Genomic DNA, 57671 nt, shown 5'->3' on the forward strand with positions numbered 1-57671 from the left:
TGCCAGTTCTACCGGGGCTCCGCTTCTCACGTCCCGGATCACACCAGATCAGTCCCCACGCGTTTGCCTTCCCGAGCCTTAACTTCACGGCCTTGCCCTAAGGGGTGTCGTGGGCGGTCAGGCCCGGTGGCCGCAGTGTGAGACACACCCCGTGCCGCGCCGGCCCGGGGCGGCGGCGTCGCCCCGGCTGCCTCCGCAGGCCGTCGGGTAGGGTGTGCGGCGTGTACGCGCGACCGAACGTCATGAACTGGTGGTGGACCGCTCCTGGGCGGCCCACTGATCGCGCGTAGGTCCACGAGGACCGGAGAATCTTCGCGAAGGCCGCCCCGAGGGGCGGCCTTCGTCGTGTCCGGCGGCCGTTCCCTCCCCCAGCCCTCACCGGGCAGCACGGAAGGAACCCGCCCATGCACCACGTCCCCGCCACCACGCCCGAGCCCACCGCCCCGCCCGCTCCCCGCCCGGGTGAGCAGGGCGGCCCGTGGGCCGCCGCGGCCCTCGTGGCACGCCTGCTCGCCGCCGACGCCCCGCCCTTCGCCCTGCTGCGCCGCCGCCTTCCGGGCGCCACCGCCGCGCAGGACCTGGTCGAGGTGCTGGTCGGCGAGGTCACCGAGGTGGAGCGACTCGCCGACATCCCGCTCGGCCACGGTGCGCCCGGCCGCCCGGTGACCGACGCGCTGGCGCTGGTGCCGTTCCGGCAGATCCGCGAACGCGGCTTCGACGCCCCCGACGACGGCACCCCGCTCGCCGTCCTGGTGCCCCGCGAGCGGCACGCCCTGCCCCTGGCGGACGTGCTGGCCGCGCTGCCCCGCCACCCGGTGCGCGTGGTGGACGGCGGGTTCGACCTGGACGACGAGGGCTACGCCGAGGTCGTCCGGCGGGTGGTGCGCGAGGAGATCGGCCGGGGCGAGGGGGCGAACTTCGTCGTCCGCCGCACCTGGGGCGGCGAGATCCCCGGCTTCGGGGCGGCCGACGCGCTGGCACTGTTCCGGCGGCTGCTGGAGGGTGAGCGCGGCGCCTACTGGACGTTCGTCGTGCACCGGCCGGGGCTGCGCACGCTGGTCGGGGCCAGCCCGGAGGTCCACGTGCGGATGAGCGGGTCGACGGTGGTGATGAACCCGATCAGCGGGACCTACCGCTATCCGGCGCAGGGCCCCACTGCCGAAGGGCTGCTCGCCTTCCTGGCCGACCGCAAGGAGACCGAGGAGCTCTCCATGGTGGTCGACGAGGAGCTGAAGATGATGTGCACCGTCGCCGAGGAGGGCGGGGTGGTGGTGGGCCCGCGGCTGAAGGAGATGGCGCACCTGGCGCACACCGAGTACGAGCTGCGCGGGCGGTCCTCGCTGGACGTGCGGGAGGTGCTGCGCGAGACGATGTTCGCCGCCACCGTCACCGGCTCGCCGGTGCAGAACGCCTGCCGCGTCATCCACCGCCACGAGCCGGTGGGCGCGGACGGCACGGCCCGCGGCTACTACGCGGGCGCGCTGGCCCTGCTCGGCCGGGACGCCGGCGGCGCCCAGACCCTGGACTCCCCCATCCTCATCCGCACCGCGGACGTGGACGCCGGCGGACGGCTGCGGCTGCCGGTGGGCGCCACCCTGGTGCGGGGCTCCGACCCGGCCTCGGAGGCCGCCGAGACCCACGCGAAGGCGGCCGGGGTGCTCACCGCGCTGGGCGTGCTCCCGGCACCGGACCGCCCGGCCGGCGCGCCACTGCCCCGGCTGGGCGAGGACCCGCGGGTGCGGGCCGCGCTGGACGGCCGGCGCGCCGGTCTGGCCCCGTTCTGGCTGCGGATGCGGACCGAGGGGGACGCCGGCGGCCCGGGGCCGGGCGGGCACGCGCTGGTGGTCGACGCCGAGGACACCTTCACCGCGATGCTGGCGCACCTGCTGCGCAGTTCGGGGCTGGCGGTGACCGTCCGCCGCCACGACGAGCCGGGACTGCGGCAGGCGGCGCTGGCGCATCCGGGGCCGGTGGTGCTCGGCCCCGGCCCCGGCGACCCGCGCAACACCGCCGACCCGCGGATCCGCGGACTGCGCGCACTGGCGGCCGGGCTGCTGGCCGGGCACCGGCAGGGCGGCGGGACCGCCCCGGGCGGGGCCTTCCTGCTGGGGGTCTGCCTGGGGCACGAGCTGATCGCCGCCGAGCTGGGCATGGCGATCGCGGCGAAGGACGTGCCGTTCCAGGGCACCCAGGAGCGCGTCGACCTCTTCGGCCGCCCGGAGACCGTCGGCTTCTACAACACCTTCACCGCCCGCTGCGAGGAGGCAGTGGCCGCGGCGCTGGCCGGCGAGGGCGTGGAGCTGAGCCGGGACCCGGCGAGCGGTGACGTCCACGCGCTGCGCGGCCCGGGCTTCGCCGGCGTCCAGTTCCACCCGGAGTCGGTGCTGACCCTGGACGGGGCCGCCCTCACCGCTCGGCTGCTGGCGGGCGCTCTGGTGTGACCAGGGCGTCGCGCGGGACGCGGCCGGCCAGGTGGTCCTCGACGTTGCGGACCGTCGCCTCGACGATCTGGCCGACCGCGTCCTCGGTGAAGTAGGCCTGGTGGGAGGTGACCAGGACGTTGTGGAAGGTCGTCAGCCGGGCGAGGGTGTCGTCGAGGAGGACGTCCAGTGACCGGTCGAGGTGGAAGAGGCCGGCCTCCTGCTCGTAGACGTCCAGCGCCACGCCGCGCAGCCGGCCCGCCTTGAGCGTCGCGACGAGGGCTGACGTGTCGACCAGGGCGCCGCGGCCGGAGTTGACCAGGAGGGCGTCGGGCTTCATCAGCGCCAGCGTCCGGGCGTCGACCAGGTGCCGGGTGTCCTCGGCCAACGGAACGTGCAGGCTGACCAGGTCGGAGCGGGAGAAGAGCTCGTCACGGCCGACGTAGCGCATGCCCAGCGCCTCGCAGGCGGGGTTCGCCGCGGCGTCCCAGCCGAGCAGCTCCATGCCGTAGCCGTGGGCGATCCTGGCGAAGGCCTCACCGATGCGTCCGGTGCCCACGACGCCTGCGGTGCGGCCGCGGAAGTCCCGGCCCATGAGTCCGTCGAGCCGGAAGTCGAAGTTGCGGGTGCGGTCGGCCGCCCGGACCAGGTGGCGGTTGACCGCACCGGCCAGCGCCCAGGCGTACTCGGCCACCGAGTGGGGCGAGTAGTGGGCCACCCGGCTGACGGTCAGGCCCAGGTCGGCGGCGGCCTGGAGGTCGATGTTGTTGTGGCCGGTCGAGCGCTGGGCGATCATCCGCGTCCCACCGGCCGCGAGTTCCTGGAGCACGGGCGCCGCCAGGTCGGCGTTGACGCCGGGGCTGACGACCTCGTAGCCGCTCGCGATGGGTGCGGTGTCCCGGTTGAGGCGGACGTCCAGGCTCCGGACCTGGTGGCGGCCGGCGAAGGCCCGTTCCAGCAGCGGCTTCTCGTCCCGCTGCACCCCGAAGGCGATGATCTCCACGCGCTGCTCCCGGTCGGTCCCGGGCGCGGCGGCGCGGCCGGAGGACGGCGCACCTGCGCCGCGCCTCCCCTGCTCCGGCGGCCACGCTGCGGGGTGGCCGCCCGCCCGGATCAGATGAGCGAAACGGTCACCACGGAATATATGCCGCACCGGAGTGGGGCGCAGCGCCCGGAGCGACGCCCGCACCCGCCCCGGGACGCCGCCGGCCGTGCGCCCGGACGGCGGCAGGCGCCGGCACGGTGCCGGGCCGGCGGGCGGGGGGCGCCGTCATCCGTCCAGGCCCCGCTCGATGGCGTAGCGCACCAGCTCGACCCGGTTGTGCAGCTGCAGCTTGCCCAGGGTGTTCTGCACGTGGTTCTGAACCGTGCGGTGGGAGATGACCAGCCGCTCGGCGATCTGCCGGTAGGACAGCCCCTTCGCCACCAGGCGCAGGACCTCGGTCTCCCGGTCGGTGAGGCGGGGCGCGCCCGCCTCCTCGGTCCCGGCCGGGGCGGGGTCGGCCGCCAGCCGCCGGTACTCGCCCAGCACCAGGCCGGCCAGGCCGGGCGTGAACACCGGGTCGCCCTCGGCGGTGCGGCCGACCGCGGCCACCAGCTCCTCGGTGCTGGCCGACTTCAGCAGGTAGCCGGTGGCCCCGGACTTCACCGCCTCCAGGACGTCGGCGTGCTCACCGCTGGCGGAGAGCACCAGCACCCGCAGCGCGGGCAGCGAGTCCACCAGCCGGCGGCACACCTCGACGCCCGGCAGGCCCGGCAGGTTGAGGTCCAGCACCAGCACGTCCGGGGCGGCGGCCTGCGCCCGGCGCACCGCCTGCGGGCCGTCACCCGCGGTGGCCACCACCTCGAAACCGGCTGCCGCCAGGTCCCGGGCGACCGCGTCCCGCCACATGGGGTGGTCGTCGACCACCATCACCCGCACGGCCCGGGCCTGTCCGGCCCGCTCCTGCGGCTGCCCCTCGTTCACCACTCGGTCCTCCCCCGCCGCCCGTCGGGCCCGGCGGCCCGCGGCAGCGACAGTTCCACTTCCGTTCCCTGCCCCGGGACCGAGAGCCACTCGGCCCTGCCCCCGAGGTCCCGCAGCCTGCCCCGGATGGACAGGGCGACGCCCAGCCGGCCCTCGCGCTCGGCGTCCGCCAGCCGGCCCTCGGGGATGCCGGGCCCGTCGTCGCGAACCGTCACCACGACCTTCTCGGGCTCGTCCTCCAGGAGGACCCAGGCGTGTGCGCCGGGTCCGGCGTGGACCCGTACGTTGTCCAGCGCCGCACCCACCGCCGCCGCCAGTTCCGCGGCCGCGGCCCCCGGCAGCACCACGGGCGTCCCGGGGGCCGCGAGCGTGACGGTGGCGCCCGCGTGCGGGGCGAGGAGGGTGCGCAGGTCGACCGGCTCCCCGGCTGCCTCCTGCCCGCCGGCGAAGGCCGGTGTCCCGGGTGGTAGCGGTCGCCGCGGCGCGGGGCCGGGGTACCGGCCGGCCTCGGGGGGCCTGGTGGGGAGGGCGCCGGAGACCAGGGTGCGCAGCGCGACCTCCTGCTCGCCCGCCATCCGGCCGAGTTCCGCGGCCTCCCCGCCGAGCGAGGCGCCGCGGCGCTGCACCATGGCCAGCACCTGCAGGACGCTGTCGTGGATGCCGCGGGCCAGCCGTTCCCGCTCCCTGGTGGCCGCCTCTATCTGGAGGGCCTGCGCCAGTGTGCGCTCACTGGCCCTGGCGACCTCCACCACGTAGCCGATCGCCACGCTGGCCACCCAGACCAGCAGGACGTCCTTGAGCGTGTCGCGGGCCCACTCCTGACGCTCGGCCAGGTTGGCGGCGGCGACCAGCGCGGAGGCCAGGGCGGCCCAGCGCCAGCCGCCCTTGACGGCGCAGCCCAGCACCGTGCCGGCGGTCCAGATGGTCGGGAGGGTGGGGACGCCGTCCAGGATCTGCGCCCGCGTCTCGACGGCGACGGTGAGGCCGATCCCGGCCAGCGCGACGCCCAGGTCGGCGGCGAGGAAGGCGGGCGTGCAGCGTTCCGGGCCGGTGACGCGTCGCCAGGTCGCAGCCGTCCACCCGGTGAGCACCACCATGTAGGCGGTGGCCAGCCAGGGGCGCGAGTAGGTGTCGTAGGACCAGGCGAACTGGGCCAGTGCCCACAGGAGGGTGAGGATGCGGTAGCCGGTGACGGCCCGCCACAGCGGCGCCTCGACGGACATGTGCAGCAGGCGCAGCGGACGCCGCTCCGCGGCAGGCCGCTGCGGGGCCTCGTCGGCGGCGGGGCCGTCACCGGGGGTGCGGACGTCGCCGGCGCTCTGGCCGTCCCCGGCCGCGGCGGCGGGCGGCGGGTCCTGGGGCGCGGCGGGCCGGCCGGGGCCTCGGCGGCGGGAGTCCCGGCGGCGGGCGGCGGGTTCGGCCGGGCCGGGCCCGGGGCCGGTCGCGGCCTGCACCTCGGGCGGCAGCGGGGCGGGGCCCGGTGTCTCCGGTGGCAGCGGACCGGCGCCGGGTGGGCGTCGACGGTCCGGCAGACGGGCACCCCCGCCCGCCGGACCGCCGGACGTGGCGCGGTGCGCGCCCCGCGGTGGCCTGCGGTCGGCCTCCCCCTGCTCCCCCATGTCGCCGACTCTCCCCCTTCCGGCGCCGTCGCTCAGGCGCCCGTTTCCCCCTCGGAGTCCCTGGCGGGTGCCCGGTCCCCCTCGCGTGTGTCCGTCCCGGCCGGCGTCCCCTCCCCGGGGGCGGTCCGGCCGGTGCGCTTCTCCGCCTTCTCCGCCGCCTGCTTCTTGGCGGCCTCGGCCAGTTGGCGCTTGGCAGCCGTGGCGTAGATGTCGACGTACTCCTGACCGGAGAGCTTCATGATCTCGTACATCACCTGGTCGGTGACCGAGCGCAGGACGAAGCGGTCGCCCTCCATGCCGTGGTAGCGGCTGAAGTCCAGCGGCTTTCCGATGCGGATGCCCGGCCGGATCATCTTCGGTACGACCGTGCCGGGCGGCTGCACCTTCTCGGTGTCGATCATGGCGACCGGGATGACGGGGGCGCCGCTCGCCAGCGCCACCCGCGCCAGTCCGCCGGGCTTGCCCCGGTAGAGCCGGCCGTCGGGTGAGCGGGTGCCCTCGGGGTAGATGCCGAAGAGCTCGCCGCGCGCCAGCACCTCCAGGCCGCTGCGGATCGCCGCCTCGCCGGCGCCCCGGGCGCCCGAGCGGTCCACCGGGAGCTGGCCCACGCCCCGGAAGAAGGCCGCCGTCAGCTTTCCCTTGACGCCGGGCGAGGTGAAGTACTCGGCCTTGGCGATGAAGGTGACCTTGCGGTCCAGGACGGCGGGGAGGAAGAAGGAGTCCGAGAAGGACAGGTGGTTGCTGGCGAGGATCGCCGCCCCTTCGGCGGGCACGTTCTCCAGCCCCTCCACCCACGGGCGGAAGGCCAGCTTCAGCGTGCTCCCCAGGGAGTACTTCATAGCGCCGTAGATCAACCGAGGTCCTCCTGTGTGTGCCGCCATGACGATAACGTGCCGGGCCGCCTGCCCGCCGCGACCGCCCACCACCCGGTCGCCTCCGGGGGCGCCCGGGTCCCGCTCGGGGTCGGCGGGCGGCGGGAAGCTCCCGGGCCTCCGCGCTGTTCGACCTGTCGGGATGACGGTGGCCCGGCGTAGGCTTCCCGTTACCCCACCACGCCCTCTTCACGATCGGAGTCTCCCGGTGCCGCTCCTTCCCGGAGCCGAGCCGTTCCGCCACGACGGCGGGGACGTCGGCGTCCTGTTGTGCCACGGCTTCACCGGTTCCCCGCAGTCCGTCCGCCCCTGGGCCGAGCACCTGGCCGACCGGGGGATGACCGTGAGTCTGCCGCTCCTGCCCGGTCACGGCACCCGGTGGGAGGACATGCAGACCACCACCTGGCAGGACTGGTACGCGGAGGTGGACCGCGCGCTGCGCGAGCTGACCGAGCGGTGCCGGCACGTCTTCGTCTGCGGGCTGTCGATGGGCGGCGCCCTCGCGCTGCGGCTGGCGGCCCGTCACGGCGACGCGGTCAGCGGGGTGGTGGTGGTCAACCCGGCCATCCGGGTCCACGACGCCGCGGCCCCGCTGCTGCCGGTGCTGCGCCACCTGGTCCGCTCGGTGAAGGGCATCACCAACGACGTGGCCAGGCCGGACGCCCCGGAGATCGGCTACGACCGCACCCCGCTGCACGCCGCGCACTCGCTGCGCCGGTTCTTCCAGCTGGTCGACGGCGAACTGCCGCGCGTGACGCAGCCCCTGCTGGTGATGACCAGCCCGCAGGACCACGTCGTGCCGCCGTCGGACTCCGAGCGGGTGCTGGGCCGCGTCTCCTCCTCGCAGGTCCGCCACGTCCTGCTGGAGCGCAGCTACCACGTGGCGACGCTCGACCACGACGCCGGGAAGATCTTCGCCGACAGCGAGGCCTTCATCGCCCGGCACTCGGGTGGCGGCGCGCCCTCCCGGGTCGGCGCGGACGGTGCCCGGGGGGTGGCCGGCGGTGGCTCCTGACCAGGGGGAACCCCTGGACGAGGAGGCGGCCTGGGCGCAGATCGTCGCCGGTTACGGCGAGGCGCCCGCCTTCCCCGACGACGTACCGGCCGGCACCGGCCCCAAGGCGGCGACCGGGCCCCGCGCCCCGGAGGGCGGGGAGGGCGAGGTGCACGGCGAACCGGCGGGCGAGGGGCCCCCACCGCCGCCGCAGGACGCTTCGGCCGGCACACCGCAGGAGCAGGAGAAGCCCTCCTCCGAGGCCGGCGCCGAGCCCCCGGCCGGCCCCCGCCCGCCGGTGCGGCCGGGAAGTTTCGTCGTCTACGCGCCCGGCGTGGGCCCCGGCGCCCGACCGCGGAAGGCGGCCGACGAGACGGAGGAGGACGACGAGGGCCACTTCGTGCCGCCCGAGCCGCCCCCGCTGCCCCCGGTGGACACCACGGCCAGGTTCGCCTGGCTCGCCGTCCTGGGCGGCCCGCTGCTGCTCGTCGTCATGCTGCTGCTGCAGCAGCCGGTGACCTGGTACGTCACCGTGCTGGGCGTCGGGGGGTTCCTCGGCGGCTTCGCGACGCTCGTGGCCCGGATGAACCCCGGTGACGAGGACGACGAGGACCACCGGCCGGGCGGCGGGGCCGTCGTCTGACGCCCCGGCGGGCGGTCCCCGGCACCCGGGGGCCGCCGGGCCCGGTCCCTCACCCCATGGGCACCCGGAGGTCGGCGAGGACCGGCAGGTGGTCGCTGGCGGCCCGCAGGTCCGCCTCCCGCACCCCCGGCACCTCGCGGGGCACGCCGCAGGCCAGCACCTCCACGTCCGGGGTGGTGAACACCGCGTCGATGCGCTGCCGCGGTGCGGCGGCGGGGTTGGTGTGCTCCCCGCCCCACTGTTTGGCGGCCCAGGCGTCGGTGAGGTCCTCGGCGAGGCTTCGGAACGCCCGTCCGGCCGGCCCCTCGTTGACGTCGCCGCCCACCACGGCGTGCTGCACCGGGACGGTGGCGCCGGGCCGGCGGACACCGGCGGGTACGCCCTCGGTGCGCCACCGCTCCAGGTGCCCGAGCAGGGACCGGGCCTGCGAGCGGCGCTCGGCCGCGGCCAGGCTCAGGTGGAAGCTGGCGACGCCCAGGCGGGCGCCCCGCACGCGCAGCACGGCGGTGGCCAGGCCCCGGCGGTGCAGCCCGGGGGTGCGGGGCAGAAGTACGTCCTCGGTGTGCTCGACGTGGGCGCCCAGGTCGGCGAGGACCATGGGGCCGCAGGCGGTGGCGCCGCCGGTGACGTGGTAGAGGCCGGTCTCGCGGGCCAGCCGGGCGGCGGCCTTGCGCCAGCGGAAGAAGCGGGGCGCCTCCTGGACCAGGAGCACGTCCGGCGCGCAGGCCCGCACCACCCGTGCCAGGGCCGCGCGGTCGTCGCGCAGCGAGCGCACGTTGTAGCTCAGGACGCGCACCGCGACAGACGTCCCGTCGTCGGCCGGTCGTTCGCCGCCGGGCCGCGGGGCCCCCGGCTGCTGGGAGGGACGGTCACCGGTGGCTTCGGGCAAGGCGTTCTCCTGAAGTGCGCAGACGGCTGATGCCGGGCACGGACGGTACCGTACCCGGCATCACAGGTGGGCGGCGGGCCGCCCGAGGTGCGTCAGCCCTGGTGTGCGTCAGCCCTGGCGCGCCAGGTCCGCGGCGCCCACCAGGCCCGCCTTGCCGCCGAGCTGGGCGGCGAGGACCTGGGCGTGCGGGCGCCACTGGCTGCCGACCAGCCAGCGGCGGAAGGACTTGCGGATGGGCTCCAGGACCAGCTCGCCCTCGTCGGAGACGCCGCCGCCGACGATGAAGGCGGCCGGGTCGAAGAGGGAGGCCAGGTCGGCGAGGCCGGCGCCGGCCCAGCGGGCCAGCTCGCGGAAGGAGTCGACGGCCACCGGGCAGCCGCGGCGGGCGGCCTCGCTGACGTGCTTGCCCTCGATGCCCTCGACGGTGCCGTCGCCGAGCCCCAGCAGGATCTGCGCGTTCTCGGGGGTGGCGTAGGCGCGCTGCCGGGCGTAGCGCAGCAGGGCGCGGCCGGAGGCGTACTGCTCCCAGCAGCCCTGGCTGCCGCAGCCGCACAGCAGGCCGTCGGGGACGACGCGGATGTGGCCGAACTCGGCGGCGACGCCGAACCGCCCGCGCCGCAGCTTGTTGCCGATGATGACACCGCCGCCCAGGCCGGTGCCCAGGGTGATGCAGATGACGTCGCTGTGGCCCTTGCCCGCGCCGAACTTGTACTCGCCCCAGGCGGCGGCGTTGGCGTCGTTCTCCACGACGACCGGCAGGCCGACGCGCTGCTCGACGTTGTCCTTGAGCGGCTCGTGGCGCCAGTCGATGTTGGGGGCGAAGAGGACGGTGGCCCGCTTCTCGTCGACGTATCCGGCGGCGCCGATGCCGACGGCCTCGACCTGGTGGTCGGCGCCGACGGTCTTCACGGCCTCCGCGATGGCCTCGGTGAGCTCGGTCGTGCTCTGCGGGGTCGGCACCTTGCACGTTTCGAGGATCGCGCCCTCCTCGTCGACCACGCCGGCCGCGATCTTCGTGCCGCCGATGTCGACGCCGATGGTGAGTCCCATGTGTCCCTCAGTTATTCGCTCGAACCCCGCCGGGACCCACCGTACCGGAGGAGGCGGTCAGTCCAGATCGATCCTCTCACTACCGCCCGGTTCCCCGCCGTTCTCCCCGTCGTCGTCCCGGCGCCCACCGGCGGGCTTCCCGGTGTCCGGTGCGGCGTCCTCGCCGGCGGCTCCGTCCTGGTCGGCGGCGGGGCGGGGCGCGGAGGCGGGCCGTGCGGCGGCGGCGCCCTCGGTCCAGCGGCGCTCGCCCTCCCGCACGACGGAGCGGTAGGCGGCGAGGAGTTCCGAGCCGGCGGCGGCGAGGTGGCCGAAGACGTCCTGGTTGCGTTCGACGACCGGTTCGACGGCGGACTTCGCCTGGTTCAGGAGGTGGCTGACGGCCTGCTGCGCCGCCTTGCCGCCCAGCGAGGCGGGGAGCTGGATGTCGGCGAGCCGGTCGCCCAACGCCTCGGCGAGCTTGCGTAGTTCCTCGGCCGCGCTGCCGGAGGAGGTGTCCCGGGCGCGGTGCCGTGCCCGTTCCTCGGCGAGGTCCTCGGCGCATGCCGTCTCCCAGGCGTCGGCGTCGGCCGGGCGCTGCTTGGCATCACTCATGATCGGCTCCGTGGGACTCGTACGGCTGGACCGCCGCCCGCCGGGAGCGGGCCGGGTGGGTGCCACCACGACGACGCAGGGCCCCCCATCGACGGTACCGGAAGGGGGGCAGCCGGTGTCCGCGTCGGGCGAGGCCGTCCGGCCACCGGGCGGTCGCGGCCGGACACCCCGTCGCCGCCGCGGCTCGCCCCCGCGTCTGCTCAGCCCCGTTGCGGCCAGAGGTCGCCGTCCGGCGCGAACCGCACGGCCAGCACGCCGTCGCGGAGTGCTGCGCCGGCGACCGTGCACCGGCGCAGCGCGGAGGGCAGCGGGCGGATGCGGCGGAACGGCCCGGCCGTGACGACGAGCTCGTCACCGCGGCGCACCAGCTCCAGGCGCTCGCGCACCGCGCCCGGCAGCGGCACCCGGTAGACCAGGAGGCCGTCCTCGGACCGCTGGTCGGCGATGTGCCACGGGTCGGGCCGGGGGGCGGGGGGCGCCGGGGTCTCGCCGGTGACCGGGGCACCGTGGCGGGGTGCGGGGACCTGGGCCGGGGAGGGGGCGGCGCCGGGGGCGTCGAGCCGCGGCTCGGGGAGGTGGGCGAGGAGTGCGGACAGGTCGGCCTCGCCGCGCGGCTCGCGGCCCAGGTGGGGGACGGTCGCCACGGGCAGGTCGCCGAGTTCGGCCCGCAGCGCGGCGAGCCCCTCCTGCTGGCGGTCGGCGGCGGCGCCGAGGAAGGCGTCGGCCGAGCCGGTGGGGAGCAGGCGGTTGACCACGACCGACTCCACCCGGTGACCGTGCAGGGCGAGGCCGGCGCGGGTGGGGCGCAGCCGCTCGGCGACCGCCCCGCCCGCCTCGGCGACCAGCCGCACGCCGGTGCCCTCGGCGTCCAGGACGCTCTGCACGCCGGCGAGTTCGGCCTCCCAGCGGGCGGCGGCATCGAAGAGCGCACGGGTGGGCATGGGCACCCCGGCGAGTTGCGCGAGCACCGGCCGCAGCGCCCTCGCCGCCTGCCGCTCGGGCGGCAGCAGCCGGGTCAGCCAGCGGCGGGCCTGCTCGGGCAGGGCGAGGAGGTGGACGGCGTCGGCGGCCGGCGGCAGGTCGACGACCAGGAGGTCGTGCCGGCCCGCGGCGTGGGCGGAGCGCACCGCCTTGAGCAGGGCGACCGGGAGGGCGCCGGGCGGCTCGGGCAGTTCGTCGCCGTCCAGCGGGGCCGCGCCCAGGACGTCCAGCAGGCCGGCCGCCTGGTCCTGGAGGGCGAGGAGGTCGCGCCGGAAGGAGGCGCCGGCGTCGACCTGGCGCAGTTCCAGGTGCGGGACGTCCGGCAGGTCCGTGGTCCCGGGCGACAGGCCCAGCAGGGCGCCGGTCGCCGCCGCGTCCTCGGCCGTCAGCAGCAGGGTGCGCCGGCCCCGGCGGGCGGCGGCCAGCGCGGTGGCGGCGGCCACGGTGGAGCGGCCGGCCCCGCCGAGGCCGGCGACCAGGAGGATGCGGGTGCCGGGAGCGTGGCCCGGGGTCCGTTCGGGCCGGTCGGCGGCCGGACGCGGGCCGGCCCCGGTGGACGGCGTGGCCGGCGGGTGGGCGGTCACGGACGGCCGCCGGCGTCCCCGCCCCCGCTCTCGCCGGGCCGGTCCGCCGCGGCGCCGGACTCCACGCGCTGCTTCAGGCCGGCCAGGGCGCGGTCGATGATGACCTTCTCCGCCTTGCGCTTGATCATGCCGAGCATGGGGATCTTGACGTCCACGGTGAGCCGGTAGGTGACCTGGGTGCGAGCGCCGCCGTCCAGGGGCGCGAGGCGGTAGGAGCCGTCCAGCGAGCGCAGCATCTGCGACTTCACCAGGGACCAGCTGACCTCACCGGTGCCGTTCCAGGTGTAGGCCAGGGTGTGGTCGTCCCTGATGGCCCCGGCGTCGAGCAGCAGGCGCACCTGTTCGGCACGGCCCTGCTCGTCCCGTGCGAGGACCTCGGCCTCCTTCACCTCGCCGGTCCACTCCGGGTAGCGGGCGAAGTCGGCGATCACTCCCATCACGTCGGCGGGTGACGCCTCGATCGTGATGCTTGAGCTGGTGTGTTCGGCCATCGCCGTGACTCCTCCTGCCAGTTGGTGCCGGTGGCACGCTCGTGCCCGGGCTCTGGTGCCGGCCGTGGACGCTGCCGCCGCGGGCCACGCCGCACGGCCCGGCGCTCCGGCACGGCGTGGGCGCCGGCCCCGGGGCGCCACCGCGCCTGAAGCGGCGTGCGTGCCGCTGAAGGCTACCGTGCGGCACGGCGGCCGGGCACGTGACGGCCGGTGGCCGGGGCCCGGCCGGTCGTTCACCACTGAAGGACGAGGGGCCTGCCGGTGGAGTTGAAGTGGCCGACGTTCACACACTCGGTCGCGCCGACCCGCATCCGGGGTGCCAGCGGCTGGTGGACGTGGCCGAAGAGGGAGTAGCGCGGCCGGGTCCTGCGGATGGCGGCCAGCAGCGCCGAACTGCCGCGCTCGAAGCGGCGGGCGACGACGTCGTAGCAGAGCTCGGGCAGGTCCGGCGGTATGTGCGAGCAGAGGACGTCGACCTCGCCGAGCGCCTCCACCTTCGCCGCGTACTCCTCGTCGCCGATCTCGTAGGGGGTGCGCATGGGCGTGGTGAGTCCGCCGCCGACGAACCCGAAGACCCGGCCGCCGATCTCGACCCGCTCGCCGTCCAGCACCCTGGTGCCGGGCCCGGCGAACTCCGGCCACAGGTGCGGGAGGTCGACGTTGCCGTAGGTGGCGTAGGTGGGGGTGGGGAAGGCGGCGAAGAGCGCGGCGTACTGCCGGCGCACGGCCTGCTCGATGAGGGTGGAGCGGTCGCCGCCGGGCCCGACGGCCTCGTCCCACAGCCGGCGGCTCAGCGTCCGCGCCTCCTCGAAGCGGCGCGCGGTGCGCAGTTCGACCAGGCGGTGGGCGTGCTCGGTGCCGAAGAGGTCGGGGAAGATGCCGCGCGAGTGGTCGGCATAGTCGAGGAAGAGCACCAGGTCGCCCAGGCAGACGAGGGCGTCGGCGCCGTCCCCGGCACTCGCCAGGTCCCGGCTGTTCCCGTGTACGTCGCTCACCACATGCACGCGCATGGGGCGAGCCTAGGCCGTGTGCCCGTCCCCCGTGGTTTCGGGGCTTCAGCTCCGGCCGCGGGCGCTGCGCACGCGGGCACGGGGCGTACGGCCGGGGCTGCCCTTGCGGCGGTGGCGGGCCAGGTGGCGTGGCACCCGCGCGTCACCATCCCGACCTGCGGTTACTTCCCTGTCAGCCCCGGTCTGGACTAATGTGCGCGCAGCGCCTCCCCGGCCGTTCGATTTTCGCTGTGACCCATCGAACATCTCGGGGGTCCCCCTACCCGCGGGGGGTACCGCTCGGTAACGTCCGGGCCGTCCAGCCACTGCCTGACCGAGGACCGCAGCCGGCCACACACCGCGTCGTCGAGCACCGGCGCCAACGAGGAGCAGCAGTCTTGCGCGAGTTCAGCCTTCCGGCCCTGTACGAGGTCCCGGCCGACGGCAACCTGACGGACCTGGTCCGCCGCAACGCCGCCCGCCAGCCCGACCGGGTCGTCATGGGGCGCAAGGTGGCGGGCGAGTGGCGGGACGTCACCGCGGCGGAGTTCCTGGCCCAGGTGCGTGCCGTGGCGGCCGGCCTGATGGCCTCCGGCATCCGTCCCGGCGACCGCGTCGGCCTGCTCTCGCGCACCCGCTACGAGTGGACGCTGTTCGACTTCGCGATCTGGAGCGCGGGCGGGGTGACCGTCCCGGTCTACGAGACCAGTTCGCCCGAGCAGATCCAGTGGATCCTCGGCGACTCGGGCGCGGTGGCCTGCGTGGTGGAGAGCCCCGCGCACGAGGCGGCCGTGGCCTCGGTCCGCGAGAGCCTGCCGGAGCTGCGGCAGGTCTGGTGCATCGACGAGGACGCGGTGTCCCGGCTGTCCACCGAGGGGACGCCGGTCAGCGACGAGGAGGTCGACGAGCGCAGCGCGCTGGCCGACGCCGACTCCCCCGCCACCATCGTCTACACCTCCGGCACCACCGGCCGCCCCAAGGGCTGCGTGCTCACCCACCGCAGCTTCTTCGCCGAGTGCGGCAACGCCATCGAACGGCTGGCGCCGCTGTTCCGCACCGACGAGTCCTCGATCCTGCTGTTCCTGCCCGCCGCCCACGTCTTCGGGCGGCTGGTGGAGGTGGCCTCGGTGATGGCGCCGATCAAGCTGGGCCACGTCCCCGACGCCCGGCAGCTGACCGAGGAACTCGCCGCCTTCCGGCCCACGCTGCTGCTGGGCGTCCCCCGGGTCTTCGAGAAGGTCTACAACGCGGCGCGGACGAAGGCCGAGTCGGAGGGGCGCGGCCGGCTCTTCGACCGGGCCGCGGAGACCGCCGTCGCCTACAGCCGGGCACTGGACACCGAACGCGGTCCGGCGCTGGGCCTGCGGCTGCGTCACCGCTTCTTCGACCGGGTCGTCTACGGGCGGCTGCGGGCCGTCCTGGGCGGCCGGGCCACCCACGCCGTCTGCGGCGGCGCCCCCCTCGGCGAGCGCCTGGGCCACTTCTACCGCGGCATCGGCTTCACCGTGCTGGAGGGGTACGGGCTGACGGAGTCCTGCGCGGCCACCGCGGTGAACCCGGCCGAGCGCCCGAAGATCGGCACGGTCGGCCTGCCGCTGCCCGGCTCGGTGGTGCGCCTGGACGACGACGGCGAGGTGCTGCTGCACGGCGAGCACCTGTTCACCCGGTACTGGAACAACGAGGACGCCACCGCCGAGGCGCTGGCCGACGGCTGGTTCCGCACCGGCGACCTGGGCACCCTCGACCCGGACGGCTACCTGACGATCACCGGCCGCAAGAAGGAACTGCTGGTCACCGCCGGCGGCAAGAACGTGGCGCCGGCCGTCATCGAGGACCGCATCCGCGCCCACCCGCTGGTGGCGGAGGTCATGGTGGTGGGCGACGGCAGGCCCTATGTCGGCGCCCTGATCACGCTGGACCGCGAGTTCCTCGCCCACTGGGCCCGCGAGCACGGCCACCGGGCCGACGCCGGCGCCGCGGCGCTGCGCGAGGACCCGCAGCTCCTGGCGGCCCTGCAGAGCGCCGTGGACGAGGGGAACGCGGCCGTCTCGAAGGCCGAGTCGGTGCGCCGCTTCCGCGTCCTGACAGCCGAGTTCACCGAGGAGTCCGGTCACCTCACCCCGTCCCTGAAGCTCCGGCGGGGCGTGGTGGCCAAGGACTTCGCCGAGGACATCGAGGCGCTGTACGCGGGCTGAGGCCCGCCCGGCCCCTTGGGGCCCCTGTGCACCACCGCACTGGGTAGGGTGCCCAGACGATGGACAAGACCCTGATCGTCACCAACGACTTCCCGCCGCGCCCCGGCGGCATCCAGGCGTTCCTGCACAGCATGGCGCTGCGACTGGACCCGGACCGGGTGGTCGTCTACGCCTCCACCTGGAAGCGCGGGCGGGAGGGCGCGGCCGAGACCGCGCGGTTCGACGCCGACCAGCCCTACCCGGTGGTGCGGGACCGCACCACCATGCTGCTGCCCACCCCGCGGGTGACCCGCCGCGCCGTCTCGCTGCTGCGCGAGCACGGCTGCCGCTCGGTGTGGTTCGGCGCCGCGGCGCCCCTGGGTCTGATGGCGCCCGCCCTGCGCGCCGCGGGGGCCCGCCGGATCGTGGCCACCACGCACGGCCACGAGGCGGGCTGGGCGCAGCTGCCCGGCGCCCGCGCGATGCTGCGCCGCATCGGGGAGTCCACCGACACCCTCACCTACCTCGGTGAGTACACCCGCTCCCGGATCGCCGGCGCCCTGACGCCGGCCGCCGCGGGCCGCATGGTGCAGCTCCCGCCCGGTGTGGACGAGAAGACCTTCCATCCGGGCTCGGGCGGTGAGGAGGTGCGGGCCCGGCTGGGGCTGGCGGAGCGCCCGGTGGTGGTCTGCGTCTCGCGCCTGGTGCGCCGCAAGGGACAGGACACCCTCATCGAGGCGATGCCCCGGGTGCTGGCCGCGCATCCCGACGCCGTGCTGCTGGTGGTGGGCGGCGGCCCCTACGAGAAGGACCTGCGGCAGCTCGCCGCGAGCCGGGGGGTGGCCGACGCGGTGCACTTCACCGGCGCCGTGCCCTGGGAGGAGCTGCCCGCGCACTTCGGGGCCGGCGACGTCTTCGCCATGCCCTGCCGGACCCGGCGCGGCGGGCTGGACGTCGAGGGCCTGGGCATCGTCTACCTGGAGGCCTCGGCGACGGGGCTGCCGGTGGTCGCGGGCGACTCGGGCGGGGCGCCGGACGCGGTCCTGGACGGCGAGACCGGCTGGGTGGTCCCGGGCGGTTCGCCCACGGCCACCGCCGAGCGGCTGGTCACCCTGCTCGGCGACGCCGCACTGCGCCGCCGCATGGGCACCCGCGGGCGGACCTGGGTCGAGGAGCGGTGGCGTTGGGACCTGCTGGCCGAACGGCTCCGCGAGCTGCTGTGAGATTCCCCGCCCGGTAGCGTGCGCGCCTCCCCGTGAGTGGGGCGGGCACGCGGCCCGGCGGACGGCGCCGGGCCGGGGCGTCCGGTGTCCGGCGCGTCGGCCCGCGGGGTGGGGCGTGGTCCGCCCGGTGGCCGCACACCCCGCTGACCGGCACGTCGTGTGCCGCATCGCCGGGCGAAGGGGCATGCTGAGAGCGGTCACCGCGGCCTGGCCGTGTCCGCCGGACAGGGCCTGGGGCCCACCTGCCGCGACGCGGCGGGCGCGGCCGGCCACCGCCCGCCCAGCCCCACCGACCGACACCCCACCCCCACGAGGTGCCCATGCCGTCGACGCCGCCCGCGAGCACGCCCCCCACGCCCCGCCGCGCCCCCCGTGCCCGGTCCGCGGACCGCGGCGCGACCCGCATGACGGCGCCCCGCGCCGCGGTCCGCGGCGGTGTGGCCATCCCGGTCGCGCTGTGGCTGGTGACCCGGACGCTGCTGGTCCTCACCGTCTTCAAGGTGCTCCTGGTCCCGGGGCAGGACGTCACTCCGGACGTCACCTCCATCTACCGCGGCTGGAGCCAGGTGCTCTCCGGCGGCACCTTCCCGCTGCACGACATCACCTGGCAGTACCCGCCCTCGGCGGCGCTGGCGGTCCTCTCGCCCCACCTGCTGCCCTTCCTCGACTACGCGACCGCGTTCTACCTGCTGTGCCTGCTGGCCGACGCCGTCGTCACGGCCCTGCTGCTGTACGCCGGCCGCCGCCCCGGCAGGCGGCCGGCCGGGGCCTGGGTGTGGGTGGTCGGCATCCCGCTGCTGGGGCCGACGGCCTACGCGCGCTACGACGTGATGGTGACGGGAGTGGCGGTGGCGGGGGTGCTCGCCGCGGTGCGGCGGCCGGGCGTCGGCGGTCTGCTGGCCGGGTTCGGGGCGACGATGAAGGTGTGGCCGGTGCTGCTGGTGGCCGGCGTGGCCCGGGGCCGGCGCTGCCGGTCGGCGTGGGGGATGACGCTGGTCGCCATGGTCGGGGTGGCGGTGGCGTTCTCCCTGACGATGCCGGGGGCGCTGGAGTTCCTCACCTTCCAGGGCGAGCGGGGGACGGAGGTCGAGTCGCTCGGCTCGCTCGTCTTCCACCTGGCCCGGCATGCGGGCTGGGGCGGCCGGGTGGCGCTCAACTACGGCTCCATGGAGTTCCTCGGCCCGTGGGTCCCCCTGGTCAGCGACCTCGCGCTGACGCTGACGGTGATGGCCTTCGGCTGGCTGCTGGTGTGGCGGTGGCGGGCGCGGGAGTTCACCCCGGCCACCGTCGGCGACGCCGCCTTCACCGCCGTCCTGCTGTTCACCACGACCAGCCGGGTCATCAGCCCGCAGTACATGGTCTGGCTGGTCGGCCTGGCGGCGGCGGCCCTGACGGTGCGCGGCACCCGGCAGTCGCCCTCCGCGGTGCTGGTCCTGCTGGCGACCGCGGCGACGTTCTGGGAGTTCCCGGTGCACTTCGTGGACGTCGTCACCTCCAGCTGGCTCGGCATCACGCTGCTGGCGGTCCGCAACGGCCTGCTGGTGGCGGCGTGCGTGGTCTCCTGCCGCCGGCTGTGGTCAGCCACGGTCGAGGCGCCGCCGGCGGGGGCCGCCCCGCGGCGGCGCGGCACCGTGCCCGGGCCGAGCAGCGAGGCGCCGGGCCCTGAGGTCGCGGCCCGCTGACGCCGGTGGGCCGCGACCTCAGGAGGAGTTGAGGACCTTCGCCAGGTAGGCGCGCCAGCGCCGCGTGAAGTCGGCGGTGGAGACGTGGAGCCGGTCGCGCAGCACGGCGTCGAGGTCGGAGTCGCGGCCGGCCGCCTCGTAGAGGCCGGTCAGCTTCCGCTCCCCCCACTCGTCGGCGACCATGCGGCACGCCAGCCAGCTCCCCTCGTACGCGCGGGCCAGGTCGTCGGGTTTGCGGGTGAAGCCGAAGTCGTCGTTGGTGGGGAGCTTCCCGGGCAGCCGGTGCGCCGCAGCGGCAGCGGTGAGTTCGGGGGCGGCCGTGTGCGGGGCGTTCTTCGTGCGCCGGTAGGCGACCCAGTCGGCGAACCCCTCCGAGAGCCACAGCGGGGTCGAGGCGGTGGTCCGGGCGCGGGTGGCCACGTGGGTCGTCTCGTGGGTGAGCACCACGGCCCGCCCGGCGTCGGTGAGCTGCGCGTACGCGTCGGGGTTGACGATGACCCGGTCGGCCGGGGCCTGCGCGGAGCCGCCCGCCTCGCCGGTGGTCACCGCGGCGATGCCGGTGTAGCCGGCGGGTTGGTCGGAGCCGAGCAGCTCCGCCATGCGGGCGACCGTGGGCGGGGCCTCGACCACCACGCGCCGGCTCCACCGCCCCGGCCAGGCGTCGGCGACCGCGGGCACCGCCCCGTCGGTGCGGCGTGCCAGCTCCCGCAGCCTGCCGTCCTCGCCGCGGGCGCCGATGACCAGGCTGCGCCGGCCCCGGACCAGGCTGACCGGCCCGTCGTCCCACAGCTGGCGCATCGACACCTTGCCGCTGTCCTCGCCGTCGGTGTCGGAGAGCACCCGCCAGTCGCCGTCGCGGCGCGCCAGGGTGAGGTACTGGACGGCGACGACGGGGGCCGCGTCGTATCCCCTGACGCGGTAGCGCAGTTCGACCCGGGCGGCGATCCGCTCGCCCCGGCCCGCGGGAAGCGGGAAGGCGTCGGTGTCGGTGAGGCGGTACTGCCAGTCGGCCAGCGGCACGGCCGCGAGGTGCTCGAAGGTGCGGCGCTGCGCGGCCCGGAAGCTCGCGGCCCCGGGGTCGACACCGGCCAGGAAGGCTTGTTCGTCGTGGTCGCGCACGGCCCGCGCCCGCACGTCGAGCATGCGCTGCACGCCCGCGTCCGCGTCGGTGGCGGTCACCGCGCCGCCGCAGGAGACCAGCGTCGCCGGCAGCAGCAGGGCGGCGCCCGCCGCCAGGCATGCCCTTCGCACCCGGCGCGGTCCGCGCCGGGCCCACCGCACCGCTCGCCGGCCTGCCACGAGGAAGATCGTACGGCCGGTGCGGTGGCGGGAGCAGCCGGTCAGGGGCGGGTCACGGCGGCGATCGGCATCATGCCGACCGGGTCGTAGCGGACCCGGGCACCGGGGTAGGGGGCGTGCACGACCTGGCCGCCTCCGACGTACATCCCCACGTGGCTGGCGTCGTCCCGGTAGATGACGAGGTCGCCGGGGAGCGCCTGGGAGAGCGGGACGTGCCGGCCGGCGTCACGCTGCGCCTGCGAGGTGCGGGGCAGCCAGACACCCGCCCGGCCGTACGCCCACTGGGTGAGGCCCGAGCAGTCGAAGGCGGAGGGGCCGTTGCGGCCCCAGACGTAGGGGCGGCCGACGGCGGCGCGCACCGCCGCCACCGCCGCCGCGGCGTGTCCGCCGACCCCGGCCACCGGCCCGTCGGCGGGCGGCACCGGCAGGTGGACGGAGCGGTCGCCGGTGCGCGAGGCCCGGTCGTAGGCGGCCCGGTCCGCCGGGCTCATCGCCTTCAGCAGGCGGCGGGCAGTGGCGAGCCTGCGCTCCACGTCCTTCTTGGCGCGGCCGACCTCCCGCCGGCTCATCGCCAGCTCCGCCAGCTTCGCCGCGGCCTCCCGGTGCTGCTGGAGGAGCACCCGCTGCGTCTGCCGGACGGCGCGCAACTGGCCCGCCTGGGCCCCGGCCAGCCGGTCGAAGGTGGCCGCGGACTCCAGGTAGCTCTCGGGGGAGTCGGCCAGCACGAGCCGGAGCGCGGGGGCCATGCCGCCGGAGCGGTACTGGGCGGCGGCGACGAGGCCGAGCCTGCCGCGCAGCCGGTTCAGGCGGTCCTGGCTGCGGGCCAGCCGGTCCTGGAGGCGGCTGACCTCGCCGCGCAGCCGCCGGGCGCGCTCGGTCGCCCCGTTGTAGGCGTCGGTGGCGCTCTCCGCCTTCTCGTAGAGGGCGTCGAGGCGTGCGGCGGACTCCCGGCGGGCGGAGTGGCCCTCCGGTTCGGCGACGGCCGGGGCTGCCAGTGCGGCCGCCGCCGTCGCGGCTGCCGCCGACAGGACGGTGACGCGGGCGGTGACGCCGGCCGGGACGACCGGACCCGGCTGTGCGGTACGGCGATGGGACACCACGGTCGGCCGCACTCCTTCCGTTGCGGCCGCTGCCGCCCGGAAGGGCGGACACGGGCGGCGGCCGCGCGGGCCGACAGTAGCCGCGGCCACGCGGCGCCTCCAAAGACCCGCGACCGGGCGGCGGATGCGGCCTGGCGGGTGACGCCGCAGGTCACCGCCAGGCCCGTTGTCAGCCTGGCGATACCGTGATTCCCCCGATCGAGGGGGTTCCCGGGCGGGCCCCGGTACCTGCCGGGCGCCGGTGCGGACCGGCCCGCCGCCGACGACGGACGCCGGGCCCGTGACGGACCCGGCGTGCACCGGAAGGGGCGTTTCCGCAGACGCCCGGCTCAGCTGTGCAGCGGCCTCAGACGCGGACGCCGAACTCGAAGGTCATGTTGCCCATCGGCTCGTACCGCACGCTCGCCCCGGGGTGGGGGGCGTGCAGCACCATGCCGTTGCCGGCGTAGAGGCCGATGTGCGAGAGGTCGCTGTTGAACAGCACCAGGTCGCCGGGCTTGAGCTGGCTCATGCCGATGCGGGTGCCGGCGTTCGCCTGCTGCTGCGAGGTGCGCGGCAGCGAGACGCCGGCCTGCGCGTAGGCGAACCCGGTCAGACCCGAGCAGTCGTAGGAGGAGGGGCCGGTGGCGCCGTAGACGTACGGCTTGCCGATCTGGGTCTTGGCCGCCTCCAGGGCCGCCGCCGCCCGCTGCGAGCTGGGCAGCGCGTTACCGAGGTCCACCCGGGAGTTGCTGCGGTTGGCGCGCGCCTGCTCCTGCGCGAGCTGCTGGCGCTCCTTCTCGGTGAGGGAGTTCAGCAGCGCCCGGGCCTTGGCGAGCTTGCCCTGGATCTCGCTCTTGCGGTCGCCGAGCGCCTTGCGGGTGTCGGCGAGGTCCTGCATCTTCTTCGACGCCTCGGCCCGCTCCTGGGCGAGGTGGCGCTGCTTCTCGGCTATCGTCCGCAGCTGCTCGGCCTGGTGGCCACTCAACTGGTCGAGCGTGGAGGCCTTGTCGAGGAAGGTGTCGGGGTCGCCCGAGAGGAAGAGCTGCATCGACGGGTCGAGGCTGCCGCTGCGGTACTGGTCGGAGGCGACGGCGCCGAGGCCCTTGCGGAGCTTGTTCAGCTCCTCCTGGCCGCGGGCCACCTTGTCCTGGAGGTCACTGACCTCCTTCTGCAGCTTGGACTGGTCCTCCTTGGCCCCGTCGTACTTCTGCGTGGCGGACTCGGCCTGCTGGTAGAGCTTGTCGACCTGGGATTTGACCTCGTCCTTGGACGGCTTGGGCGCGGCCTGCGCGGCCTGCGAGCTGAGGGCGACGGCTGCCGCTGCGGTCGCGGTGAACACGGTGACGCGCGTGCGGCTCGGCTGCTTTGGTCGACGGTGGGACGCCACGGAGGCGAGCTCCTTCTTCCTTCAGCCGCCTACCGGGAAGGGGGTGGCAAGACCCCGGCTCCGCGTGGACGCCGCGGATCGGCGGTTCCTTCACTGTTCACCCCGGGTGGGTGATCAACCGCATGAAGGTTCGAGGCAGACCTTAGTAACCGAGCTGTGATCCCTTCAAATCCCTGCGGAAAAAACCCGCTTCACCGAGGCAAGCTTTACCAAGACCCCACAGCTTGTGACCGCCGCCTGACACAGCGGAGCGAAAAAACGCCCCCACCGCCCAGGTGACCCACCGTCACCAGGCAAACCGGGCTTTCACGGCGGGTCCGGGTGGTACCGGGACGACCGGCACCGGACGGCGTCAGGTCCGGGCCAGCCGCTTCAGGAGCAGCGCCGAGGAGACCGGCCGCGCCCCGGCCTGCGCCACCCCGTCCGCCACCTCGCGGTCGGTGGAGACCACCACCACGGGACGCCCCGAGGGTTCGGCGCGCACCAGTTGGCGGATCAACTCGTCCGCGGTCACCCCGGGCTTGCTGAACAGCACACGGACCCCGCGGGGCGGCGCGAGCAGCACCGGAGCGGCGAGTTCCGCCCCGTCGAAGACGCACGTCATCTCCGCGCCGGTCTGCGCCGCCAGCACGGCGAGCCCGCCCAGCAGCCGCAACCGCTGCTTCTCCAGCGGGATGGCCGGGTAGCCCGTCTTGGTCACGTTGTAGCCGTCGACAACGAGGTGCGCCTGCGGCAGCGCCAACAGCTGGTCCAGCAGGGCCGGATCGGTCTCCGACAGGGCGCGCGCCGCCACGTCCCGCGGCGAGAGCGTCCCGGGCGAGACCGCGTCCACCGTGTCGGCGGGCCTGACCTCGGCCGGCGGCAGGGCCAGCTCGCGCCGCAGCCCCTGGGCCGCGTCCAGCACGGTGTCCAGCAGCAGCCGCAGCCGCATGTCCTCGACGCTGCGCCCCTCGCGGACGGCGCGCCGCCCGGCCTCCAGGGCCGCCTCCGCCTCGGTGGCCCTGGCCCGCAGCCGCCGGGCCTCCCCCTCGGCGGCGGCCCGGTCGGCACCCGCCTGCGCACGCACCGCCTGGACCTCCGCCTCCGCCTTGCGCACCTCCGCCTCCCGGCGCCGCACGTCGCTGGTCGCGCTGCGCAGGCGGCGGTGGAGGACGTCGTTCTCCTTGCGCAGGGTGTCCAGTTCGGCCCGGGCCCGCTCGGCCTCGGCCCGGGCCGCCGCACGCACCTGCGACAACTCCTCGCGGAGCCTGGCCAGCTCCCGGGAGGTCTCCTCGTCCGCCCGGACGGCGTCGGCCCGTTCCACCTCCTCCTCCGCGGCGGTGACGAGCTCGACCCAGCCGGCGGGCCGAAGGATGTACGCGGCGGCGGCGACGTCCAGCGGGTCGGCGGCGGCCGGCGGGTTGCCGGCCGCCAGCGCCTCGGTCAGCTCCGGCTGGGCCTCGCGCAGCAGGTCGGCGATACGGCCGCGGAAGCCGGCGTCCCCGGCGAGCGCCGAGGCCATGGCGTTGCCCGCGAACCGCACCCGCCGGCTGGGGGTGAACCGGGCGTACTGCCGCAGCGGGGCGGGCAGGTCGGCGACCTTCAGGCCGCCGAAGCACTCCGCGGTGAAGCCCACGACCTTGCGCCGCACGCCCTCGGGGAGCGGCCGGTCGAGGGCTGCCTGGTCCTCCGGGCCGGACCCCGCCCCGGCGGGCCCCACGCCGTTCGCGGACACCCCCGGCTGCGCGGCCGGCTCCGGCTCCCCGGCCGTCGCCTCCGCGCGCACGTCCCCCTCCCCCGTCGCCCCTTCCGGACGGTCCACCACTGCCGCCTCGCTCCGAATCTCAGGCGCTCGCGCCGGGCCGGTCCACCAGTTCGATCTGGTCCACCGCGTTGCACCAGCGGCAGCGCACCGATTCGATGCTCTCCTCGAGCACCTCCCGCTCCTCCACCGAGGGCTCGCCGGCGAGATCCAGATGCACGTACTCCACCACCTTCGAACGCCGGGTGACGTCGAAACGGGTGAGATTGCCGCACAGGGTGCAGCGCCACCTGGTCTCTGCGGTCGGCTGGGGAACCGTCATCGTCTCGTTCCTCTTTCGCTTCCTCGGGTGGTGACGCTCCGGCAGGGCCGCCCGCCCGCGGAGCCCGCCGCGGCGACCACGACCCGCCTCCCCCGGGCGGACGGGTCCCGGCGCGGCGCAACCGGCTCGCCGACGAGGAACGTCCCTGGTGCTCACCCTACGGCCTGCGCCCCCTCCCCTGCGGGGCGCGCCCGCAGCCGCCCCGCACCACGGCGCGCACGCCCACCGGGTGGCCGGGCCCGGAACCGGCACCCACTTCCTGGCCGAGTTTTCCGGGATGATCCACCCATGTCCGTTTCGCACCTCCTGGTGCTCCGTGCCGTGCGGATGCGCGGCCGCGACGTGCTGACGGCCCTGTGCTGTGCCGTGTTCCTCGCGGGACCGACCGCCCCGCTCACCGGGGCCGCGGCCGGCGGGGACGGGGGCCGCGCCGCGCAGAACGCCTACTTCGCCCGGTGGGGCGTGGTCCCCCGCGAGCTGTGGGAGGGGACCGTGCGCGCCTCGGCCACCCCGCTGACCGCGCTCTTCGTGCACGGCGGGTGGGTGCACCTGCTGGGCAACCTGCTCTTTCTGCACGTCTTCGGCGGCCTGGTGGAGGAGCGTCTGGGGCGCGCCCGCTTCGTCCTCTTCTACCTCGTCACCGGGTACCTGGCGCTGCTCGGCTACGCGGCGGTGCACGCCGGCTCGGGGCGGGCCCTGGTGGGGGCGTCCGGTGCCGTCTCCGGTGTGCTGGGCGCCTTCCTCTACCTCTTCCCCCGCGCCAGGGTGACCAGCCTGCTGCCGTTCCTCCTCTTCCTCCCGCTGCGCTTCCCGGCCTGGGTGGTGCTGGTCTTCTGGTTCGTGCTGCAGTGGCTCGCCGCGGGACACGACCCGGCCGGTCCCGGCGTGGCCCACCTGGCGCACCTCGTGGGCTTCGGGCTCGGCTTCCTCTACGCCTGGGCACGTCACCGGCGGCGGGGTGCGGGATAGGGTGGGCGGGCCCTGGAGAGAGCCGGGCAGCCGCGAGGGAGAAGACCAGCCGTGATCACTTCGATCGTCCTCATCAAGACCAGCGTGGACCGCATCCCGGAGATCGCCGAGAAGATCGCCGCGCTCGAGGGTGTCAGCGAGGTCTACTCGGTCACCGGGGCGCACGACCTGATCGCACTCGTCCGCGTCGCCCGCCACGACGACCTCGCCGACGTCATCCCCGGCCGCATCAGCAAGGTGCCGGGCGTCGCCTCCACCGAGACGCACATCGCCTTCCGCACCTACTCCCAGCACGACCTGGAGGCCGCGTTCGCCATCGGGCTGGACTCCTAGGACACCTGCGGGCCCGGCCCGGTACGGGGCGGGGCGCCACCACGGGAGGCAGCGCCCCGCCCCTGGGCGGCGGACGGCCGGTGCAGCGGGCCGGTCAGGCGGCGGTAACCGGGACGCAGCGGCCCTCCTGCGTCCGGTAGCTCCAGCGCGCGCCCTCGGTGACCAGCTCCCGCACCGCGCGCAGGAACCGCTCGACGTGCTCGTCGGGCGTGCCGGCCCCGAAGCTCACCCGGACCGCGTGGAGCGTCCCGCCGGCCGCGCCGGACTCCTCCGCGCCGCACTCCCCCGGGGCCTGCGGCTCGCTGCCGAGGAGTGTGCGCACCAGCGGGTGGGCGCAGAACAGGCCGTCGCGCACCCCGATGCCGTACTCGGCCGAGAGGGCCGCCGCGAAGTGCGAGGACTGCCAGCCCTCGACGGTGAAGGAGAGCACGCCCACCCGCGGCGTGTCCGGCCCGAACAGGCCCAGGACCCGCACGCCGGGGATGCCGGCGAGCCCTTCGCGGACCCTGGCCACCAGCGTCCGCTCGCGTGCCACCAGCGTGTCGAAGCCGGCCTCGGTCAGCGCGCGGCAGGCCGAGGCGATGGCGTGGACGCCGATGACGTTGGGCGAACCGGCCTCGTGGCGGGCCTCGGAGGTGTGCCACTCCACCGCGACACCGCCGTCCGGGCGCCGGGTGACGGTGCGGCTCGCGCCGCCGCCCGCCAGGTACGGCTCGGCCTCCCGCAGCCAGTCGGCGCGGCCCGCGAGGACGCCGGAGCCGAAGGGCGCGTAGAGCTTGTGGCCGGAGAAGGCGACCCAGTCCACGTCGAGCTCGGCCACGTCCACCGGGTGGTGGGGGGCGAGCTGGGCGGCGTCCAGGACGATGCGGGCGCCGTGGGCGTGCGCCGTGGCGGCCAGCTCCCGCACCGGCCAGATCTCGCCGGTGACGTTGGAGGCACCCGTCACGCAGACCAGGGCGGGGCCCGCGCCCTTGGGTGCCGCGGCCAGCGCGTCCGCCAGGGTGGTCACGGCCTGCTGCGGGGAGCGCGGGGCGTCGAGGTAGGTCACCGTCACGCCGGCGCGGCGGTGCCAGGGCAGCAGCGCGGCGTGGTGCTCGGTCTCGAAGACGTAGACGTGGGCCCCGGCGGGCAGCGCGCAGGCCAGCAGGTTCAGGGAGTCGGTGGTGGACCGGGTGAAGACCACCTCGTCCTCCGGGCGACAGCCGAGGAAGCGCGCCACGGTCTCCCGGCTGTTCTCGAACAGGTCCGTGGAGAGCTGCGAGAGGTGTCCGGCGCCGCGGTGCACGCTGCCGTAGTAGGGGGCGTAGGCCGCGACGTCGTCCCAGACGCGCTGCAGCGCCGGTGCGCTGGCCGCGTAGTCGAGCGCCGCGTAGGTGGTCTCGCCACCGGTCACGAGCGGGACGCGGACGTCGCGGCCGAGGACGGGGAGCGGGCCGCCGGCCGGGGCCTGGGGGGCGGTCCTCGCAGCGGTGGTGGTGGAGGCGGCAGCGGTGGCGGCGGAGGCGGCAGCGGTGCTGGCGGTGGCGGTCATGGCGGACTCCCGTGGTGGTGCGGGCGGCCGGCAACACCGCGCGGACGGCCGGGAGTCGGCGACGCGCGGTGGCGGCAGCAGGCGAGATGAGGGTGCTCGGTGCCCGTCGGGGCACGGGACGACAGGCACCGCGGCACACCGGTCCGCCGTCAGGGCGCACGGGTGGCCGGACGCGTCGTCCGGTGGGGGCGGTCAGGCCCCGGGGCCTGTCTCCGGGTCCGCGGCCGGCGTGGCGAGCCGGTCGGGAGGGGCGGCGGGTGCCGGTCGCGTCCGGTGGGGAGCGACGGGGCGCCGGTCACCGACGGCGGCGGGCACCCCAGGGGTACCGCTGCGCACGTCCGACGGCGATCCGGAGGACAGGCCTATCGCATTCGCTGCATCACGGAAGGCACTCCCTCGAAGGACCAGGTCCCCAATCGAGGGACCGCGCTTGCCGCAGACCTCGCTTGTCTGCGACCTGGTCATCACCCGGGGCACCCCGCCACGGACGGAGGGTTGCCGGACAGCGGGCCGGGGCCTTCACGCTGTCGCTCGTGACCTGCGGTGAGTATGGCACAGCGGGTTCGGACGGCGAAACCGTCGTCCCACATCCCGGGCACGCCCGCCAGGCGGCCGGAACCGGCTCACGGCGGCCCGCCGCAGGGGCCGCCGCGTGGTGCCTCAGGGGTCCTTGCCATGTGAGCGTCCGATGAGGTCGCGTGGTCCGGTGCCGTGCATCGCAAGGCGCCGGAGAGTCCTCGTAGCGGAGCTACCAGGGCTTTTCGGCAACGCCGCGAGGCGCGGTGCCAGACCACGCGACCCGGGCGGGCATATGGCAAGGACCCCTCAGGAGTTGCTGAGCTCCATCCAGCGCTCCAGCACGGTCGCCGCCGCCCCCGAGTCGACGGCCTGCGCCGCCCGCGCGATGCCCGCCGCGATCTGCTCCTCCAGCGAGGTGTCCGCCGGTTCGAGGGCGACCAGCGCCGCCGCCGAGTTCAGCAGGACCGCGTCCCGGACCGGGCCCTTCTCGCCCGCGAGGACCCGGCGGACGACGTCGGCGTTGTGGGCCGCGTCCCCACCGCGCAGGGCCTCGACGGGCACCAGCTCGACACCGACGTCGCGGGGGTCGAAGCGGTGCTCGGCCACGGCCCCGTCGCGGACCACCCACACCGTCGAGGTGGCGGTGGTGGTCAGCTCGTCCAGGCCGTCCTCGCCCCGGAAGACCAGCGCGGAGGAGCCACGTTCGGCGAGGACGCCGGCCAGGATCGGCGCCATGCGGGCGTCGGCGACGCCGGTGGCCTGGGCCTTCACCCGTGCCGGGTTGGTGAGCGGGCCGAGGAAGTTGAAGACGGTGCGCACGCCCAGTTCGGCACGGGCCGCCGCCACGTGGCGCAGCGCCGGGTGGAACCTGTTCGCGGCGCAGAAGGTGATGCCGGCCTCCGCAGCGACCTCGGCCACCCGGCGCGGGGACAGGTCGAGGTTGAGGCCGAGCTTCTCCAGGACGTCGGAGGCGCCGCTGGCGGAGGAGGAGGCCCGGTTGCCGTGCTTGACGACCCGGGCCCCCGTCCCCGCGACCACGAGGGCGGACATCGTCGAGATGTTGACGGTGTTGGCGCCGTCGCCGCCGGTGCCGACGATGTCGACGCTCGGGCCCGCCACCTCGATGAGTTCGGCGTGCTCGTACATGGCGTCGACCAGGCCGCTGATCTCGGCCACCGTCTCGCCCTTGGCCCGCAGCGCCACGGCGAAGCCGGCGATCTGGGCGGAGGTGGCCTCGCCGCGCATGACGTGGTCCATGGCCCAGGCGGTGTCCGCGGCGCTCAGGTGCCTGCCGGTCAGGAGAGCGTTGAGGAGGCCCGGCCAGGTGGGGGCCGTCGCGCTGTCGCCGCCTGCCGGGGTCACCACGTCCATGGTCCACACTCCTGGGAATTCGGCCCGCCCGGTGCGGGCCCCTGCGAGGGGCTGCCCCTCGCCTGAGAGCCTATCCGGCGGCCCGTACGCCGGAGGGCCCCGTCCGACGTCCGGACGGGGCCCTCTGGGTGGCGTTCCTCGTGTCGGGCGGTCTGCCGCCCGGGGGCCGCCGTCGCGCGGGCGACGGCGGCCGGATCACTCAGTGGTGGCCGTGGCCGCTGGCGATCTCCTTGAACTCCTCGGCGGTCGGCTTGGGGACCATGTTCTCCTCGGAGTAGTACCCGCGGGAGAGCTTGGCCCGCAGCCGGGTCGAGGCCGGGATCTTGCGGCGCACGCCGTTCTCGTCCACCTCGGGGCCCGGGTCGAAGACCTTGGGCTGCTCGTGCTGGGTGAGGACGTGCAGCTGCTCCTGGCGGAGCGGCTCGTGGATCTCGACGAACTCACCGTGCGGCAGGCGCTTGATGATGCCGGACTCGCGTCCGTGCAGCACCTTGTCCCGGTCGCGGCGCTGCAGACCCATGCAGATGCGCTTGGTGACGATGAAGGTGATCACCGTGCCGACGAAGAAGCCGATGCGGACGATCCAGGTGATCACGTTGATCGACATGTGGAAGTGGGTCGCCCACAGGTCGTTGCCACCACCGACGAGCATGATCATGTACGCCCAGAGCCAGGCCACACCGAAGGCGGTGCGGGTCGGCGCGTTGCGCGGGCGGTCCAGGATGTGGTGCTCGCGCTTGTCGCCGGTGACCCAGGACTCGATGAACGGGTAGACGGCGATGGCGGCCAGCACCAGCGGGAAGATCACGATCGGGATCAGCACACCGAAGTTGACGGTGTGACCCAGGAAGTTCCACTCCCAGCCGGGCATGGTGCGCACCAGACCCTCGGCGAAGCCCATGTACCAGTCGGGCTGGGCGCCGGTGGAGACCTGGTCGGGCCGGTACGGGCCGATGGCCCACACCGGGTTGATGCTGGCGACCGCCGCCATGACGGCGATGACACCGAAGACGAGGAAGAAGAAGCCTCCCGCCTTGGCCATGTAGACCGGCATCAGCGGCATGCCGACGACGTTCTTGTTGGTCTTGCCGGCACCCGGGAACTGCGTGTGCTTGTGGTAGAAGACCAGGATCAGGTGCGCCACCAGCAGGCCGAGCATGATGCCCGGCAGCAGCAGCACGTGGACGGTGAAGAACCTCGGGATGATGTCGTGCCCGGGGAACTCGCCGCCGAAGATGAACATCTGGAGGTAGGTGCCCACGATCGGCATCGCCAGGACGACGCCCTCGATGAAGCGCACACCCGTGCCGGAGAGCAGGTCGTCCGGGAGCGAGTAGCCGGTGAAGCCGGTGAACAGACCCAGCACCAGCAGCAGGAAGCCGAAGAGCCAGTTGACCTCACGCGGCTTGCGGAAGGCGCCGGTGAAGAACACCCGCATCATGTGGACCATCATGCCGCCGACGAACACCAGCGCGGCCCAGTGGTGGATCTGCCGGATGAGCAGACCGCCGCGGACGTCGAAGCTGATGTGCAGGGTCGACTCGAAGGCCTGCGTCATCCGGATCCCGTGCATGGGCACGTACGAGCCGTGGTAGACGACCTCGGCCATGCTCGGGTGGAAGAACAGCGTCAGGTAGACACCGGTCAGGATGATGATGATGAAGCTGTAGAGGCAGACCTCGCCCAGCATGAAGGACCAGTGGTCCGGAAAGATCTTGCGGAGGTTGGCCTTGGCGAGGCTGTAGATGCCAAGCCTTCCGTCCGCCCAGTCCGCGAGGCGTTCCCCCCGCGGCGCCGGGCCGCGGCGCGCGGCGCCCGCGACGTCGTTGTTACTCATCCGCGCTCCCAGAAGCTCGGGCCGACAGGCTCGGTGAAGACGTTGGCGGCCTCGAGGTAGCCGTCCTTCACCTGGATCTGCAACTGCGGCAGGGGGTGGCCGGCCGGCCCGAAGATGACGCGGCCACCGTCGGAGAGGTCGAAGGTCGACTGGTGGCACGGGCAGAGCACGTGGTGGGTCTGCTGCTCGTAGAGGCTGATGGGGCAGCCGACGTGCGTGCAGATCTTGGAGAAGGCCACGATGCCCTCGTGCGACCAGTCGAGTTCGCGCTTGTCCTTGATGTCCTTCGGCTCGATGCGGACGAGCATCAGGGCATCCTTCGCGATCTTGTTGGCGAAGTTCTCGTCGTCCTCCTCCAGGCCCTCGGGCTTGGCGAAGGTGAGGGAGCCGATCGCGATGTCCTCCGGACGGAGCGGGAGGTTCGTGGACTGGTTGACCAGGCGCTTGCCCTTCTTCCAGTCCGTGGTGCGCAGCTTCTTCTCCGGCAGCGGGCCGAGGTCGCGCAGCAGGACGACGCCGGAGAGCGGCACCAGGGCCAGCGCGCCGAACATCGTGTTGCGGATCAGCTTGCGCCGGCCGAACGCGGACTCCTTGGCGCCCTGCTTGAAGTCGGCGAGGACCTTCGCCTTGACCTCGGGCTCCGCCTCGATCGGGTGGCGGTCGTCGGCGACCTCCTCGTCCGACATCAGCGTGCGCGCCCAGTGGACGGCACCGGCGCCGATGCAGAACAGGGCGATGCCCAGCGTCAGGCCGAGGGAGAAGTTCAGCATGCTGACATGCCCGAACGGCCAGATGTAGACGATCTTCCCTACCGGGAAGGCCACGTAGGACGCGATGAACGCGACCGTCGCCAGCATCGACACGACGAACAGGAGCGCGACCATGCGCTCGGAGCGCCGGGCGGCCTTCTCGTCGATGTCCTGGACGCGGTGTTCGTGGGGCGGCAGCCCCGGGTCGGCGAAGGGGTTGTCCCCCTTGGCCAGGTCGCCGCCGTGGGCGTCGTGGCGCCCGGCGGGGAGGTTCTCTTCTGGCACGTCGTCGTGTCGTCCAGTCTCGCTCATGACTTCTTGGCCTTCGTTGTCCGGGCGGCGACCCAGATGGCGACCGCGATCAGGGCGCCGAGGCCGGCGATCCAGCCGAACAGACCCTCGACGACCGGGCCGAGCCCACCGAGCTCGAGACCGCCGGGGCTGGCGCTGTCGTCCCCGTCGACTGCTCCGAGGTAGGCCACGATGTCCTTGCGGTTCTGCGTGGACAGGGTGCCGTCACCGAAGTTGGGCATGTTCTGCGGGCCGGTCTCCATGGCCTCGTAGATGTGCTTGGGGCTGACGCCCTTCAGGTTCGGCGCGAACTTGCCGTTGGTGAGGGCACCGCCCTTACCGGTGAAGTTGTGGCACTGCGCGCAGTTGGTGCGGAAGAGCTCGCCGCCCTTGCCGATGTCGGCGCCGTCGGGGCCGTAGTCGCTCTTGGCCGGGACGGCGGGACCGGCGCCCAGCGACGCGACGTACGCGGCGAGCTGGTCGATCTGCGCCTGGTTGTAGATGTTCTTCTTCTTCTCGACCTGCGGGCCGGGCTGCTGTGCCGGCATGCGGCCGGTGCCGACCTGGAAGTCGACGGCGGCTGCGCCCACGCCGACCAGGCTCGGCCCGTCGGAGGAGCCCTGACCGCCGGTGCCGTGGCAGCTTGCGCAACCCACGTCGAAGAGCTTCTTGCCCTCCTTGACGGCGAGGGACTGGCTGCTGTCATCGGCCTGAGCCTTGTCCGCCGGCGCGAACGCGGCGTACAGCCCCCCGGTGACCGCCAGCGCGAAGAGTAGGACGACGAGCGCCGCCAGCGGATGGCGCCGTCGTGCGGAGAGCTTTTTCACGGATTACCCCGGTGTCAGGATCTTCTGCGTCGATGCTTCTGGTGTGTCTGCTCTGAGCCGCTCCCGGGCCCTTCGGCCGTGACGGGAGGCGGTGCGGGACCGCTACTGGATCAGGTAGATCGTGGCGAAGAGGCCGATCCAGACGACATCGACGAAGTGCCAGTAGTAGGACACGACGATGGCCGCGGTGGCCTGCTCGTGGGTGAACCTCTTGGCCGCGTACGTCCTGCCCAGCACGAGCAGGAACGCGATCAGACCGCCCGTGACGTGGAGTCCGTGGAAGCCGGTCGTCAGGTAGAACACCGAGCCGTAGGGACCGGACTTCAGGGAGAGTCCGTCCTTGCTGACCAGCTCGGTGTACTCGAAGATCTGCCCGCCGATGAAGATCGCACCCATCACGAACGTGACGGTGAACCACGCGCGGAGCTTCTTCACGTCACCGCGCTCGGCGGCGAAGACGCCGAGCTGGCAGGTGAGGGAGGAGAGCACCAGGATCGTGGTGTTCGTCGCGGAGAAGGGAACGTTCAGCGCATCGGCCGCATCCTTCCAGTAAGAGGGCCCACTCACCGACCGAAGGGTGAAGTACATCGCGAAGAGGGCCGCGAAGAACATCAGCTCGGAACTCAGCCAGATGATGGTTCCGACGCTGGTGAGGTTCGGTCGATTGACCGACGGGTGCGCGTGCCCGGTTTCTACTGCTGTTGCTGTCGCCACGACCGACATTATGTCGGTCGCTTATGTTGCGCTCACTCCGGGGGGTGCCGTTCGGTGTGTCAAGGGGATGTGCTGGGTGTGTGTCCTGCTCGTACGGGCGAATCCGGGGCCCGGCCGGCAGGTGCTCCCCGGGGGCGGCGGGGCCGTACGGCCGGGTCGGGGCGCAACGGCGGCCGGGTGGGGCGGGGCGCCTGCGACACGGGCCCGGGCGGGCCCCGGGCCGGTCACCGTCCGGCGGCCACCGGCGCCTGACGTCCGTTCACGCCCGACCGCGGCAGCCCCGGGGCCTCCGCCGGGCCTCCGTGGACGGCCCCCCACCGCACCACGCGGTGCCCGCCCGTCCCCGACGCGGGTGACGACCCCTGCTGCGGGGGGCTGTCACGGGGGTAGCATCCGCGCCAACGGTCATGGACGACCGGGCATCTCAACCGCTACCGCGTGGAGGAACGATGCAGCCGACCGCCACGGTGCTGGTCTACAGCGACAACGCGAGCACCCGCGAGCAGGTGCGGCTCGCAACCGGCCGCCGACCCGCCGCCGACGTACCGCCCGTCGAGATCCTGGAGTGCGCCACCCTGCCCGCCGTCCTTCAGGCGCTGGAACAGGGCGGCATCGACGCCTGCGTGCTGGACGGGGAGACCGCGCCGGCCGGGGGCATGGGGGTGTGCCGGCAGATCAAGGACGAGGTGTTCTCCTGCCCGCCGGTCCTGCTGCTCATCGGCCGCCCCCAGGACGCCTGGCTGGCCACCTGGAGCCGGGCCGATGCCGCGGTGACCCACCCGGTGGACCCGGTGGAGTTCGCCGATGCGCTGGCCGGGCTGCTGCGTCGCCGGGCCCTCAGCGGGGCGCACGCGGCCGGCTGACGCACCCGCGCGGCGCCCGGCGCCCCCTGGCGGCCCCGCCCGCGAGGCGGTCCCACACCGCCGTGCGGGCCGCTTCCCGGGCGGGGCTGCCGGCATGGCCGCGGGCCGGCACCCGGGAGGTGCCGGCCCGCGGTCGGGCGGGGTCAGACCTGGGGGCGCAGGCGGGCGGCGCCCGAGTCGGCCTTCTCCAGCCGTTCGTCCTCGTGCTGGTTCTTCGGCTGCGGCTTTGCGGGCTTCTTGCCGGAGAGCGCGCTGCCCTCCTGCCACTTGGCCCAGGACAGGTTCCAGTCCCCGTAGCCGTTGTCGAAGGGCGTCATGGTGTCGCCCTCGCTGCCGACGACCTTGACGATGTCACCGATGTGCACCTGGTCGAAGAACCACTTGGCGTTCTCGGTGGACATGCCGGTGCAGCCGTGGCTGGTGTTGGCGAAGCCCTGGGAGCCGACCGACCAGGGAGCGGCGTGGACGTACTCGCCGGAGCGGGTGACCCGGGTGGCCCAGTGGACGGGCAGGTCGTAGGAGTCCGCGCTGCCCGCGGCGATGCCGACGGTCGAGGAGCGCATCCGTACGAAGGCTTCCTTGCCCAGGATCACCTTGACGCCGTTGCGGGTGGCGTAACCGGGCTTGCCGGTGGTCACCGGCAGCGTCTTGACGACCTCGCCGTTCCTGATGAGCTTGAGGTTGTGGGCGCCGGCGTCGGTGACTGCCTCGATGGCGTCGCCGGTCTGCAGCTTCAGCGCCTTGGCCTCGCCTCCGTAGAGGCCCTTGGAGACCTTCAGGCCCTGGAGGTTGCTGTGCACCCTGATGGTGGCGTGCGCGGGCCAGTACTCCCTCGGGCGGTAGTGGAGGGTCTTGTCGTCCACCCAGTACCAGGAGCCCTCGACGCCGGGCACGGTGTCGACCCGCAGCGCGCGCTCCACGACGGCCCGCGCCGAGCGCTCCTTGACGGGGCGGTCGAGGGTGGCGGTGATGGGCTGGCCGACGCCGTAGGTGCCGCTCTCCGGCCCGAAGGTGACCTTCAGGCGGCTGCTGTCGGCGTCCCGGGTGCGGACGTCGAAGACCTTGCGGCCGGGATCCCCGTCCTCGTTCTCGGTGCTGACGTGCACCGAGTAGTGGGCGCCCGCGGCCAGCGGTGCGGTGGTGCGCCACTTCCTGCCGTCCTCGGACAGCCGGCCCTGGAGCTGGCGGCCCGACGCGTCGGTGGCGGTGACGTCCGTGATGCGGGCGTCGTCGTCCTTGACGGATATCTCCAGCGGCTTGTCGGGGTCGGCGTCGCGTCCCTTGCCGCCGAGGTTCGCGGATATCTGGTTGGTGGCGTCGTACGGACGGGCTGAGGGGTCGCCCGCCATCGACCCCGAACAGGCGGCGGACGCCACCGCCAAGGGGGCCATCAGGAGAGCGCAGCTCAGCACCGTTGCGGATCGAGGTCTGTGACTCATGACCTCAAGTTAGGGAGGTTCGCCCGCGCGAGCGCGCTGGACGACTGCAAACGGAGGTACCGTCCCGGCGTGTCGCGGCGGACCGGCAGACCGGCGGACGGCCGGCGCACCCGGGTGAGAGGCCCGGTGTCAGGCCGGGAACAGGCAACGGGCCCGGCCACCTGGTGGGGTGTCCGGGCCCGGAGCGGGGTCATGCGTAAGGGTTACTGCGTGCGGTTCTCACCGCGGTAGTACTCGAAGACCCAGCCGAACAGTCCGACGAGGATGATCGGCATGGAGAAGTACAGCAGCCACCACCCGAAGATGATGCCGAGGAAGGCGAACGATCCGCCGATCCCCAGCGCCAGCGGCTGCCAGCTGTGCGGGGAGAAGAACCCCAGCTCACCGGCGTCGTCCGCGACGTCGGCGTCCTTGTTGTCCTGTGCTCCGGCGTCGATCCGGCGTGCGGTGAACGCCAGGTAGAAGCCGATCATGATGCACAGGCCGAACGCCATGAACAGCGCGGTGGTACCGGCCGCCTCCTTCGACCACACGCCGTAGATCACGGCCATGGCCAGGACGAAGAAGGACAGGAAGATGAAGAGCTTGCCCTGGATCTTCACTTGTCGTCCTCCTTGCCACCCACCAGGGCGTTGCCCTTGGGCTTCTCACCCTGGTGGTCGACGTTCTCGAGCTGCTCGAGCGCGGCGATCTCGGGGTGGTGCAGGTCGAAGGCCGGAGCCTCGGAACGGATGCGGGGCAGGCTGGTGAAGTTGTGCCGCGGGGGCGGGCACGAGGTGGCCCACTCCAGCGAACGGCCGTAGCCCCAGGGGTCGTCGACCTCGATCTTCTCGCCGTACTTGGCGGTCTTCCACACGTTGTAGAGGAAGGGGAGGACCGACATGCCCAGCAGGAAGGAGCTGATCGAGGAGATCGTGTTCAGCGTGGTGAAGCCGTCGGCCGCCAGGTAGTCGGCGTAGCGCCGCGGCATTCCCTCCGCGCCCAGCCAGTGCTGCACGAGGAAGGTGCCGTGGAAGCCCACGAACATCGTCCAGAACGTGATCTTGCCGAGCCGCTCGTCCAGCATCTTGCCGGTGAACTTCGGCCACCAGAAGTGGAAGCCGGAGAACATCGCGAAGACGACCGTGCCGAAGACGACGTAGTGGAAGTGCGCCACCACGAAGTAGGAGTCCGACACGTGGAAGTCGATGGGCGGCGAGGCGAGGATGACGCCGGTCAGACCACCGAAGGTGAAGGTGATCAGGAAGCCGATCGCCCAGAGCATCGGGGTCTCGAAGGAGAGCGACCCCTTCCACATCGTTCCGATCCAGTTGAAGAACTTCACGCCGGTCGGGACGGCGATGAGGAACGTCATGAAGGAGAAGAACGGCAGCAGGACTCCGCCGGTGACGTACATGTGGTGCGCCCACACGGTCACCGAGAGGCCGGCGATGGCGATCGTCGCGCCGATGAGGCTGATGTAGCCGAACATCGGCTTCCGGCTGAAGACCGGGATGACCTCGGAGATGATGCCGAAGAACGGCAGCGCGATGATGTACACCTCGGGGTGGCCGAAGAACCAGAAGAGGTGCTGCCACAACAGCGCTCCGCCGTTTGCCGCGTCGAAGACGTGCGCTCCGAACTTGCGGTCGGCCTCCAGGGCCAGCAGGGCGGCTGCCAGGACCGGGAAGGCGAGCAGGACCAGCACACCGGTCAGCAGCACGTTCCAGGTGAAGATCGGCATCCGGAACATCGTCATGCCCGGGGCACGCATGCAGACGATGGTGGTGATGAAGTTGACCGAGCCGAGGATCGTGCCGAAGCCGGAGAGCGCCAGACCCATGATCCACATGTCGCCGCCGACGCCGGGCGAGTGCACGGCGTCCGAGAGCGGCGAGTAGGCGAACCAGCCGAAGTCCGCCGCGCCCTGCGGGGTGACGAAGCCACCGACCGCGATGATCGAGCCGAACAGGTACAGCCAGTAGGCGAACATGTTCAGCCGCGGGAACGCGACGTCCGGCGAGCCGATCTGGAGCGGCATGATCCAGTTCGCGAAGCCGGAGAACAGCGGCGTCGCGAACATCAGCAGCATGATCGTGCCGTGCATCGTGAACGCCTGGTTGAACTGCTCGTTCGACATGATCTGCGTGCCGGGACGAGCGAGCTCGGCGCGCATCAGCAGCGCCAGGAGACCGCCGATGCAGAAGAAGGCGAACGACGTGACCAGGTACAGCGTGCCGATCTTCTTGTGGTCGGTGGTCGTCAGCCACCCGACCACGGCGTTGCCCCGGGTCGTCTTCCGTGCGGGCGGCGCCGGAGCTGTGGCAGCGGCGGCACCCTGAGGTTCGTTGAGGATGCTCACTTGGTGGTCTCCGAGTTCCTGGCGTTCCCGTTGACCTGGCTGAGGCCGGCCGGGAGGTAACCGGTCTGGCCCTTCTTCGCCAGGTCCTTCAGATGCGCCTGGTAGCGCTCCGGGGAGACGACCTTGACGTTGAAGAGCATCCGGGAGTGGTCGACGCCGCAGAGTTCGGCGCACTTGCCCCTGAAGGTGCCCTCCTTGTTGGGGACGACCTGGAAGACGTTGGTGCGGCCCGGGACGACGTCCTGCTTCATGAGGAAGGGGACGACCCAGAACGAGTGGATGACGTCACGCGAGGTCAGCACGAACTCGACGCGCTCGCCCTTGGGCAGCCACAGCGTGGGGCCGGGCATGCCGGTCTGCGGGTTGCGCTCGCCGGGGGTGCCCCCGTCGTAGACGCCGTCGGCGCCGGCCGGGGCCTGCTTCTTCCACTTGGCCGGGATCGCTTCGAGATCCTTGGAGTTGATGTTCGTGGTCGACGTCTTGCCGTCCACGTTCTCCATGTAGTTGAACGCCCAGCTCCACTGGAAGCCCACCACGTTGATGACGTGCTGCGGCTTCTTGGTGGTCTGGGTCAGTTCGCTCTCGTCGCGCGCCGTGAAGTAGAAGAGCACGGCGATGATGATGAACGGGACGATCGTGTACAACGCCTCGATCGGCATGTTGTACCGCGTCTGTGCGGGGACCTCCACCTTGGTCCGGCTGCGGCGGTGGAAGATCCAGCTCCAGATGATCAGGCCCCAGACGAGCACGCCGACCACGAGGGCGGCGGCCCAGGAGCCCTGCCAGAGAGAGAGGATCCGCGGCGCCTCGTCGGTGACGGGCGTTGGCATGCCGAGCCGAGGAAAGTCCTTGTACGAGCAACCTGTGGCGGTTGCAAGGACCAGGCCCGCAGCCAGCACCTGCGGCAGCTTCCGCCGCATCGGGCGCCGCGACGAGCGGTCGGAGCCGTTGGGACTCACGTAGCGCCTTCCCGAGAGTCTCGCCCGCGACGCCCGGCTGCGGCCGTCTCGCTGGTCGGTCGCCGGCCCGGCACGGGCAGGGTTTGGATGTTTATGCGGACCAAACCCTACTGGACGCTATTTGGGGTCGCGCGGGGAGGGTGCCCAACGCGCCGCCGCTCTCCCCGAAGGGATGGAATTCCCGCTTCCGGCCAGGAACTGACACGCTCCCACCTCGGCGGTTCCGGCCCGCCCGGGCCGGCGCGGGACCCCGCGGCCACCCCGCCGTCCGCCGCTCACCCCGGCGCCCCGGCGCCCCGGAAGCCGCCGCCGGCCGGACCCGGGCCGGGCCGGTGCGGGCGGGCGGCGCGCGGGGACGCGCCGGCCCTCACCCGGCCGGCGGCCACCGCCGGCCGCCCCTCCCCTGCCCTGTGCCGCTGCGCCGCGGTCTACCTTCTAGGCGTGCCGTACTTCGACGCCGCCTCGTCCGCGCCCCTGCACCCCGTCGCGCGCGAGGCCCTGATGGCGACCCTGGAGGAGGGGTGGGCCGACCCGGCGCGCCTCTACCGCGAGGGCCGCCGCGCCCGGCTGCTGCTGGACGCCGCCCGGGAGGCCGCCGCCGAGGCCGTGGGGTGCCGGCCGGACGAACTCGTTTTCACTCCTTCGGGGACCTACGCCCTGCACCTGGGCGTCGCGGGAGCGCTCGCGGGGCGGCGGCGGGTGGGGCGCCGGGTGGTGCGCTCGGCGGTGGAGCACTCCGCGGTGGTGCACGCCGTGGACGCCCACCGGGCGACCGGCGGCACGGTGACCGAGGTGCCCGTGGACCGCGGTGGCCGGGTGGACCCCGCGGTCTTCGCCGCCGCCCTGTCCCCCGACGCGCCGTCCGCCGGCGACGCGGGTCCCACGGGTGGTGAGCGCGGCCCTTGCGACGTGGCGCTCGCCGCTCTGCAGTCGGCCAACCACGAGGTGGGCACCGAGCAGCCGGTGGTCGAGGTCGCCGAGGTCTGCCGGGAGGCGGGGGTGCCGCTGCTGGTGGACGCGGCGCAGTCGCTGGGCTGGGGGGAGGTCGGCGGGGCGTGGTCCCTGCTGGCCGCCAGCGCGCACAAGTGGGGCGGCCCGCCGGGGGTGGGGCTGCTCGCGGTGCGCAAGGGCACCAGGTTCGCGCCGCCCGGGCCGGCGGACGAGCGTGAGTCGGGGCGTGTGCCGGGGTTCGGGAACCTGCCGGCCGTCGTGGCGGCGGCGGCCTCGCTGCGTGCCGTGCGGCAGGAGGCCGCCGGTGAGGCGGCGCGGCTGCGGGCGCTGGTGGACCGGGTGCGGGCCGCCGTCGCGCAGAGCGTCGCCGACGTGGAGGTGGTCGGCGACCCGGTGCGGCGCCTGCCCCACCTCGTCACCTTCTCCTGTCTCTACGTCGACGGCGAGACCCTGCTCCACGAGCTGGACCGGGCGGGGTTCTCCGTCTCCTCCGGTTCCTCCTGCACCTCCAGCACGCTGACCCCCAGCCACGTGCTGAAGGCCATGGGCGTGCTCTCCGAGGGCAACGTGCGGCTCTCCCTCCCCCTGGGCACCGCGGCGGAGGACGTCGAGCGTTTCCTGGCGGTGCTGCCGGGGCTGGTGGCCGACGTGCGGGCCCGCTGGGGTGCGCCGGCCACGGGCCCGGCGGCACTCGCCGGCGGGCGGGTGGAGGGGCCCGCCGCCCGGGCGGCTGCGGCCGGGGAGGCAGGCGGTGAGGAGCTGGGCAGGGCCGCGGAGGCGACGGGGTCCGCCGGTCCGGGCGCCGGGGACGGCTCCGGACAGGACGCGGAACTCGTGGTGGACACGCTCGGCCGGCGGTGCCCGGTGCCCGTCATCGAGCTGGGGCGCGCGGTGGGGCGGGTGCCGGTGGGAGGCAGGGTCACGGTGGTCTCGGACGACGAGGTCGCCGTGGTCGACATCCGGGCCTGGTGCCTGATGCAGGAACAGGAGTACCTCGGGGCCCGGCCGGTGGCCGGTGGCACGGCGTACACGGTGCGCCGGGTCCGCTGAGGCGGTGCGGACGCGGCGGCGGGCCGTGGTCCCGGGCGGGCGGCCGCAGCCGGCGGCCCGCCGGTCCGGGGCCGGGGCCGGGCGGTCCGGGGCCGGGCAGTACGAGGCGTCCGCCCGGCCCGGGCGGTCGGGCGGAGGGCTCAGAGGCCGGCCGCGGCGACGTGGGCGGCGACCTCCGCCGCGGCCTCCTCGCCGTAGGCCTTGGTGAAGCGCTCCATGAAGCGGGAGCGCTGCAGGGCGTACTCCTGGGTGCCGACGGTCTCGATGACGAGGGTGGCGAGCATGCAGCCGACCTGGGCGGCCCGCTCCAGGCCGACGTTCCAGGACAGCCCGGTCAGGAAGCCGGCGCGGAAGGCGTCGCCGACGCCCGTCGGGTCGGCCTTGACCCGCTCCTCGGGGCAGCCGACCTCCAGGACCGGCTCGCCGGCCCGCTCGATGCGGACGCCGTCCGCGCCCAGCGTGGTGACCCGGGTGCCGACCTTGCCCAGGATCTCCTCGGAGGTCCAGCCGGTCTTGGACTCGATGAGCCCCTTCTCGTACTCGTTGGAGAAGAGGTAGGTCGCGCCCTCCAGCAGGGTGCGGATGCCGGGCCCGTCCATGAAGGCGATCTGCTGCGAGAAGTCCGCGGCGAACGGGATGTCGCGGGTGCGGCACTCCTCGGTGTGACGGGTCATCGCCTCGGGGTCGTCCGCGCCGATGAGGACCAGGTCCAGGCCGCCGACGCGCTCGGCCACGGTCTGGAGCTCGATGAGGCGGGCCTCGCTCATGGCGCCGGGGTAGAAGGAGCCGATCTGGTTCTGCTCGGCGTCGGTGGTGCACACGAAGCGGGCGGTGTGCAGCACCTCGGAGATGCGGACGGACTCGGTGTCCACCCCGTGGCGGTCCAGCCAGGCGCGGTACTCCTCGAAGTCGGCGCCGGCGGCACCCACGAGGATCGGCCGCGCGCCGAGCTGCCCCATGCCGAACGCGATGTTGGCGCCCACGCCGCCCCGGCGCACCTCCAGCCCGTCGACGAGGAAGGAGAGGGAGACGGTGTGCAGTTGGTCGGCCACCAGTTGCTCGGCGAAGCGACCGGGGAAGGTCATCAGGTGGTCGGTGGCGATGGAACCGGCGACTGCGATGCGCACGACTGGTCTGCTCCCGTGTCGGAGGGTGTGGGGTGGGGACGCCAGGGGACGACGCCCGGGCTGGGCCTCGACGCCACGCTACCCGCTCCCGTCCCCGCGGTGGCCGGGCGCCGGGCGCCGGGGCGGCGGTCTCCGGCCGGGCGCGGCCGGCCGGCGCACGGAGCGGCGGGGCCTGGCGCCGGCCCAGGTCACGCGGCCCGCGGGGCGGCGGCGTCGCGGTACGGCCGGTCGGGGAGAATCGGTCGGGTCGGGCACGTCCGAGCGCCGGCGGGACCGGGTATGGCCGGATCCGGCCGGTCGCCGGAAGAGGCTGGAGAGCCGGTGGCGGCCCGGGGGAGGCCGAGGGGGACGGAACCGGGCGCGGGGCCGCTCCGTCCCATCGACGTCCACCTCGCGAGGGCACGTCACATGACAGCGGAGTTGTGAAGGAGCGAAGCGGTGAGTACCGAGGAGAAACCCGACACACCCGCCACGCGCCGGCGGGTCCGCACCCCTGTGATCGCCTCCGTCGTGGCCGCCGTGCTGGTGGCCGGCGGCGGCGCCGCGTACTGGTCGTCGACCGCCGTCGACGGTGGTGGCGGCTCCGGGGGCGGCACGCGGGGCGACGGCCCCCCGCCCCTCGCGCTGGAGGGGTACACGCAGGGGCAGCAGGGTCAGATCGCGCCGGGTGAACCGGACCCGAGGGGCGGCGCCTACCACGTCACCGGGAAGCTGCCCGGCGGCCCGGACCGGGCGGCGGTGTACCGGCCGTCGCACGGGGTGGGCAAGGACGCCGTCGCCCGCCTGGCCAAGGCCCTCGGTGTGCCGGGCGAGGTGCGCGCGGAGGACGGCTCGTGGCAGGTGGGCGCGGCCTCGCAGAAGGACCGCAAGCCGCTGCTGCGGGTCTCGCGCAGCGGCACGGGCTCGTGGACCTACTCGCGCTACGGCGCGCGGGGCGGCACCAACTGCGCGCTGCCGGCGCAGCCGGACAGCACGGGCAAGGGCCAGTCCTCGTCGAACCGCGTGGGGTGCCCGTCCTACCGCGGGGGCCCGGACGCGGCGACCGACGACGACGGCAGCGGCGACGGGGCGGTCTCCCGGGCGCGTGCCGAGAAGGCCGTCGCGCCCCTGCTGCGGGCGATGGGCCAGCCGGACGCGAAGCTCGACGCCCACGAGACCTCGGGCCCGGTGCGCATCGTCGCGGCCGACCCGGTGGTCGACGGCCTGCCGACCTACGGCTGGCAGAGCGACGTCCAGGTGGGGGCCGACGGCCGGGTGGTCGGCGGCAACGGGCAGCTCGCCACCCCGGTCAAGGGTGCGGTCTACCCGGTCATGGGGGCCCGCGAGACGCTGGCGACGGCGGGCCGGAGCGCTGCGGCGGGGACCGGCTCGGGCGGTTGCGCCTCGGCCCGGCCCTACCAGGACGGTTCGGGTACCACGTCGTCGTGCCGGTCCGGGCAGGGAACGGCCGGGGCGGCGGAGGTGACGCACGCGGTCTTCGGCCTCTCCACGCAGTACGTCGACGGCGGTCCCGCCCTGGTGCCCTCGTGGCTGTTCACCGCGCGCCTGTCCGGTTCGGGGCGCAGCGGGGACAGCTACACGCTGGCGCAGCCGGCGGTGGAGCCGCGTTACGTGACGGGGAACGGAGCGTCGGACGGCGGGGCCTCCTCCGCCGCGCCGACCCGGCCGCCGAGCGGGCAGCCTTCGGACCGCGGGGCGGAACGGGTCGACTCCTACACGGTCGGCGACGACGGCAGGAAGCTCACGCTGTACTTCACCGGCGGCGTGTGCAGCACCTTCTCGGCCTCGGCGGAGGAGTCCGGCGGTGCGGTGACGGTGCGGGTGGTCAGCAAGGAGAAGCACCAGGGCAGCCCCTGCCCGGCGATGGCGAGGTTCTACAGCCGGACGGTGGAGCTGAAGAAGGCGCTCGGGGACCGGTCGGTCAAGGACGCGCTGAGCGGCGAGGCGCTGCGGAAGGGCAAGCCGGACAAGGCCGGCGCCAGCTGAGCGGCGCGTCGGTCAGGGCGGCGGACGACGAGGGCGCCCGCCCCGCGGTGGCGGGGCGGGCGCCCTCGTGGTGGGCCGGTGCGGCTCAGCTGAAGGAGTCGCCGCAGGCGCAGGAGCCCGTCGCGTTCGGGTTGTCGATGGTGAAGCCCTGCTTCTCGATGGTGTCCACGAAGTCGATGGACGCGCCGCCGAGGTAGGGGGCGCTCATGCGGTCGGTGACGACCTTGACGCCGCCGAAGTCCTTCACGACGTCGCCGTCGAGCGCACGCTCGTCGAAGAAGAGCTGGTAGCGCAGACCGGAGCAGCCTCCGGGCTGGACGGCCACCCGCAGCGCGAGGTCGTCGCGGCCCTCCTGCTCCAGCAGGCTCTTCACCTTCGACGCCGCGGCGTCGGACAGGATGATGCCGTCGCTGACGGTGGTCTCGTCCTGAACGCTCATCTGTTCTCTCCCGGGTTGTACGGACCGTTTGCCGGCGGTTGCTGACCGGGTGCAACCACCGGAGCCCCGGATTCATTCCGGGCGGGCGTGCTGTGACACGTGCTGAACACGCACCGGCGACGGGGTGCGGGGCGTGGCGGCCGACCGGGGTCCACCGCACGTCGCTTCCGAGAGGACCCTGGGGCCTCCTCGGTGCACTCCGTCGCTCTTCATGCTCGCACACCGGCCGCCCGGTGCCGAGGCCCACCGGTGGGACGGCCGGGCGGCTCCGGGGCCGGTGCGGGGTGCGGGGTGGGCCCGGCAGGGGCACGGGGAGGGGCGCGCCACCGCATCGCGTCACTTTGACAACATCACTCGTCAAACTGACGTGAACAGTTTATGATAATAGCGTCAATCCGACGAGAAGTCCGTCGGCCGCTCTGAGAGAAGGTGTGTCCGGTGACCACCGCCCAGCCCCTGGACGTCCAGCCCACGCCGCTCGCGCTGCTCCTCCTCGGCCGCGAGGCCGACCCCGCGAGCGAGCGCGGCGTGGAGTGCCCGGGCGATCTGCCCGCCCCCTCGGACCCGGACCTGGTGGCACGCGCCCGTGCCGCCCGCGAGCAGCTCGGCGACCGCGCGTTCGTGCTGGGCCACCACTACCAGCGCGACGAGGTGATCGAGTTCGCCGACGTCACCGGCGACTCCTTCAAGCTCGCGCGGGACGCCGCGGCCCGCCCGGAGGCGGAGTTCGTCGTCTTCTGCGGCGTCCACTTCATGGCGGAGTCCGCCGACATCCTCACCGGGCCCGACCAGCAGGTGATCCTCCCAGACCTCGCCGCCGGCTGCTCGATGGCGGACATGGCCACGGCCGAGCAGGTGGCCGAGTGCTGGGACGTGCTGACCGAGGCGGGCGTCGCCGAGGCCACCGTCCCCGTCTCGTACATGAACTCCTCCGCCGACATCAAGGCCTTCACCGGTCGCCACGGCGGCACCATCTGCACCTCCTCCAACGCCCGGCGCGCCCTGGAGTGGGCGTTCGACCAGCGTCCGAGCGGCAGCGGGAAGGTGCTCTTCCTGCCCGACCAGCACCTGGGGCGCAACACCGCGGTCCGCGACATGGGCATGTCCCTCACGGACTGCGTCGTCTACAACCCGCACCGGCCCAACGGTGGTCTCACCGCCGAGGAGCTGCGCGCCGCCAAGATGATCCTGTGGCGCGGCCACTGCTCGGTCCACGGCCGCTTCTCGCTCGACTCCGTCGAGGACGTGCGCCGCCGCGTCCCCGGCGTCAACGTCCTGGTGCACCCCGAGTGCCGGCACGAGGTCGTCGCCGCCGCGGACCACGTCGGCTCCACCGAGCACATCATCGCCATGCTGGACGCGGCCCCCGCCGGATCGAAGTGGGCCATCGGCACCGAGCTGAACCTGGTGCGCCGGCTCGCCCGGCGCTACGCCCCCCAGGGCAAGGAGATCGTCTTCCTGGACCGGACGGTGTGCTTCTGCTCGACCATGAACCGCATCGACCTGCCGCACCTGGTCTGGACCCTGGAGTCGCTCGCCGCGGGCAAGGTCGTCAACCGCATCCAGGTCGACGCCGAGACCGAGCACTTCGCCAAGCTGGCCCTGGAGCAGATGCTGGCCCTGCCGTAGGACCGTCACACCCGGGCCCGCCCCGGCTCCCCACGGGGCGGCCCGCGGGGAGCACCCGCCGTCACGGGGTGGCGGGCGCTCCCCGCAGCCGTGCGGTGGCCGTGGCCCCGAACTGCCGCAGGGCCGCGCCCCCGTGCGGGACGCGGCCCTGCGGCCGGTTGCCGACCGGGCGCGCGGCCCGGCCGGCCCTGGGTCAGACCCCGGCGGTCTCGGTCTCCCGGACGCCGTCCTCGGCTCCGGCCGCCCCCTCGCGCTCGGCGCGGCGGCGGGCCTTCTTCTCCGCCCGGCGTTCCCTGCGGAGCTCGATCATCGCGTAGAGCGTGGGGACGAGCAGCAGGGTCAGCAGGGTGGAGGTGATCAGGCCGCCGATGACGACGACCGCCAGCGGCTGCGAGATGAACCCGCTGTTCCCGGTGAGGGAGAGGGCCATCGGGATCAGCGCGAAGATCGTCGCCAGCGCCGTCATCAGGATGGGCCGCAGCCGGTGCCGGCCGCCCTCGATCACGGCGGAGACGACGTCCAGGCCCTGGGCCCGGTACTGGTTGATCAGGTCGATCAGCACGATCGCGTTGGTGACGACGATGCCGATCAGCATCAGCATGCCGATCATCGCGGGGACGCCCATCGGGGTGCCGGTGACCACCAGCAGGCCGACGGCACCGGTCGCGGCGAACGGGATCGACACCAGCAGGATCAGCGGCTGCACCAGCGAGCGGAACGTCGCCACCAGCAGCATGAAGACGATCGCGATGGCCGCGAGCATCGCCAGGCCCAGCGAGGAGAAGGCGTCGTTCTGGTCGGAGGTGACACCGCCGATCTCGGCGGTCGCCCCCTCCGGCAGCTTCAACGAGTCGATCTTCGACTGGAGCTTGGTGTTGACCGCGCCGGTGTTGTCGCCGGTGGGCTTGGCGGTCACGGTCGCGGCGCGCGCGCCGTCGATGCGGGTCATCTGCACGGGGCCCGCGACGGTGCGGACCTCGGCGATGTCACCGAGGCGGACCGTCCCGCCGGGCGCGGGCAGCTTCAGGTTCCGCAGCTGGGCGACGGTGGTGGCCGGGTGGGCGGACTTCACCAGGACGTCGCGCTCGGTGTCGTCCAGGGTCGCCTTGCCGGACTTGGCTCCGCCGACCGCCTGGGTGACGGCCTGGCCGAGGGTGGCGTCGGTGTAGCCGGCGGCAGCCGCCTTGCTTCCCGCCTTCACCGAGATCCGCGGCACGCTCTGCGAGAGGTCGCTGGTGACGTCGGTGACGCCGTCCAGCCCGGCCACGGCCTTGCGGACCTGCTCGGAGGCCTTGCTCAGGCCGGCGGCGTCGGGCGCCTTGACCACGACGCTGAGGTCCTGGTCGCCGAAGGAGCCGCCGGAGCTGATGGTGGTCTCGCCGGCCGCCTTCCCCAGCTTGTCGAGCTTCCCGCGCAGGTCGTCGGTGACCTTCTCGGAGTCGTCGCCGTTCTTCAGCTTCACCTGGTACGAGGCCTGGTTGGCGCCGGACCCGCCGCCGAAGGCCGCCATGAAGCCGGAGGAGCCGACGGTCACCTGGTAGTCGGCGACCCGGTCGTCGGCGGCGAGGATCTTCTCGATCCGCTTGGCCTGCGTGTCCGCGGCGCCCAGGCTGGTGCCCGGCTTGAGTTCCTGCTTGATGCTGAGGGTGTCCTGGCCCTGCTGGTCGAAGAAGTTGGTCTTCAGCAGCGGCGCCATGCCGAAGGTGGCGAGCAGCACCACCACGGCGATCAGCAGGCTGGTGACGCGGCGCCTGGTCGCGAACCGCAGCACCGGCACGTACAGGCGTTGCAGGGCGCTGGTGCGTTCCTTCTCCTCGGCCTCGCGGCGCAGGTCCTCCGGGGTGACGCCCTCGGGCAGCCGGGGGCTGCGCAGGAACCAGTACGAGAGCACCGGGACGACGGTGAGCGCCACGACGAGGGAGGAGAGCAGGGCGACGGCGACGGTCAGGGAGAAGTCCCCGAAGAGCGCGCCGACCATGCCGCCGACCACGCCGATGGGCAGGAAGACGGCGACGGTGGTGAGGGTGGAGGAGGTGATGGCACCGGAGACCTCACGCACGGCCTTGAGGATGGCCTCCCGGCGCTCCTCGCCGTAGCCCAGGTGCCGCTTGATGTTCTCCAGGACGACGATCGAGTCGTCGACCACGCGGCCGATGGCGATGGTCAGGCCGCCGAGGGTCAGCATGTTCAGCGACTTGTCGCCCACCCACATCACGATGAGCGTGATGACCACGGACAGCGGGATGGAGATCGCCGTCACCAGGGTGGAGCGCAGGCTGAGCAGGAAGACCAGGATGACGACCACGGCCATGACGAGGCCGAGCAGGCCCTCGGTGGTCAGCGAGTCGACCGAGTCGGAGACCGCGGGCCCCTGGTCGGAGGCGATGGTGACCTTGGCGTGCCCGCCGAGCTCGGAACGGATGTCGGAGAGCTGGTCCTTGACGGCCTTGGAGATGGCCACGGCGCTGCCGTCCTGGTCCATCGTCACCTGCACGGCGAGGGAGGGCTCGCCGTCGGTGCGGGTGATGGAGGTCGCTGCGGCGGGCTGCTCCTTGACCGTGGCCACGTCACCGAGGCGGACGGGGTGCGCGGCCCCGGCGGAGCCTTGCGCGCCCTGCGAGGCGCCGGCGGCCGGGGTGAGCGTCAGGTCGCGGATCTGGTCCAGCGAGGTGAAGGACGAGCCGACCTGCACGGTCTTGCTCTGCCCGTCCTCGGCGAAGGACCCGGCGGGCACGGCGGCGCCGTCGGCCTGCAGCGCCTGGCCGATGGCGGAGGCGCTCAGGCCCGCGCGGGCCAGCTTGGCGTCGTCGGGGGTGACCGCGACGACCTGGTCCTGCACGCCGTTGACGGTGACCTGGCCGACGCCGTCGATGTTCTTGAGGTCCGGGACGACGCTGCGGCTGAGCTTGTCGGCGAGCGCCTGCTGGTCCTGGTGACTGTCGGAGACGGCGAGGACGACGGTGGGGAGGTCGTCGGTGCCTCCCGAGATCACCTGCGGGTCGACGTCCTTGGGCAGTTGGTTGCCGGCCCGGTTCACGGCCTGCTGCACGTCGGCGACCAGCTGCTGGGAGTCGTTGCCGTAGTCGAACTGGGCCACGACCACGGCCGAGCCCTCGCTGGCGGTGGAGGTGACGCTCTTGATGCCGTCGACCCCCTGGATGCCGTTCTCCAACGGCTCCACGACCTGCTTCTCGACGACGTCGGGTGAGGCGCCCTGGTAGGGGGCGATCACGGACACCATGGGCAGGTCGATGGAGGGCAGCAACTGCTGCTTGAGCTGCGGGATCGCGATGGCGCCGAAGACGATCGCGACGATCGCCATCAGCGCTATCAGGCCCCGTTGTACGAGGCTGATTCGGGACAGCCAGGCCATGGGTGGGGTCTCTCTTCTGTTGGGCAAGCTACTCGTCGAGGGGTGGGCGCGCGGGCCCGTGAGGCGCGGGGCGCGCGGACTCCCCGGGGAGGGCGCGGCGGGCCCCACTCAACGATGCGGCATGGCCCGGGGCGCTCCCCTCGCCCCCAGGTCGGTTTCCCCGCCGGCCGCGTACCGCGTTCGCAGTACGCCCGTCCCCACCCGCTACCGCAGGCGCGGGTGGACCAGCCCCGACTCGTAGGCGTAGACGACCAGTTGGGCGCGGTCCCGGATGCCGAGTTTGCTCATGGCCCGGTTGACGTGCGTCTTGACCGTGAGCGGACTCACATGCAGTCGCTCCCCGATCTCGTCGTTGGAGAGCCCGCCCGCGACGAGGACGAGGACCTCGCGTTCGCGTCCGGTGAGCGCCGCCAGCGCGGCGTCGTCCCCACCGGTGCGCTCGGCGGCGGCTGTTCGTCCGGTCGCGGAGGAGGTGCCGTCCCCGGGGCGGGGCTCGGGGGCGTGGGAGAGGTAGGAGGCGATGAGCTGGCGGGTGGCCAGCGGGGAGAGCAGGGCGTCACCGGCGGCGGCGACGCGGATGGCGGTCAGCAGCTCGTCCGGCTCCGCCCCCTTGCCCAGGAACCCGCTGGCGCCGGCGCGCAGTGCCCGCACCACGTAGTCGTCGATCTCGAAGGTGGTCAGGATGACGACGTGGACGCCGTCGAGTGCGGGGTCCTCGCTGATCAGGCGGGTGGCGGCGAGGCCGTCGACGCCCGGCATGCGGATGTCCATCAGGACGACGTCGGGGGTGGTGCGGCGGGCCTGTTCGTAGGCGGCGGCGCCGTCCGAGGCCTCCGCCACCACGCACATGTCGGGTTCGGAGTCGACCAGGACGCGGAACGCGCTGCGCAGCAGGGCCTGGTCGTCGGCGAGCAGCACCCGGATCGTCACTGTGCCTCCCCCTCGCGGTGTTCGCGGGGCGCCGCCGCGCTCCCGCCGCGGCCCGCCGTCCCCCGGTCCAGGGGCAGCCTCGCGCTGACCCGGAAGCCGCCCTCGGGGCGCGGGCCGGCGTCCAGGACGCCCCCCAGCGCCACGACTCTCTCACGCATGCCGAGGAGCCCGTGTCCCCCGGGCCGTTCCGCCGCCCCGGGACCGGGCGTGGCGGCGGAGCCGTCGTCGAGCACGGTGACGGTCAGCGCATCGCGGCCGTGGTCCACCCGGACCTGGGCGCGGGCGGCGGGCCCGGCGTGCTTGCGGGTGTTGGTGAGCGCCTCCTGCACGATGCGGTAGGCGGCCAGGTCCACGGAGGCCGGCAGCTCGGGCCGGTCGTCGGCGGCCTGCGACCGGTCCCCGGCGCCGGAGCCGGCCGGGCCGGGAACGTCCGGCGGCCCGTGGCCGAGGTCCACCGGGAGGCCGGCCCGGACGAAGCCGTCCACCAGCTGCTCCAGCGCGGCGAGCCCGGGCGCCGGTTCGGTGGGGGCGCCCGCCTCGTCGCCGCTGCGGCGCAGCAGGCCCACGGTGGTGCGCAACTCGCTCAGGGCGGACCGGCTGGCCTCGCGGACGTGCGCCAGTGCCTCCTTGGCCTGGTCGGGCCGGCTGTCCATGACGTGCGAGGCGACCCCGGCCTGCACGCTGACCAGGGCGATGTGGTGGGCGACCACGTCGTGCAGTTCGCGGGCGATGCGCAGCCGCTCCTCGGCGACCCGCCGGCGGGCCTCCTCCTCCCGGGTGCGTTCGGCTCTCTCGGCCCGCTCGCGGATGGCGTCGATGAACGCCCGGCGGCTGCGCACCGCGTCGCCGGCCGCCGCGGCCATGCCCATCCAGGCGAAGACGCCGAAATTCTCCTGGCCGTACCAGGGCCCGGTGCCGGAGAGCATGGCGGTGGCGGTGAGGGCGGCGGCGGTGAGGGCGCCCAGCCGCCAGGTGGTGGGCCGGTCGGTGCGGGAGGCGAGGGTGAACAGGGCCACGGCCGCGGAGGCGGCGACGGGGGCACGGGGGTCGTCGGTGTCGGCGGTCAGCGTCAGGGCCGAGAGGAGCGCGGTCCACAGCAGGACGGCGCGGGGGTGGTGGCGGCGCAGCAGCAGCGCCGCGCAGGCGAGCCCGGAGACGGCCGCGGTCACGCCGTTGAGCTCCCGGGGGCTCCAGTGCGGGCCGTGCGGGCCGTGCGGATCGGCCACGGAACCGAGGAGCACCATCAGGTAGGTGGCGACGGCGACCACGACGTCCAGCACGGCGGGATGGGCGCGGGAGAACCTCGGCGCCCACCACAGGGAGGAGGGCGCGGGACGGCTGCGGCGGGGCGCGGGGCCGGCGCCGGACCGGGTGCCGGCCGGGTCGCCGGCGGCTTCCGCGGGCTGCTGCGGGGCGGGAGGCCCAGGGGGTGTCACGGTGGTCACGCCAGCGGGGGAGGCGGTGGCGTCCGGGCGAGGGATGCCACGGGGACGGGAGCAGGGGCGGCGGTCGGGTTCGGCCGTCCGGCCCGGTGGCGGGCAGCCCGGGCGCGGGAGGCCGGGCGCCGGGAGGCCGGGCGCGAGTGGCGCCCGGCCGTGGCGGTGGCGGGCGGTGCCCGCCGGGCCGGTCAGCCGGGGATGAGGCCGTCGTCGCTGAGCATGCCCCGGACTTCCTCCAGCGTGGCCTCGGCGGCCGGGAGGATCAGCTCGGAGGGCTCCAGCGAGTCGTCGGGGAGCGGCGTGCCCAGCCGCCGTACGGCGTCGAGGAGGGCGCCGAGGGTGCGGTGGAAGCCGTCCTCGTCGCCCTTCTCCACCTCGGCCAGCAGCTCGTCGTCGAGGGCGTTCAGCTCGTCCAGGTGCGAGGCGTCGAGCTGGAGCTGGCCCTCCCCCATGATCCGTGCGATCACGACGGTCTCCTTGGTCTGCGGAACGGTGGTGGTGCGGAACGGACGGTGGTGGTGCGGCCTGCGGCGGGCCCGGAGCGGGCCCGCCCGCCTCACTGCTTGTCGAACCGGGGCTGCTGCTGGGAGCCCTGGCCCTGCTGCCGGCCCTCGCCGCCCTCGATGGCCTGCTGCCCGCCGCCGGAACCGCCGGCGAGCTCCGCCTTCATCCGCTGGAGCTCCAGCTCCACGTCGCTGCCGCCGGAGAGGCGGTCGAGCTCGGCGGCGATGTCGTCCCGCTGCATGCCGGAGGGGTCGTCCAGCGCCCCGGAGGCCAGCAGCTCGTCGATGGCCCCGGACCGGGCCTGGAGCTGCTGGGTCTTGTCCTCGGCGCGCTGGATGGCCATGCCCACGTCGCCCATCTCCTCGGAGATGCCGGAGAAGGCCTCGCCGATGCGGGTCTGCGCCTGGGCGGCGGTGTAGGTGGCCTTGATCGTCTCCTTCTTGGTGCGGAAGGCGTCGACCTTGGCCTGGAGGCGCTGCGAGGCGAGGGTGAGCTTCTCCTCCTCGCCCTGGAGGGTCTGGTGCTGCGCCTGGAGGTCGGTGACCTGCTGCTGGAGCGCCGCACGGCGGGAGAGCGCCTCACGGGCGAGGTCCTCCCGGCCGAGGGAGAGCGCCTTGCGGCCCTGCTCCTCCAGCTTGGCGGACTGGCTCTGGAGCTGGTTGAGCTGGAGCTCCAGCCGCTTGCGGGAGGTGGCGACGTCCGCGACGCCGCGCCGCACCTTCTGGAGCAGCTCCAGCTGCTTCTGGTACGAGTAGTCGAGGGTCTCGCGAGGGTCCTCGGCCCGGTCCAGGGCCTTGTTGGCCTTCGCGCGGAAGAGCATCCCCATCCGCTTCATGACACCGCTCATGGGCCTCGCGCGCCCCCTTCTGGCCGAGTGACACCGTTGCCTGGGTACCCCGGGCTGGTGGTTGCGGCACCTTGACGTGCCTTGCCCCCACCCTACGGGCCCCACCTCCATTAGCGCACCGTCCGGGCCGTGATGTGCTCCTCCTCCAGGACGATCAGGACCCGTGGCGCCTCCGGCGCAGGGAGTAGGCGGCACCGGTGCGTGCGGTGCGGCCGCGGAGGGCGCCGGGCCGCAGCCGCACCCCCGGGGCCGACCTTTTCAGCCCTTACCGGTGGCCTTGGCCGGGTTCCGCCGTTGCCTGATCGTTCCCCGCGGCGCTGGGCCGTGCCCGCGGCACCCCGTACCCTTGGGTCCCGTGTTCCGAAGCCGTTCCAAGGATGAGCAGGGTGCGACCACCAAGGTGAGCGCGTCCGAGCCGCAGCAGCCCCGTGACCCGCAGGCCCCCAAGGGCCGCCCGACGCCCAAGCGCAACCAGGCGCAGTCGCAGCGCCGGGCGCGCGCCCAGACGCCCGCGAACCGCAAGGACGCCTCGAAGGCGCAGCGCGAGGCTCGGCGGGCCGACATGGCCCGGCAGCGCGAGGCGCTCGCCAACGGCGACGAGCGGTACCTGCCGGTCCGCGACAAGGGACCGGTCCGCCGTTTCGCCCGCGACTACGTCGACTCGCGGTGGACCATCACCGAGTACTTCCTGCCGGTGGCCGTCGTCATCCTGGTGCTGACCATGGTGCGGGTGCCGCAGCTCCAGAGCATCGCGTTGCTGCTGTGGCTGATCGTCATCGTCGCGATCGTCCTGAACTCGCTGGTGCTCGGGCTCGGGCTGAAGAAGTCCCTGCGCGCGAAGTTCCCCAAGGAGAACCTGCGGGGCGCAGTCGCCTACGGCGTGATGCGGACCCTGCAGATGCGCCGGCTGCGGCTGCCGAAGCCGCAGGTCAAGCGCGGCGAGCGGCCGTAACCCCAGGCGCCCGCCGGCGGCCGTGACCCGGCGGCACCCGCCGCACCCGGCCCCGGCCGGCCGGGGCGCGGCACCCAGTGTGGCGTGAGCGCCCCTGGAGGCGGCCCGCTCCCCGTACGAGCAGGCCGGGACCGCGCGCGGGACGGGCCCGGGGCGGTGGCCGCGGGCCACCGCAGGACGCGCGGCCGCCGCCAGACGAGCGGATCGGGTGCCGACATCCCCCACCCGCGCGGTGCGGAACGGGACACTTCGGGACATGACGTCTTCCGTTCCGCCCCGCGCGTCGTTCCGGGCCGTGGCGGTGGGCACGCTCGCCGCGGGCGCCTGCCTGGGCGTACTGCTCGCCGGCTGCTCCCCCTCCCCCACCGGCGCCCCCCGCCGCGCCGCCGCCACGAGCCCCGCCACCCTCGCGGCCGCCGCGCGCGCCGACAACCAACTGGAGGACGGGTACGTCCGGACGGTCAAGACCGTCCTGCCGTCCGTCGTCCAGATCACCGCCCGGCAGGGCCTGGGCTCGGGCGTGGTGTACGACGACTCCGGCCACATCGTGACCAACGCGCACGTGGTGGGCCGGGAGCGGTCCTTCAAGGTGACGACGGCCAACGGGAGCGCCACCCTCACGGCGAAGCTGGTCTCCTCCTATCCGGCGCAGGACCTGGCCGTCCTCAAGCTGGACCGGACGCCCAAGGAACTGCACCCGGCCCGTTTCGGGGACTCCTCCAAAGTGCAGATCGGGCAGGTGGTGCTCGCCATGGGGAGCCCGCTGGGGCTCTCGGGCAGTGTCACCCAGGGCATCGTCTCGGCCACCGGGCGGACGGTGAGCGAGCCGGCCGCCGAGGGCTCGCCGGGCGCGACCATCGCCGACATGGTGCAGACCTCGGCCGCCATCAATCCGGGCAACAGCGGCGGGGCGCTGGTCAACCTCGACAACCAGGTGGTGGGCATCCCCACCCTGGCCGCCACCGACCCGCAGCTGGGCAACGGCGCGGCGCCCGGCATCGGCTTCGCCCTCCCCGCCTCCACGGTCAAGAAGCTCGCGGACCAGATCATCAAGAAGGGCCGGGTCACCGACTCGGGGCGGGCGGCCCTCGGGCTCACCGCCCGCACCCTCCTCGGCTCCGACCTGCAGCCGGCCGGCGTGGTCGTGGCGCGGGTGACCCCGGGCGGACCCGCGGACGACGCCGGCATCAGGGCCGAGGACGTGATCACCGCAGTCGCCGGTGCCCCGGTCACCACGCTGCAGTCGCTCTCGGAGGCGCTGGCGACGCGCAAGCCGGGCCAGAAGGTCGAGGTCAAGCTGGAGCGCGGGGGCGAGGAGCGCACCGTGGAGGTGAAGCTCGGGGAGCTGTCGGCAAACGCCTCCTGACACCGGCAGCGGCCGGGCCCGCGACGGCGCGGGCCCGGCCGTACCTCACTCGCCCTCGGCGTGCAGGCTCATCGGGCGGGGGTAGACCTCCTTGCCGTCGTCGAGGAGCTGCACCCGGTCGGTGCCCCCGGCGAGCAGGGCCCGCCACTGCTCGCCGATCCAGGACTCCGCGTCGCCCTGGGTGGTGAACTCCTCCGGCTCCACCGAGGGCGCCACCTCACTCCCGTCGGCCGCCTCGAACCGCCACGTCCACGCCATGTACGCCTCCCACGTCCCCGGGGCGGACCCCGCCCCGAATCGCCGGTTCTCCGTGTGCCAGGTGGTGTTCCTGGGCTGGTCGGCAGCTTAGGGCCTGTGCTCCCCGGCGCGCCGGGTTCCCGGGGCCCGCCCGTCCCTCGGGTCCGCCGTGCCCCGCCGGGCGGGCGCGGCCCCCGGCGGGCAGGCGGGTGGCGGTGGGGCGCGGGGTGGGCAGGACGCGAGAGGATCGCCCTGTGGAACTCACCCTGCTCGGCACCGGAGCACCCGACGGCCTGCCTCTGCCCGACTGCCCCTGCGCCGCCTGCGCCACCGCGGTGGGGGACGAGGCGCGGGCCGCCACGGCGCTGCTCGTCGACGGGGTCCTGCTGCTGGACCTCACCCCCGGTCCGGCCTTCGCCGCGGCCCGCGCGGGACGGTCACTGGCCGGGGTCCGGCAGGTGCTGCTCTCCCACCCCCACCAGGGCCCGCTGCCGGAGGTCCCCGCCTCGCTGCCGCAGCCCGGCCGGGTGGCGGACGGTCGCCGGCTCGCGCTGCTGGACGGCCACCGGGTGCGGGCGGTGGCCGTGGACGTCCCCGGCACCGGTTACGAGGTGAGCGGCGTCGGCGGTGAGCGGCTGCTGTACCTGCCGCCGGGCGCCGCCCCGGCCGGGCTGCCCGGCGCGGACGACGGGCGCCACCCGGGCGGTAGCGCCCCCGGCGCCGTCCAGCACCCCTACGACATGGTGGTCCTCGACGTGGTGGAGCGGCCCGAGGCCCTGGCCCGGCTGCGGGCGGCGGGGGCGGTGGACGCGGCCACCGACGTCATCGCCGTACACCTCGGGCACGACGTCACGCCCGGCCCCGAACTGCACCGGCAGCTCGCTGCCGCGGGCGCCCGGACGGTGCCCGACGGCACCACGGTCCTGGTGGGCGAGTACCACGCCGTGCCCGACCTGCCGCGCCGCACCCTGGTGCTGGGCGGGGCGCGCAGCGGCAAGTCGGTGGAGGCGGAGCGGCGCCTGGCGGCCTTCCCCGGCGTGCTGTACGTCGCGACCGGGGGCGACCGGCCCGGCGACCAGGAGTGGGCCGACCGGGTCCG

The 57671-nt window shown here is 74.2% G+C and carries 48 protein-coding genes and 1 riboswitch (1 of these 49 running past the window's edge); of the genes, 15 read left to right on the plus strand and 33 right to left on the minus strand.

Annotated elements, in window-relative coordinates; translation table 11 throughout:
• Positions 1-404 precede the first annotated feature (404 nt).
• Entirely contained in the window at positions 405-2441 is a 2037-nt protein-coding gene (locus tag ACFV3R_RS21335; protein ID WP_385585193.1) for an anthranilate synthase family protein, read from the plus strand.
• Here ACFV3R_RS21335 and ACFV3R_RS21340 read toward each other — a convergent pair.
• The 4 genes from ACFV3R_RS21340 to ACFV3R_RS21355 form a co-directional block, all read right to left on the minus strand.
• Positions 2407-3423: a 2-hydroxyacid dehydrogenase gene (locus tag ACFV3R_RS21340; RefSeq protein ID WP_385585196.1), complete on the minus strand. Its 1017-nt coding sequence runs from the start codon at positions 3421-3423 to the stop codon at positions 2407-2409. The genes ACFV3R_RS21335 and ACFV3R_RS21340 overlap by 35 nt on opposite strands.
• A gap of 267 nt (positions 3424-3690) precedes the next feature.
• Entirely contained in the window at positions 3691-4332 is a 642-nt protein-coding gene (locus ACFV3R_RS21345; RefSeq protein WP_385585457.1) for a response regulator, read from the minus strand.
• Positions 4333-4382: 50 nt separating this feature from the next.
• Positions 4383-5609 carry a MacS family sensor histidine kinase gene (gene macS, locus ACFV3R_RS21350; RefSeq protein WP_385585459.1) on the minus strand — a complete coding sequence of 409 codons (1227 nt, stop codon included), beginning with the start codon at positions 5607-5609 and terminating at the stop codon, positions 4383-4385.
• 428 nt (positions 5610-6037) lie between these two features.
• Positions 6038-6844: a lysophospholipid acyltransferase family protein gene (locus tag ACFV3R_RS21355; protein WP_385585462.1), complete on the minus strand. Its 807-nt coding sequence runs from the start codon at positions 6842-6844 to the stop codon at positions 6038-6040.
• A 241-nt stretch (positions 6845-7085) separates the two neighbouring features.
• On the opposite strand from ACFV3R_RS21355, the gene ACFV3R_RS21360 reads away from it, so the two are divergent.
• The gene (locus tag ACFV3R_RS21360; protein ID WP_385585199.1) at positions 7086-7892 is read left to right on the plus strand and encodes an alpha/beta hydrolase; all 807 of its coding nucleotides are present in this window, start codon (positions 7086-7088) and stop codon (positions 7890-7892) included.
• On the plus strand, positions 7882-8514 hold the full coding sequence (locus tag ACFV3R_RS21365; RefSeq protein WP_385585202.1) for a hypothetical protein: 633 nt from the start codon (positions 7882-7884) through the stop codon (positions 8512-8514). The genes ACFV3R_RS21360 and ACFV3R_RS21365 overlap by 11 nt, the downstream gene beginning before the upstream one ends.
• 49 nt (positions 8515-8563) lie before the next feature.
• Here the strand turns inward: ACFV3R_RS21365 and ACFV3R_RS21370 are convergent, their stop codons facing one another.
• The 6 genes from ACFV3R_RS21370 to ACFV3R_RS21395 form a co-directional block, all read right to left on the minus strand.
• Complete coding sequence (locus ACFV3R_RS21370; protein ID WP_385585205.1) at positions 8564-9403, minus strand: endonuclease/exonuclease/phosphatase family protein; 840 nt, start codon at positions 9401-9403, stop codon at positions 8564-8566.
• 108 nt (positions 9404-9511) lie between these two features.
• Positions 9512-10453: an ROK family glucokinase gene (locus ACFV3R_RS21375; RefSeq protein WP_385585208.1), complete on the minus strand. Its 942-nt coding sequence runs from the start codon at positions 10451-10453 to the stop codon at positions 9512-9514.
• A 57-nt stretch (positions 10454-10510) separates the two neighbouring features.
• Positions 10511-11044 carry a DUF5304 domain-containing protein gene (locus tag ACFV3R_RS21380; RefSeq protein ID WP_385585211.1) on the minus strand — a complete coding sequence of 178 codons (534 nt, stop codon included), beginning with the start codon at positions 11042-11044 and terminating at the stop codon, positions 10511-10513.
• Positions 11045-11244: 200 nt separating this feature from the next.
• Positions 11245-12609: an ArsA family ATPase gene (locus ACFV3R_RS21385; RefSeq protein ID WP_385585214.1), complete on the minus strand. Its 1365-nt coding sequence runs from the start codon at positions 12607-12609 to the stop codon at positions 11245-11247.
• A complete protein-coding gene (locus tag ACFV3R_RS21390; RefSeq protein WP_385585216.1) occupies positions 12606-13100 on the minus strand; it encodes an SRPBCC family protein in 495 nt (164 codons plus the stop codon). Before ACFV3R_RS21390 ends, ACFV3R_RS21385 begins: the two co-directional genes overlap by 4 nt.
• A 233-nt stretch (positions 13101-13333) precedes the next feature.
• Entirely contained in the window at positions 13334-14110 is a 777-nt protein-coding gene (locus tag ACFV3R_RS21395; RefSeq protein WP_385585219.1) for a metallophosphoesterase, read from the minus strand.
• 377 nt (positions 14111-14487) lie between these two features.
• Between ACFV3R_RS21395 and ACFV3R_RS21400 the strand changes: the two genes are divergently transcribed.
• From ACFV3R_RS21400 to ACFV3R_RS21410, 3 genes are all read left to right on the plus strand, one after another.
• Positions 14488-16284, plus strand: a complete 1797-nt coding sequence (locus ACFV3R_RS21400) for an AMP-dependent synthetase/ligase (protein WP_385585222.1) — start codon at positions 14488-14490, stop codon at positions 16282-16284.
• A 59-nt stretch (positions 16285-16343) separates the two neighbouring features.
• Entirely contained in the window at positions 16344-17486 is a 1143-nt protein-coding gene (locus tag ACFV3R_RS21405; RefSeq protein ID WP_385585225.1) for a glycosyltransferase family 4 protein, read from the plus strand.
• Between the two features lie 404 nt (positions 17487-17890).
• Positions 17891-19168, plus strand: coding sequence for a glycosyltransferase 87 family protein (locus ACFV3R_RS21410; RefSeq protein WP_385585228.1), 1278 nt, complete (start codon positions 17891-17893; stop codon positions 19166-19168).
• Between the two features lie 18 nt (positions 19169-19186).
• On the opposite strand, the gene ACFV3R_RS21415 is transcribed toward ACFV3R_RS21410, so the two are convergent.
• The 5 genes from ACFV3R_RS21415 to ACFV3R_RS21435 form a co-directional block, all read right to left on the minus strand.
• Entirely contained in the window at positions 19187-20467 is a 1281-nt protein-coding gene (locus tag ACFV3R_RS21415) for a hypothetical protein (protein ID WP_385585231.1), read from the minus strand.
• 41 nt (positions 20468-20508) lie between these two features.
• The gene (locus ACFV3R_RS21420; RefSeq protein WP_385585234.1) at positions 20509-21567 is read right to left on the minus strand and encodes an NlpC/P60 family protein; all 1059 of its coding nucleotides are present in this window, start codon (positions 21565-21567) and stop codon (positions 20509-20511) included.
• A gap of 346 nt (positions 21568-21913) precedes the next feature.
• On the minus strand, positions 21914-22936 hold the full coding sequence (locus ACFV3R_RS21425; protein ID WP_385585237.1) for an NlpC/P60 family protein: 1023 nt from the start codon (positions 22934-22936) through the stop codon (positions 21914-21916).
• Between the two features lie 352 nt (positions 22937-23288).
• Positions 23289-24650, minus strand: coding sequence for an NYN domain-containing protein (locus ACFV3R_RS21430; protein ID WP_385585465.1), 1362 nt, complete (start codon positions 24648-24650; stop codon positions 23289-23291).
• Positions 24651-24759: 109 nt separating this feature from the next.
• Positions 24760-24999, minus strand: a complete 240-nt coding sequence (locus tag ACFV3R_RS21435; protein ID WP_385585240.1) for a hypothetical protein — start codon at positions 24997-24999, stop codon at positions 24760-24762.
• 288 nt (positions 25000-25287) lie between these two features.
• Between ACFV3R_RS21435 and ACFV3R_RS21440 the strand changes: the two genes are divergently transcribed.
• Positions 25288-25968 (plus strand): rhomboid family intramembrane serine protease, encoded by a 681-nt coding sequence (locus ACFV3R_RS21440; RefSeq protein WP_385585243.1) that lies wholly within the window; start codon positions 25288-25290, stop codon positions 25966-25968.
• Positions 25969-26019: 51 nt separating this feature from the next.
• A complete protein-coding gene (locus tag ACFV3R_RS21445) occupies positions 26020-26301 on the plus strand; it encodes an Lrp/AsnC ligand binding domain-containing protein (RefSeq protein WP_385585246.1) in 282 nt (93 codons plus the stop codon).
• Positions 26302-26395: 94 nt separating this feature from the next.
• On the opposite strand, the gene ACFV3R_RS21450 is transcribed toward ACFV3R_RS21445, so the two are convergent.
• From ACFV3R_RS21450 to ACFV3R_RS21475, 6 genes are all read right to left on the minus strand, one after another.
• A complete protein-coding gene (locus tag ACFV3R_RS21450) occupies positions 26396-27832 on the minus strand; it encodes an aminotransferase class V-fold PLP-dependent enzyme (RefSeq protein WP_385585249.1) in 1437 nt (478 codons plus the stop codon).
• 421 nt (positions 27833-28253) lie between these two features.
• Positions 28254-28371, minus strand: a riboswitch (SAM riboswitch).
• Between the two features lie 286 nt (positions 28372-28657).
• Positions 28658-29722 carry an anthranilate phosphoribosyltransferase gene (trpD, locus tag ACFV3R_RS21455; protein WP_385585252.1) on the minus strand — a complete coding sequence of 355 codons (1065 nt, stop codon included), beginning with the start codon at positions 29720-29722 and terminating at the stop codon, positions 28658-28660.
• Between the two features lie 199 nt (positions 29723-29921).
• Complete coding sequence (locus ACFV3R_RS21460; RefSeq protein ID WP_385585255.1) at positions 29922-31559, minus strand: cytochrome bc complex cytochrome b subunit; 1638 nt, start codon at positions 31557-31559, stop codon at positions 29922-29924.
• Positions 31556-32620 (minus strand): Rieske 2Fe-2S domain-containing protein, encoded by a 1065-nt coding sequence (locus ACFV3R_RS21465; RefSeq protein ID WP_385585258.1) that lies wholly within the window; start codon positions 32618-32620, stop codon positions 31556-31558. Before ACFV3R_RS21465 ends, ACFV3R_RS21460 begins: the two co-directional genes overlap by 4 nt.
• Positions 32617-33426, minus strand: a complete 810-nt coding sequence (locus ACFV3R_RS21470; RefSeq protein ID WP_385585261.1) for a c-type cytochrome — start codon at positions 33424-33426, stop codon at positions 32617-32619. The genes ACFV3R_RS21465 and ACFV3R_RS21470 overlap by 4 nt, the downstream gene beginning before the upstream one ends.
• Positions 33427-33528: 102 nt before the next feature.
• The gene (locus ACFV3R_RS21475; RefSeq protein ID WP_385585264.1) at positions 33529-34149 is read right to left on the minus strand and encodes a heme-copper oxidase subunit III; all 621 of its coding nucleotides are present in this window, start codon (positions 34147-34149) and stop codon (positions 33529-33531) included.
• 440 nt (positions 34150-34589) lie between these two features.
• Between ACFV3R_RS21475 and ACFV3R_RS21480 the strand changes: the two genes are divergently transcribed.
• On the plus strand, positions 34590-35003 hold the full coding sequence (locus tag ACFV3R_RS21480) for a hypothetical protein (protein ID WP_385585267.1): 414 nt from the start codon (positions 34590-34592) through the stop codon (positions 35001-35003).
• A gap of 143 nt (positions 35004-35146) precedes the next feature.
• Here ACFV3R_RS21480 and ACFV3R_RS21485 read toward each other — a convergent pair whose 3' ends face one another.
• From ACFV3R_RS21485 to coxB, 4 genes are all read right to left on the minus strand, one after another.
• Positions 35147-36442: an Ig-like domain-containing protein gene (locus tag ACFV3R_RS21485; protein WP_385585269.1), complete on the minus strand. Its 1296-nt coding sequence runs from the start codon at positions 36440-36442 to the stop codon at positions 35147-35149.
• Positions 36443-36645: 203 nt separating this feature from the next.
• Complete coding sequence (locus ACFV3R_RS21490; RefSeq protein WP_385585272.1) at positions 36646-37044, minus strand: cytochrome c oxidase subunit 4; 399 nt, start codon at positions 37042-37044, stop codon at positions 36646-36648.
• Positions 37041-38783: a cytochrome c oxidase subunit I gene (ctaD, locus tag ACFV3R_RS21495; protein WP_385585275.1), complete on the minus strand. Its 1743-nt coding sequence runs from the start codon at positions 38781-38783 to the stop codon at positions 37041-37043. Before ctaD ends, ACFV3R_RS21490 begins: the two co-directional genes overlap by 4 nt.
• On the minus strand, positions 38780-39742 hold the full coding sequence (gene coxB / locus ACFV3R_RS21500) for a cytochrome c oxidase subunit II (protein ID WP_385585278.1): 963 nt from the start codon (positions 39740-39742) through the stop codon (positions 38780-38782). Before coxB ends, ctaD begins: the two co-directional genes overlap by 4 nt.
• 441 nt (positions 39743-40183) lie before the next feature.
• Here coxB and ACFV3R_RS21505 point away from each other — a divergent pair, with 441 nt between their 5' ends.
• A complete protein-coding gene (locus ACFV3R_RS21505; RefSeq protein WP_385585281.1) occupies positions 40184-41743 on the plus strand; it encodes a cysteine desulfurase/sulfurtransferase TusA family protein in 1560 nt (519 codons plus the stop codon).
• A 140-nt stretch (positions 41744-41883) separates the two neighbouring features.
• On the opposite strand, the gene ACFV3R_RS21510 is transcribed toward ACFV3R_RS21505, so the two are convergent.
• The gene (locus ACFV3R_RS21510) at positions 41884-42870 is read right to left on the minus strand and encodes a carbohydrate kinase family protein (protein WP_385585284.1); all 987 of its coding nucleotides are present in this window, start codon (positions 42868-42870) and stop codon (positions 41884-41886) included.
• Between the two features lie 438 nt (positions 42871-43308).
• On the opposite strand from ACFV3R_RS21510, the gene ACFV3R_RS21515 reads away from it, so the two are divergent.
• Entirely contained in the window at positions 43309-44856 is a 1548-nt protein-coding gene (locus ACFV3R_RS21515; RefSeq protein ID WP_385585287.1) for a hypothetical protein, read from the plus strand.
• Positions 44857-44941: 85 nt separating this feature from the next.
• Here the strand turns inward: ACFV3R_RS21515 and ACFV3R_RS21520 are convergent, their stop codons facing one another.
• Positions 44942-45295 carry a HesB/IscA family protein gene (locus ACFV3R_RS21520; RefSeq protein ID WP_385585291.1) on the minus strand — a complete coding sequence of 118 codons (354 nt, stop codon included), beginning with the start codon at positions 45293-45295 and terminating at the stop codon, positions 44942-44944.
• Between the two features lie 438 nt (positions 45296-45733).
• Here ACFV3R_RS21520 and nadA point away from each other — a divergent pair, with 438 nt between their 5' ends.
• Positions 45734-46924 (plus strand): quinolinate synthase NadA, encoded by a 1191-nt coding sequence (nadA, locus tag ACFV3R_RS21525; protein ID WP_385585294.1) that lies wholly within the window; start codon positions 45734-45736, stop codon positions 46922-46924.
• Positions 46925-47117: 193 nt separating this feature from the next.
• Here nadA and ACFV3R_RS21530 read toward each other — a convergent pair whose 3' ends face one another.
• From ACFV3R_RS21530 to ACFV3R_RS21550, 5 genes are all read right to left on the minus strand, one after another.
• Positions 47118-50297: an efflux RND transporter permease subunit gene (locus ACFV3R_RS21530; protein WP_385585297.1), complete on the minus strand. Its 3180-nt coding sequence runs from the start codon at positions 50295-50297 to the stop codon at positions 47118-47120.
• A 204-nt stretch (positions 50298-50501) separates the two neighbouring features.
• Positions 50502-51227: a response regulator gene (locus tag ACFV3R_RS21535; RefSeq protein ID WP_385585300.1), complete on the minus strand. Its 726-nt coding sequence runs from the start codon at positions 51225-51227 to the stop codon at positions 50502-50504.
• Positions 51224-52546: a sensor histidine kinase gene (locus ACFV3R_RS21540; RefSeq protein WP_385585467.1), complete on the minus strand. Its 1323-nt coding sequence runs from the start codon at positions 52544-52546 to the stop codon at positions 51224-51226. The genes ACFV3R_RS21535 and ACFV3R_RS21540 overlap by 4 nt, the downstream gene beginning before the upstream one ends.
• A 308-nt stretch (positions 52547-52854) precedes the next feature.
• Positions 52855-53133 carry a hypothetical protein gene (locus ACFV3R_RS21545; protein ID WP_385585303.1) on the minus strand — a complete coding sequence of 93 codons (279 nt, stop codon included), beginning with the start codon at positions 53131-53133 and terminating at the stop codon, positions 52855-52857.
• Between the two features lie 89 nt (positions 53134-53222).
• Positions 53223-54017: a PspA/IM30 family protein gene (locus ACFV3R_RS21550; RefSeq protein WP_385585306.1), complete on the minus strand. Its 795-nt coding sequence runs from the start codon at positions 54015-54017 to the stop codon at positions 53223-53225.
• A 355-nt stretch (positions 54018-54372) separates the two neighbouring features.
• On the opposite strand from ACFV3R_RS21550, the gene ACFV3R_RS21555 reads away from it, so the two are divergent.
• Positions 54373-54969 carry a DUF3043 domain-containing protein gene (locus ACFV3R_RS21555; RefSeq protein WP_385585309.1) on the plus strand — a complete coding sequence of 199 codons (597 nt, stop codon included), beginning with the start codon at positions 54373-54375 and terminating at the stop codon, positions 54967-54969.
• 256 nt (positions 54970-55225) lie between these two features.
• The gene (locus ACFV3R_RS21560; RefSeq protein WP_385585313.1) at positions 55226-56335 is read left to right on the plus strand and encodes a S1C family serine protease; all 1110 of its coding nucleotides are present in this window, start codon (positions 55226-55228) and stop codon (positions 56333-56335) included.
• 45 nt (positions 56336-56380) lie between these two features.
• On the opposite strand, the gene ACFV3R_RS21565 is transcribed toward ACFV3R_RS21560, so the two are convergent.
• Positions 56381-56593 (minus strand): hypothetical protein, encoded by a 213-nt coding sequence (locus ACFV3R_RS21565; protein ID WP_385585316.1) that lies wholly within the window; start codon positions 56591-56593, stop codon positions 56381-56383.
• Positions 56594-56826: 233 nt separating this feature from the next.
• Between ACFV3R_RS21565 and ACFV3R_RS21570 the strand changes: the two genes are divergently transcribed.
• Positions 56827-57671, plus strand: partial view of a bifunctional adenosylcobinamide kinase/adenosylcobinamide-phosphate guanylyltransferase gene (locus ACFV3R_RS21570; protein ID WP_385585319.1) — the 5' portion only. It continues 475 nt past the right edge of the window; only the first 845 of its 1320 coding nucleotides appear in the window; it begins with the start codon at positions 56827-56829; the stop codon falls past the right edge of the window.

It is taken from the genome of Streptomyces sp. NPDC059740 (genome assembly GCF_042733155.1).
GTDB lineage: Bacteria > Actinomycetota > Actinomycetes > Streptomycetales > Streptomycetaceae > Streptomyces.

Bases quoted from the DNA above. Each gene is read 5' to 3' on its own strand.
- ACFV3R_RS21460 (WP_385585255.1), bottom strand. From the start codon at position 31,559: ATGAGTAACAACGACGTCGCGGGCGCCGCGCGCCGCGGCCCGGCGCCG.
- ACFV3R_RS21480 (WP_385585267.1), top strand. From the start codon at position 34,590: ATGCAGCCGACCGCCACGGTGCTGGTCTACAGCGACAACGCGAGCACC.
- ACFV3R_RS21345 (WP_385585457.1), bottom strand. From the start codon at position 4,332: ATGGTGGTCGACGACCACCCCATGTGGCGGGACGCGGTCGCCCGGGAC.
- ACFV3R_RS21530 (WP_385585297.1), bottom strand. From the start codon at position 50,297: ATGGCCTGGCTGTCCCGAATCAGCCTCGTACAACGGGGCCTGATAGCG.
- ACFV3R_RS21560 (WP_385585313.1), top strand. From the start codon at position 55,226: ATGACGTCTTCCGTTCCGCCCCGCGCGTCGTTCCGGGCCGTGGCGGTG.
- ACFV3R_RS21435 (WP_385585240.1), bottom strand. From the start codon at position 24,999: ATGACGGTTCCCCAGCCGACCGCAGAGACCAGGTGGCGCTGCACCCTG.
- trpD (WP_385585252.1), bottom strand. From the start codon at position 29,722: ATGGACGTGGTGACCCCGGCAGGCGGCGACAGCGCGACGGCCCCCACC.
- ACFV3R_RS21550 (WP_385585306.1), bottom strand. From the start codon at position 54,017: ATGAGCGGTGTCATGAAGCGGATGGGGATGCTCTTCCGCGCGAAGGCC.
- ACFV3R_RS21410 (WP_385585228.1), top strand. From the start codon at position 17,891: ATGACGGCGCCCCGCGCCGCGGTCCGCGGCGGTGTGGCCATCCCGGTC.
- ACFV3R_RS21390 (WP_385585216.1), bottom strand. From the start codon at position 13,100: ATGGCCGAACACACCAGCTCAAGCATCACGATCGAGGCGTCACCCGCC.
- ACFV3R_RS21395 (WP_385585219.1), bottom strand. From the start codon at position 14,110: ATGCGCGTGCATGTGGTGAGCGACGTACACGGGAACAGCCGGGACCTG.
- macS (WP_385585459.1), bottom strand. From the start codon at position 5,609: ATGTCCGTCGAGGCGCCGCTGTGGCGGGCCGTCACCGGCTACCGCATC.
- ACFV3R_RS21485 (WP_385585269.1), bottom strand. From the start codon at position 36,442: ATGAGTCACAGACCTCGATCCGCAACGGTGCTGAGCTGCGCTCTCCTG.
- ACFV3R_RS21475 (WP_385585264.1), bottom strand. From the start codon at position 34,149: ATGTCGGTCGTGGCGACAGCAACAGCAGTAGAAACCGGGCACGCGCAC.
- ACFV3R_RS21380 (WP_385585211.1), bottom strand. From the start codon at position 11,044: ATGAGTGATGCCAAGCAGCGCCCGGCCGACGCCGACGCCTGGGAGACG.
- ACFV3R_RS21405 (WP_385585225.1), top strand. From the start codon at position 16,344: ATGGACAAGACCCTGATCGTCACCAACGACTTCCCGCCGCGCCCCGGC.
- ACFV3R_RS21440 (WP_385585243.1), top strand. From the start codon at position 25,288: ATGTCCGTTTCGCACCTCCTGGTGCTCCGTGCCGTGCGGATGCGCGGC.
- ACFV3R_RS21520 (WP_385585291.1), bottom strand. From the start codon at position 45,295: ATGAGCGTTCAGGACGAGACCACCGTCAGCGACGGCATCATCCTGTCC.
- ACFV3R_RS21375 (WP_385585208.1), bottom strand. From the start codon at position 10,453: ATGGGACTCACCATCGGCGTCGACATCGGCGGCACGAAGATCGCGGCC.
- ACFV3R_RS21355 (WP_385585462.1), bottom strand. From the start codon at position 6,844: ATGAAGTACTCCCTGGGGAGCACGCTGAAGCTGGCCTTCCGCCCGTGG.
- ACFV3R_RS21335 (WP_385585193.1), top strand. From the start codon at position 405: ATGCACCACGTCCCCGCCACCACGCCCGAGCCCACCGCCCCGCCCGCT.
- ACFV3R_RS21465 (WP_385585258.1), bottom strand. From the start codon at position 32,620: ATGAGCGAGACTGGACGACACGACGACGTGCCAGAAGAGAACCTCCCC.
- ACFV3R_RS21565 (WP_385585316.1), bottom strand. From the start codon at position 56,593: ATGGCGTGGACGTGGCGGTTCGAGGCGGCCGACGGGAGTGAGGTGGCG.
- ACFV3R_RS21450 (WP_385585249.1), bottom strand. From the start codon at position 27,832: ATGACCGCCACCGCCAGCACCGCTGCCGCCTCCGCCGCCACCGCTGCC.